This window comes from Pseudomonas sp. RC3H12 (assembly GCF_018596375.1).
Classification (GTDB): Bacteria; Pseudomonadota; Gammaproteobacteria; order Pseudomonadales; family Pseudomonadaceae; genus Aquipseudomonas.
Genome location: NZ_CP075595.1, coordinates 226141 through 281884, shown reverse-complemented (window position 1 = coordinate 281884; position 55744 = coordinate 226141). Strand labels below are relative to the sequence as shown.

The following is a 55744-nucleotide window of genomic DNA, read 5'->3' as shown; positions in this document are numbered from 1 at the left end:
CGGCAAGCAATCTGCCGGGAATACGACCATGCCTTGGAACGCGAGAGATGCCATGAGCTTGAGAGAAGAGTTCGTTAACCTGGCCAATCACCCGGACGCTAATATGAGGGAGCTATGCCGCCGGTTCGGCATTAGCCCTCAGACGGGTTACAAATGGCTCAATCGATTTCGACAGGACGGCCTGCCCGGCTTGCAGGAGCGCTCTCGAAAGCCGGCCGCCAGCCCTCGCAAGACTCAGCCTGGGCTAGAAGAGGAAGTGATTGCCATCCGTAAGGAGCACTCTACGTGGGGTGGCCGAAAGATCAGTCACCTGCTTGATCAGCGAATCTGTGCCAGCACCGTAACCAATGTCCTGCATCGGCATGGATTGATCACCGCAGAGGCATCCGAGGCCGCTAAACCATGGACACGCTTTGAGCGCGAAGCCCCGAATGATCTGTGGCAGATCGATTTTAAAGGCTTCTTCCAAACGGCTCAGGGACCTTGTTATCCGCTGACGCTGATTGATGACCACTCTCGCTTCAACCTTGTGATACAGGCCTGCGCACATCAGCGCACAGAGTTGGTCATGGAGCACCTGACCGATCTGTTCAGCCGGTATGGACTGCCTGTGCAGATCAACGCGGATAATGGCTCGCCCTGGGGAGCACCAAGAAATCCTGGAGAACTCACACCGCTAGGTATCTGGTTGGTTCGACTAGGAATTCGACTGACTTTCAGCAGACCAGGGCACCCACAAACCAATGGCAAGGATGAGCGATTCCATCGGACGCTCAAGGCCGAGGTACTGACAGGGCGCAGCTTCCGGGATCTGCGAGAAGCGCAGGAAGCTTTCGACCTCTGGCGGGGCATTTACAACTACAAGCGTCCTCATCAACAGCTGGGCTACAAAGTGCCGGCAGATCGCTACCAGATGAGCAGGCGGGCCTTCCCAAGCCGTCTACCGACCGTTGAATACGGTCCCGACGATATTCTGGTGAAACCCTACAGCAGTCAGTTTCGCTTCAAGAAGCGCTCATTTCGGATAGCGAAGGCGCTAGCAGGCTATGTATTGGCGCTCCGCCGCAGCGATCAAGGGCCCGACCATTTTGATGTTTACTTCTGCCAACACAAGCTGCGAACCATCGACTTCAACAACCCCGACGGTAAGCGATAATGTGTCCACCATGTCCCCGCACATGTGTCAGCGATGTCTCAAGTCCATACATCTTGGCAAAAGTCGGCAAAACCGTTCGGCTCCGTTCATACGGCCCCTACGCTTCGCTCCGGGGTTCCCTCGCTCCGTTCTTGCTCCCGTGGGTACCGCGCTGTACGCCCCATCCTGGGGCGCAGCGCTCGACGGCCATCCATGGCCGTCGCCCCACTACGCAAGAACTCCGCTCGGCCTCCTGAAGTCGCAATTGCCGGCGCCTGAACTGTCGCGCGCTTAGAAGCAAGAGCCGGAACAGGAAATGCGAAGCTTACTGTTTCAAAGTTAGTTATGTATTGGCTGTTCCGGCCTATCGCGGGGCAAGCCCGCTCCCACGTTAATCCCGCAACAAGCTGAATCCATCTGCGTGGGAGCGGGCTGGCCCCGCGAAACAATCGAGAGATTAATTACGCTCCAACTAGCGACAGCTGCGCCAGTCCAGGCGCCGCCCGTAACTTCGCGACTTCAGGAGGCCGAACGCAGGTCTTGCGGAGGGAGGTGACGGGCATGGATGCCCGTCAAGCGCTGGGGCCCAGGATGGGCCCTGCAGCGCGGTCCTCCCGGGAGCAAGGCCGGAGTGAGGGAACCCGGAGCGAAGCGCAGGGCCGGATGAATGGAGCGTGTACGGATCACCCACATGGGTTACACAAAAGTTCACTCACATAGGTGACAACACCTTGAGCGTTACATAACCATCAGTGGCATCCCGCACATCGATTCTGCCAAGGATGATGGGACCGAAAATAACATCCCAGACGCCATCCCCAACCTGCTCCAGTCCAATGGTCTGGTGCTTGAGCACATAACCTACGTAGATCCTCAAGCCCCGGCGATTGATGATGCCGGAGCTATCAGCCGGCAAGCTCTCGATATGACTGGGATAGGTCATTTCGGGGAGCTTTTCAGGGAATGGGCGTGGAGATGGCTGGTAGCAAGACGCCGGTGTTTTCTGCTTCAGCGCTTCATGCAAGCGCTCGTGATTGTAGTGCTGCCGAAAGCGATCAAAGTGCCGTTGTTGAGCCTCCCAGGCCACTGCCGGCGGCGATGGGAGCGTGCTTTTGAGCGTTCGATGCATGCGCTCGTGGCGGCCATTCTGTTCAGGCCGACCAGGCGCAATGCGCTCGGGAATGATGCCTAGACGCAGCCACCAGATCGACAGCTGAGAAAGTCCCGCACGCCCCTTACTGGCAAACGGCACACCGTTATCGGTACGAATCCGCTCAGGCAAGCCATTCTCTCGGAACACTTGGGTGAAAACGGCCTGGGTTTCCAGCAGGTTGGTATTGGGCATGCTGTGGCAGGCGAGGAGGAAACGACTGGCGTGATCCATGATCGTCAGCGGATAGCACCAGACGCCTGCACCTGTCAGAAATTGACCTTTGTAGTCCGCACTGAACAGCTGGTTAGGCGACTCGGCCTTCTCCAGTGGCTTGGGATAGACCGCTACACGCTGACGTAAGCGGCGTGGTTTGACCAATTCGGCTTTCTTGAGGATGTTGTAGATCGCTGTCTTCGAGGGCGGCGCCTGATCAGGGAAACGCTCCTGCAGCGCAGCCTGGATCTTTTTCGGCCCCGGTTCCGTTTCGCCTCGACTGCGCAATTCGATGATGGCTTCGCGAACTGCGGCGGGTACGACCCAATCCTGGTTCAACCGGCGGCGGCTGCGTTCTTCCAGCCCCGAAGGCCCCTCTTTCTCATATCGCTCGACCCATTTGTAGCCGGTCTTTCGGCTGATCTCGTAGGCCTGGCACAGGGCACTGAAGCTGGGCGGCCCCTGCAGGTAATCCGCGATGAAAAGCATTTTAAGGTCCATAGGTTTCAGCTCTCGCCAAGGCATGGTCAGATCCTCGAAAACCGACCCTGCCAGTTAAAGACTGTTACCTATGTGCGTGAACTGATTTGTAACCCATGTGGGTGAGTCATACCAGCGAGGATTTTTTGGTTCCTTTTTGATCCTTCAAAAAGGGACCCGCCGTAAGGGCCATCCCTTTCAAGGTCTTCGGTAGAATTCGCTGAAATCCAGTCAGGAAGACCCGAGCGATGTGGGCTGATGTACTAGCGCGATTCGAGAAAAAAGCACCCGCCAGCGTAATGGCCAAACTTGCCTTGGAGCAGGCCATTGCGCCGGAGTGGGTCGATCAGGTTTTCGAGGAGCACCGCCAACGGCAGTATTCTCGCGAGCTGCTGTTCTCGACCATCATCAAGTTGATGTCGCTTGTTTCATTGGGCTTGAAGCCATCGCTGCATGCTGCGGCAAGACAACTGGACGACCTTCCCGTCAGCCTGGCAGCTCTGTACGACAAGATCAGTCGAACCGAACCTGCCCTGTTGCGTGCTCTGGTGACAGGCTGCGCGCAGCGCTTGGCGCCGACAATCCATGAGTTGGGCTGCTCAGCCATGCTTCCTGATTGGCAAGTTCGGGTGGTCGATGGCAGCCACTTGGCCTCTACCGAAAAGCGTCTTGGCGCGCTGCGCCAAGAGCGCGGAGCGGCTCGCCCCGGGTTTTCGGTGGTGGTTTACGACCCCGACCTGGATCAGGTAATTGACCTCCAGCCGTGCGAGGACGCCTACGCAAGCGAACGAGTTTGTGTTTTGCCGTTGCTGGCTGAAGCAAAGACCAATCAGGTTTGGATCGCTGACCGTCTCTACTGCACGCTGCCTGTAATGGAGGCGTGCGAACAGGTGAATACATCATTTGTCATTCGCCAGCAGGCCAAGCATCCACGCTTGATCCAGGAAGGTGAGTGGCAAGCACCGATGCCCGTCGCCACAGGCACTGTGCGCGAGCAATCCATCGAAGTAAAAGGCGGGCACCGCTGGCGACGTGTCGAGTTAACGCTTCATTCACCAAACGACTCAGGTGATAACAGCTTGATGTTCTGGAGCAACCTGCCCGAGAGCATCAGTGCGCAACAGATCGCAGACTTCTATCGGCGCCGCTGGAGCATTGAAGGGATGTTCCAGCGGTTGGAAGCAATTCTGGAAAGTGAAATTGAAACCCTCGGCAGTCCGCGAGCCGCCTTGCTTGGATTCACCACTGCCGTGCTGGCATACAACGTTCTGGCCTTGCTCAAGCGAAGTGTTGAACAGGCTCACCGCGATGCCTTGCCCGAGAATTGGGAAGCCTCGATCTATCACTTGGCGGTGCAGATCAGAGGGGGTTACGAAGGCATGCAGATTGCCCTGCCATCCGAGTACATGCCCGTTGTTCCGATGGAAAACCTGGCTCAGCGCCTGCTGGAGCTGGCCAGAAACATCCAGCCCAGACAGGTTGCGAAAAGCCCACGAGGCCCCAAGGTGCCCAAAGCGAAGGCCTGGGTGCAAGGGACCGCTGTACATGCTCATGTTTCGACGGATCGGGTCATCAAGGCCGCCAAAACCAAAAGACCTTGAAAGGGATGGCCGTAAGGGCGGAAAGGTGAATAAGCGTCGGCATCACAAATGAATGCGCATACAACTTCCAAAACCACCAAACAACAACAACAACAACAACAACAACAACAACAACAACAAGGGGCGAATCAGAAGTCAGAACAACCAACCCCAATCCGCCCCCCATGTCAAAAACCTGATATCAATTCAAAGCATCAAGCAAAGCCTGATTCATCTCCGGCGTCCCAATGGTAATCCGCAGGAACTGCGCAATCCGCTCCTGCTTGAAATGCCGAACAATCACCCCCTGCTCACGAAGCCGCGCCGCGATCCCGGCAGCATCCTGGCCGGGATGCCGGGCAAAGATAAAGTTCGCCGCCGAAGGCAGCACTTCGAACCCACGCGCCACCAACTCAGAAACCAGCAAGTCCCGGCTGTCGATAACCTTGCCGCAGGTCTCATCGAAATACTCACGGTCGTCGAACGCCGCCGCCGCCCCGACAATCGCCATGCGATCCAACGGATAGGAGTTGAAGCTGTTCTTGATCCGCTCCAACGCCTCGATCAGGTCAGGATGCCCCACCGCCAGGCCAACCCTGAGCCCCGCCAGCGAACGCGACTTGGACAAGGTCTGGGTCACCAGCAGGTTGTCATAGCGATCAACCAGGCTGATGGCCGTTTCGCCACCGAAATCGATGTAGGCCTCATCGACCACCACCACCGAATCCCGGTTGGCCTGCAGCAGTTGCTCGACCGCCTCAAGCGGTAACAGGCAGCCGGTCGGCGCATTGGGGTTGGGGAAGATGACCCCGGCATTGGGCTTGCTGTAGTCCGAGACCCGGATCTGGAACTGCTCATCCAACGCCACCTGCTCGAACGCGATACCGTACAGGCCGCAATACACCGGATAAAAGCTGTAGCTGACGTCCGGGAACAGCAGCGGCCCACGATCGTGCTGGAACAGGCCATGGAAGATGTGCGCCAGCACCTCGTCCGAACCGTTGCCGACGAACACCTGGGCCGGTGTCACACCATAGTACTCGGCCACCGCCTGCTTGAGCCGGTCACCGTTCGGGTCCGGATACAGCCGCAGGTTGTCGTTGAGCTCGCCGCGCATGGCCTCCAACGCCTTGGGCGACGGGCCATAGGGGTTCTCGTTGGTGTTCAGTTTGACCAGACGCGCCAGCTTGGGCTGCTCGCCCGGCACGTAAGGCACCAGGTCCTTGACGAAGGGACTCCAGAAACGACTCATGCTCAGTTCCCCTTCTCGTTGAGGATGCGGTATTCGGCGCTACGGGCATGGGCGGTCAGCGACTCGCCACGGGCCAGCACCGAAGCGGTGTGACCCAGTTCGGATGCGCCCTGCTCGGAGCAGAAGATGATCGACGAACGCTTCTGGAAGTCGTACACACCCAGTGGCGAAGAGAAGCGCGCGGTGCCGGAGGTTGGCAACACATGGTTGGGGCCTGCGCAGTAGTCGCCCAGCGCCTCGCTGGTGTGGCGGCCCATGAAGATCGCGCCGGCATGGCGGATCTGCGGCAACCAGGCCTGCGGGTCGGCCACCGACAGCTCCAGGTGCTCAGGGGCGATGCGGTTGGCCACCTCGATGGCCTGCTGCATGTCACGCACCTGGATCAGCGCGCCACGGCCGTTGATCGACTTCTCGATGATCTCGGCACGCTCCATGGTCGGCAGCAGCTTGTCGATGCTGGCAGCGACGCGATCGAGGAAAGCGGCGTCCGGGCTGACCAGGATCGCCTGGGCATCCTCGTCGTGTTCGGCCTGGGAGAACAGGTCCATGGCGATCCAGTCCGGATCGGTCTGGCCGTCGCAGACCACCAGAATCTCCGAAGGGCCGGCGATCATGTCGATACCAACCTGGCCGAACACATGGCGCTTGGCAGTGGCCACGTAGATGTTGCCCGGGCCGACGATCTTGTCCACCTGCGGCACGCTCTCGGTACCGTAGGCCAGGGCTGCCACGGCCTGGGCACCACCGACGGTGAACACCCGGTCGACCCCGGCGATGCAGGCTGCGGCGAGGACCAGTTCGTTGACCTCGCCACGCGGGGTCGGCACTACCATCACCACCTCGCCGACGCCCGCGACCTTGGCCGGAATGGCATTCATCAACACCGACGACGGGTACGATGCCTTGCCACCAGGCACATACAGCCCGGCGCGGTCCAGCGGCGTGACCTTCTGACCGAGGACGGTGCCGTCAGCCTCGGTGTACTGCCACGAGTCCTGCTTCTGCCGCTCATGGTAGATACGCACGCGGTTGGCGGCCTTTTCCAGGGCCTCGCGCTGCACCGGGGTAATGCGCGTCAGCGCCAGCTCCAGGCGCTCGCGATCGAGGATCAGGTCATCGATTGTCTTGGCATCGACGCCATCGAAACGCTGGGTGAACTCCACCAGCGCCTGGTCACCGCGCTCACGCACGGCCTTGATGATGTCGAGCACGCGCTGGTTGACCGCGTCATCGGACACACTTTCCCAGCTCAGCAGATGATCCAGATGTCGGGCGAAATCCTGGTCAGCGGCGTTGAGACGGGCAATTGCAGTGGACACGGTCATGGCGAGGGCCTCGTTATTAGCGGATGTTCAGGCGCCCTAAAGCTACCACTCCATCCGCGCGGGCACCTGAGAAAAAAGGCTATGACGCGGATAGACGGGCGCGACAGCGGAGGTCGCGCGCAGAGGTCAGCCGCGGTGTCGCGATTCGACGGCGTTGCGCAGGGTGTCGATCAGGCTCTGGATACGGGCGTGCTGCATCTTCATGGAGGCCTTGTTGACCACCAGGCGAGAGCTGATCGTGGCGATCAGGTCCTGGGGCTCGAGGCCGTTGGCGCGCAGGGTATTGCCGGTGTCGACCACGTCGATGATCTTGTCGGCAAGGTTGATCAGCGGCGCCAGCTCCATGGAGCCGTACAGCTTGATGATGTCGACCTGGCGGCCCTGTTCGGCATAGTAGCGCTTGGCTACATTGACGAACTTGGTAGCCACGCGCAGGCGACCTTTGGGCTCGGGTGCGCCGGTTACGCCAGCGGTCATCAGCTTGCACTGGGCGATCTGCAGGTCCAGGGGTTCGTACAGGCCCTGGCCACCGTACTCCATCAGCACGTCCTTGCCGGCCACACCGAGGTCGGCGGCGCCATGCTCGACATAGGTCGGCACATCGGTGGCACGCACGATGAGCAGGCGCACATCATCCTGCGTGGTGGGGATGATCAGCTTGCGGCTCTTGTCGGGATTCTCGGTCGGCACGATACCGGCCTCGGCCAGCAGTGGCAGGGTATCGTCGAGAATACGGCCTTTGGATAGCGCGATGGTCAACATTGGAACGTCGGTCCTTAAGCGTCTACTGCCGGCCGGGCTCAGCAGCCCGACCACATACGATTCGGCTGGCGCGTCCCTGCGCCACGATGACTGCTAGCCCGGTACGCGACGGATCTTCGCGCCCAGCATCTGCAGTTTCTCCTCGATGCACTCGTAGCCACGGTCGATGTGGTAGATGCGATCGATCAGGGTGTCGCCTTCGGCGACCAGCGCCGACAGCACCAGGCTGGCGGAAGCGCGCAGGTCGGTGGCCATTACCGGCGCACCTTTGAGCGCCTTGACGCCAGTGACGATGGCGGTGTTGCCCTCGACCTGGATCTGCGCGCCCATGCGGTGCATCTCATACACGTGCATGAAGCGGTTCTCGAAGATGGTCTCGATCACCGCGCCAGTGCCTTCGGCGATGGCGTTGAGCGAAATGAACTGCGCCTGCATGTCGGTCGGGAACGCCGGGTACGGAGCCGTACGCAGGTTAACGGCCTTCGGCCGCTTGCCGTGCATGTCCAGCTCGATCCAGTCTTCGCCGGTGGTGATGTCGGCGCCGGCTTCCTTGAGCTTCTCGAGGACTGCTTCGAGGATGGTCGGGTCGGTATCCTTGACCTTGACGCGGCCACCGGTCACGGCAGCGGCGACCAGGTAAGTGCCGGTCTCGATACGGTCGGGCATGACGCGGTAGTTGGCCGAGTGCAGGCGCTCGACGCCATCGATGGTGATGGTGTCGGTACCGGCGCCCTGGATCTTCGCACCCATGGCGATCAGGAAGTTGGCCAGGTCGACCACCTCCGGCTCACGGGCGGCGTTCTGCAGCACGCTACGGCCCTTGGCCAGGGCAGCGGCCATCATGATGTTCTCGGTGCCGGTGACACTGACGGTGTCGAAGAAGAAGTGCGCGCCACGCAGGCCGCCTTCGGGGGCCTTGGCCTTGATGTAGCCACCCTCGACGTCGATCTTCGCACCCATGGCCTCGAGGCCGCGGATGTGCAGGTCGACCGGACGCGAACCGATGGCGCAGCCACCCGGCAGGGCTACTTCGGCCTCACCGAAGCGGGCCACCATGGGGCCGAGCACCAGGATCGAGGCGCGCATGGTCTTGACCAGCTCGTAGGGGGCGACCAGGGTCTTGATGGTACGCGGGTCAATCTCCACCGAGAGCTTTTCGTCGATCACAGGCTCAATGCCCATGCGACCGAACAGCTCGATCATGGTGGTGATGTCGTGCAGGTGCGGCAGGTTGCCGACCGTGACCGGACCATCGCACAGCAGGGTGGCCGAAAGGATCGGCAGGGCGGAGTTCTTTGCGCCGGAAATGCGAATCTCGCCATCAAGACGCGCGCCACCGGTGATAATCAGTTTGTCCATACGTATCTCGCCGCCAAGTAGGCTCAGGTTCGCTCAGCCCAGGCTGCGCTGCTGAAGAATTTCATGGTTACCGCGTGAATGCTGCCGTTGGCGATCCACGGATTGAGGTGAGCATAGATCGCCTGCTGACGCTTGACCGGGCTCTGGCCGGCCAGCTCGTCGCTGATCACGTTCAACTGGAAGTTGCAGCCTTCGCCTTCAACTTCGACCTGGGTTCCCGGCAATTTCTCTTCCAGAAAGCTTTTAACTTCTACGGCCTGCATGCTCAACCTCGATCGGCGCCCAACGCGCGCGGGTCGGCCATCATACAAAAAAGCCCCTCGCCTGCGAAGCCCATGACGGGGCGCACTGACCGAGGGGCCTTTCCCGAACGACAGGGCATCAGCCCGCCAATACCTCATCGAGGTCATAGACCCCGGCAATTTCCTGCATGTTCTCGGGGATACCGCGCAACTCCCAGGTTTTTCCAGCCGCCTGGGCATCGCGCATAAACCCCAGCAGCAACGACAGGCCAACGCTGCTCGATTTGACCACCGCAGTGCAATCGAACACTAGGCGCGCCTCGCCACTGGTGGCGATCAACGCCTTGCCCTGTTTGCGCAGGGCTGGGCCACTGCGGTAATCCAGCACGCCGGCCAGGGCAAGAACGCCCGGCGCGGCCATGCTCACGGCGGCGTCGCTCATTTGACTTCCTTATCCGGCGAGCTGTCGGCTGTTTCCTTGGCCTTGGCCACTTCACCGGCCCAACCGTCGATGGTCTTGTCCAGGTTGTTGCCGTTACGCTGCATGGCATCCTGGAACTGGTCGCGGAACAGCTTGCCGATGTTGATGCCGTTGACGATGACGTTACGCACCTTCCACTCGCCGTCCAGCTTGACCATGGTGTACTGCACCGGATAGACCGCGCCGTTGGTGCCGGTGATCTTCATGCCGACGCTGGTGCGATCGTCACCCTCGGCCTTGGCCGGGTCGACGGTGATGCCCTGGTTGTTGTACTCCAGCAAGGCGTTGCCATAGAACTGCATCAGGCTGCGCTTGAAGTTCTCCTGGAAGCGCTGCATCTGCGCAGTGGTGGCCTTGCGCGAATACTTGACGGTCATGATGCTCTTGGAGATGCCGTCGGCATCGACCACCGGACCAAGGTTGCTGTTGAGCGCTTTGTAGAAGTCCTCCGGATTGGCCTTGTACTGCTCCTTGTTGGCCTTGAGGTCGCTGAGCAACTGGGTGGTGGTGCCCTGGATGACATCACGGGCGGACTGCCCGGGAGCCGCCATGACCAGCAGGGGGAAGGCCGCCAGCAGGACCAGCAGGCCACGTCGCAGGATCGAAATCATGGAAACTCCTTAATTAGCCGGTTGAGCTTCTTTCGGTTCCTTGCCCACCGAGTTGAGCAGGAACTTGCCGATCAGATCTTCCAGCACCAGCGCCGACTGCGTGTCGTGGATGGTGCTGCCATCCTTGAGAACCACGTCCTCGCCGCCCACGCTGATGCCGATGTACTTCTCGCCCAGCAGGCCGGCGGTCAGGATCGAGGCAGTGGAGTCGGTCGGCAGGTTGTCGACATGCTTGTCCAGCTGCAGCGTCACCCGACCGGTATACGAGTCGCGGTCCAGATCGATGGCCGTGACCTTGCCGATGGTCACACCGGCCATGGTCACTTTAGCTCTGACCGTCAAACCGGCGATATTGTCGAAGTACGCATAAACTTTATATGTGTCGCTGCTCGGGCTGGCCGACAGCCCGCTGACACGCAGGGCCAGCAGCAGCAGCGCCAGGATCCCGGCCAGGAGGAACAGGCCGACACCGATTTCCAGGGTGCGGTTTTGCATCAGAAATCTCCAAACATCAAGGCGGTCAGAATAAAGTCCAGACCCAGGACTGCCAACGAGGCATAGACCACGGTCTTGGTGGTGGCACGGCTGATCCCTTCTGAAGTGGGCTCACAGTCGTACCCCTGGAATACGGCGATCCAGGTAACGACGAAGGCGAACACCAGGCTCTTGATCAGCCCGTTGAGCACGTCGTCGCTGAAAGAGACACTGTTCTGCATGTTGCCCCAGAACGAGCCGTCGTAGACGCCCAGCCAGTCCACGGCGACCCACGAGCCGCCCCAGATGCCCACCACGCTGAAGATCAGCGCCAGCAGCGGCAGCGAAATGAAGCCGGCCCACAGGCGTGGCGCCACGATGTACTTGAGCGGGTCGACGCCGATCATTTCCAGGCTCGACAGCTGCTCGGTGGATTTCATGTTGCCGATTTCGGCGGTCAGCGCAGAACCCGCGCGGCCAGCGAACAGCAAAGCGGTGACCACCGGCCCGAGCTCGCGCAGCAGGGTCAGGGCGACCATCTGCCCGACCGCCTGTTCCGAGCCATACTTGTTGAGAATGCTGTAGCCCTGCAGCGCCAGGACCATGCCGATGAACACGCCGGACACGACGATGATCGCCAGCGACAGCACACCCACCGAATACAGTTGCTTGACCAGCAGCTGGAAACCGCCGCCGATACCACTGCGCCCGCCCAGCGAATGGCCGAGGAACAGGCACGAGCGTCCCAGTACGGCCAGCACATCGATGGCCGAACGGCCGAACAGACGGATACGTTCGAGTAAGGATTTTCTGCGCATCAACGCGTCCCCAGCAAATCGGCGCGGTAGTCAGGCGCAGGGAAGTGGAAGGGTACCGGGCCATCAGGGTCGCCTTTCATGAACTGGCGGATGCGCGGGTTGTCCGAGCCCATCAGTTCGTCCGGCGTGCCCTGCCCCAGCACCTGGCCATCGCCGACCACATAGATGTAGTCGGCAATGCTCGCGGTTTCCGCAAGGTCATGGGACACCACGATACTGGTGATGCCCAGGGCATCGTTGAGCAGGCGGATCAGGCGCACCAGCACGCCCATGGCGATCGGGTCCTGGCCGACGAACGGCTCGTCGTACATGAGGATCTGCGGGTCGAGGGCGATCGCACGGGCCAGCGCCACACGGCGCTTCATGCCGCCGGACAACTCGTCGGGCATCAGGTCGATGGCGCCGCGCAGGCCCACGGCCTGCAGCTTCATCAGCACGATGTCGCGGATCATCTCGTCCGACAGCTGCGTATGCACCCGCAGCGGAAAGGCCACGTTCTCGAACACATCCAGGTCGGTGAACAGCGCACCGCTCTGGAACAGCACGCCCATCTGCTTGCGCGCATCGAACAGGTCGCCCCGCGACAGCGCGGGCAGGTTCTGCCCATTGACCCAGACTTCGCCGCCGGCCGGGCGCAACTGCGCGCCCATCAGGCGCAGCAAGGTGGTCTTGCCGCACCCCGAAGGCCCCATGATGCCGGTGACCTTGCCGCGGGGAATGCGTATGTCCACGTTGCTGAAAATGCTGCGCGAACCGCGCTTGAAGGTGACGCCCTTCAACTCGACCGCGTAGGCGCTATCCACACTCATCTAGACTCCTTGCTAGTGCAGCCTCGTCATAGTGGACGCCTGCCTTCATCTTGAAGGCACACAGGTCCCCGGCGGGCCGAATAGCGGCGAACTATAGCACCGCTGATAGGCCCGCCCCAAGGCCGTCACCCCACTCGTTCAGGGCCCAGACAGGCAGGCGCGGCATCCATATGACATTCGAAGGATGAGCCTTTCACACATTGCGGCTATAATCGCCGCCTTTTCATCAGGCATTGCGTTTCGACATGACCCAATCCAGCGAGCTGATCCAATCCGCCCAGCGCACCCTGCGCCTCGAACTCGAGGCCGTGGAGGCCTTGCTGGCCCGCATCGACGGGGACTTCGTCAAGGCCTGCGAACTGATCCTGGCCAGCAAGGGACGGGTCGTGGTGGTAGGCATGGGCAAGTCGGGGCACATCGGCAACAAGATCGCCGCCACCCTGGCCAGCACCGGCACCCCGGCGTTCTTCGTGCACCCGGCCGAGGCCAGCCATGGCGACATGGGCATGATCACCCGTGACGATGTCATTCTTGCCCTGTCCAACTCCGGCAGCACCGCCGAGATCATCACCCTGCTGCCTTTGATCAAGCGCCTGGGCATCCAGATGATCAGCCTCACCGGCAAACCGGACTCGCCCCTGGCCCAGGCCGCCGAGGTCAACCTCGACGCCAGCGTCGCCCAGGAAGCCTGCCCGCTCAACCTTGCGCCGACCTCCTCCACCACCGCGGCGCTGGCGCTGGGCGACGCCCTGGCCATCGCCCTGCTGGAGGCGCGCGGTTTCACCGCCGAAGACTTCGCCTTCTCCCACCCGGGCGGCGCGCTGGGCCGTCGCCTGCTGCTGAAGGTCGAGCACGTCATGCATGCCGGCGAAGAGCTGCCTGTGGTAAAGAGCGGCACCCTGCTCAAGGACGCGCTGCTTGAAATGTCTCGCAAAGGTTTGGGCATGACCGTGGTGCTGGGTAACGACGGCAAGCTGGCCGGCGTCTTCACCGACGGTGACCTGCGCCGCAGCCTGGACCGCAACATCGACGTGCACAAGACGCTCATCGACGAAGTCATGACCGTGCACGGCAAGACCGCCCGCGCCGAGATGCTCGCCGCCGAGGCACTGAAGATCATGGAAGACCACAAGATCAGCGCGCTGGTGGTTGTCGACCAGGACGACCGCCCGACCGGCGCCCTGAACATGCACGACCTGCTGCGCGCCGGAGTGATGTAAATGAACCAGGACCTGATGCAACGCGCCAAGACTATCAAGCTGGCGGTGTTCGACGTTGACGGCGTGCTCACCGATGGTCGCCTGTACTTCCTCGAGGACGGCAGCGAGTTCAAGACCTTCAACACCCTCGACGGCCACGGCATCAAGATGCTCATGGCCTCGGGCGTGACCACCGCGATCATCAGCGGGCGCAAGACCCCCGTGGTCGAGCGCCGGGCGAAGAACCTTGGTATCCCGCACCTGTTCCAGGGCCGCGAGGACAAACTGGTGGTGCTGGACGGCCTGCTCGCCGAACTCAATCTAAGCTATGAACAGGTCGCCTACCTCGGCGACGACCTGCCCGACCTGCCGGTGATCCGCCGCGTCGGCCTGGGCATGGCGGTGCAGAATGCCGCGGCCTTCGTTCGCCAGCACGCCCACGGCGTTACCCAGGCCCGCGGCGGCGAAGGCGCCGCCCGCGAGTTCTGTGAACTGATCATGCAGGCCCAGGGCACCCTGGACGCTGCCAACGCCCATTACCTGTAAGGCTGCCCATGCTCAGCAAGAAGATCAGAAATGTCGCGCTGCTAGGCGGGATCGCTGCCGTGCTGGTTGCTGTAGGCTACTGGAACATCAGCCCGGAAAGCTTCCTCGAACAGCCCCAGGCCCAGGTCGACCAGAGCGCCATCGACTACTACGCGATCAACGCCCACAGCTTGCAGTTCCTGCCCGACGGCAAGCTGCAGTACGAAATGACCGCCGCCAAGGTCGAGCACCTCAAGGCCAGCGAGGTCACCCTGGTGACCACGCCCGACCTGCACATGTACCGTGGTACCGAATACCCCTGGCATGTGCAGAGCAAACGCGCCGAGGTCAACCCGGACGGCACCGAGGTGGAGTTGATCGACGAGGTGCGCGTGGCGCGCACCGACGAGAAGCAACGCGAAACCATCATCACCAGCACACGCATGACCGTGTTCCCGCAGAAGCAATATGCGCAGACCGAGCAAGCCGTTAGAATCGACGGCGCCGGTGGCACGACTACGGGCAAAGGAATGAAAGCGTATTTGAAAGAAGGCAGGATGGACCTGCTCTCTAACGTAAGAGGACAGTATGAGGCTCGTTAAAACCATCCCCCTTCTGCTCAGCCTGGGCGTAGCACTGGGAAGCGCGAGCGCCTTCGCCCTGCCGAACGACCGTGACCAGCCGATTCGCATCCAGGCGGACAACGCCCACCTGGACGACAAGCAGGGCGTCGCCACCTACACGGGCGACGTGATCATCACCCAGGGTTCGATGATGATCAAAGGCAACACCGTGACCATGACCCGCGCCGCCAACGGCGATATCGACGTGGTCACCTCGGTGGGCAACCTGGCCTACTTCGAGCAGCAGCAGAGCGCCGCCAAGCCCGACAAGATGAAAGGCTGGGCCGTGACCATCCAGTACCAGGCGCAGAAAGACGTGGTGATCCTCACCGACCGCGCCAAGGTCGAGAACGAAGGCAACACCACCGAAGGCGAGAAGATCGTCTACAACACCAAGACCCAGGTGGCTACCGCCGGACGCGGTGGCAACGTGACTGCACCGCGTCAGCGTATCGACATGGTCATTCAACCGAAGAAAAAGGCCGAGTAAATGGCAACCCTCAAAGCCCAGCACCTGGCCAAGAGCTACAAGGGCAGGCAAGTCGTGCGCGACGTCAGCCTGTCCATCGACAGCGGCCAGATCGTCGGCCTGCTCGGCCCCAACGGCGCCGGCAAGACCACCTGTTTCTACATGATCGTCGGCCTGGTCCAGGCCGACCAGGGCCGTGTGCTGATCGACAGCCTCGACGTTAGCCACCAGCCGATGCACGGGCGCGCCCAGGCCGGTATCGGCTACCTGCCGCAGGAAGCGTCGATCTTCCGCAAGCTGTCGGTGGCCGACAACATCATGGCCATCCTCGAGACCCGCAAGGACCTCGATCGCGAAGGGCGCCGCAAGGAGCTGGAAAGCCTGCTGCAGGAGTTCCACATCAGCCATATCCGCGACAATCTGGGCATGAGCCTGTCCGGTGGCGAACGTCGCCGGGTCGAGATCGCCCGCGCCCTGGCCACCGCACCCAAGTTCATCCTGCTGGACGAACCGTTCGCCGGGGTCGACCCGATTTCCGTCGGCGACATCAAGCAGATCATCCACCACCTCAAGAACAAGGGCATCGGCGTACTGATCACCGACCACAACGTTCGCGAGACCCTGGATATCTGCGAGACGGCCTACATCGTCAACGATGGCCAACTGATCGCCGAAGGCGATGCCGAGACCATCCTGGCCAACCAGTTGGTCAAGGAAGTTTACCTGGGGCACGAGTTCCGACTCTGACCACAGGCCTGCCCGGAGCACTGGCGAATGCGCCTGATCGGGGCTTAAGTTGTTACAGTGCTCTAGGCAAACGCTGCAATTTCAGGCATATAACTTGCTTAAAGTCGGCGCCCAAGCGCCCTACGTGTAGTGGATGGCGCATGCGCGCCGGCAACAAGGTATTAAGCCCCAGCCATGAAACCATCGCTCGTCCTAAAAATGGGCCAGCAACTGACGATGACACCTCAGTTGCAACAGGCCATCCGCCTGCTTCAGCTCTCCACCCTGGACCTCCAGCAGGAAATCCAGGAAGCGCTGGAGTCCAACCCGATGCTCGAACGTCAGGAAGACGGCGAGGACTTCGACAACAGCGACCCCATGGCGGACAACGCCGAGAACAAGCCGACCGCCGAAGCCCAGGACAACAGTTTCCAGGAAACCTCCAGCAGTACCACGGAAAACCTGGAGGACGGCGAATGGGCCGAGCGGATCCCCAACGAATTGCCGGTCGACACCGCCTGGGAAGACATCTACCAGACCAGCGCCAGCAGCCTGCCGAGCAACGATGACGACGAATGGGACTTCACCACCCGTACGTCGGTGGGCGAGAGCCTGCAAAGCCACCTGCTGTGGCAGCTCAACCTGGCGCCGATGTCCGACACCGACCGGCTGATCGCCGTCACCCTGATCGACAGCATCAACGCCCAGGGCTACCTGGAAGACACCCTCGAAGAAATCTGCGCCGGTTTCGACCCGGAGCTGGACATCGAGCTGGACGAGGTCGAGGCGGTGCTGCACCGCATCCAGCAGTTCGAGCCGGCCGGCATTGGCGCCCGCACCCTCGGCGAATGCCTGCTGCTGCAACTGCGCCAGCTGCCGGCCTCGACACCCTGGATGAGCGAGGCACAGCGCCTGGTCACCGACTTCATCGACCTGCTCGGCAGCCGCGACTACAGCCAGCTGATGCGCCGGATGAAGCTCAAGGAAGACGAACTGCGCCAGATCATCGAACTGGTACAGAGCCTCAACCCGCGCCCGGGCTCGCAGATCGAGTCCAGTGAACCCGAATACGTCGTGCCCGACGTCATCGTGCGCAAGGACAGCGAGCGCTGGCTGGTCGAGCTCAACCAGGAGGCGGTGCCGAAGCTGCGCGTCAATCCGCAGTACGCCGGCTTCGTCCGGCGCGCCGACACCAGCGCCGACAATACCTTCATGCGCAACCAGTTGCAGGAGGCGCGCTGGTTCATCAAGAGCCTGCAGAGCCGCAACGAGACGCTGATGAAAGTGGCGACGCAGATCGTCGAGCACCAGCGTGGCTTCCTCGACCATGGCGACGAGGCCATGAAGCCGCTGGTCCTGCATGACATCGCCGAGGCGGTGGGCATGCACGAATCGACCATTTCCCGGGTGACCACGCAGAAATACATGCACACCCCGCGCGGCATCTACGAACTGAAATACTTTTTCTCGAGCCACGTGAGCACCGCCGAAGGCGGCGAATGCTCGTCCACGGCAATCCGCGCGATCATCAAGAAACTGGTGGCTGCGGAAAATCAGAAAAAGCCATTGAGTGACAGCAAGATCGCTGGTTTACTGGAGGCACAAGGCATCCAGGTAGCCCGTCGCACCGTCGCCAAGTATCGCGAGTCGTTGGGGATCGCCCCTTCGAGCGAGCGCAAGCGGCTGATGTAGCCCCCGGATGTGCCACAGCGTTTCAGTGGCAGGTGCAACACCTGCCTCTTTATGCACGGGCAACAAAGGAGAAGCTGTATGCAAGTCAACATCAGTGGACAGCATGTAGAAGTCACCCAACCACTGCGCGATTACGTGCTCGAGAAGCTCGCCCGGGTGGAGGGTCATTTCGACAAGATCACCAACGTGACGGTGATCATGAAAGTCGAGAAGCTTCAGCAGAAGATCGAAGCCACGCTCCAGATTCCCGGCGGTGAGGTGGTTGCAAACGCCGAACACCAAGACATGTATGCAGCGATCGATGCCCTGGCCGACAAGCTCGACCGCCAACTGAAAAAACACAAGGAAAAACAGCAAAGCCTGCTGCAAGGCGCAGCCGCCCGCTGATCCCCCTCATCCATGATCCGACTTGAAACCATCCTGACCCCCGGCCGTTCCCTCGTGAACGTGCCGGGCGGCAGTAAGAAGCGCGCCCTGGAAAAGGTCGCCAACCTGATCGCCGAGCAAGTACCCGAGCTGGAGATGCAAGACGTCTTCGACAGCCTGTGGGCTCGCGAAAAACTGGGCTCCACCGGTTTTGGCAATGGCATCGCCATACCCCATTGCCGCCTGGCAGGTTGCAGCGCGCCTGTCAGCGCCCTGCTGCATCTGGAAGCCCCCATTGATTACGATGCCATCGATGGCGCCCCGGTCGACCTGCTGTTTGTCCTGCTGGTCCCGGAAGCCGCCACCGACGCGCACCTAGAACTGCTGCGCCAGATCGCCAGCATGCTTGATCGCAAGCAGGTCCGCGATAAACTGCGTGCCGCCGATAGCAGCGAGACCCTCTACCAGGTCGTCCTGGACGTACAAAACGAGCACTGAACATGCGCCTGATCATCGTCAGCGGTCGCTCCGGCTCCGGTAAGAGCACCGCCCTCGACGTGCTGGAAGACAACGGCTATTACTGCATCGACAACCTGCCCGCCGGGCTGTTGCCGCAGCTGGCTGAAAACGCCTTGATCAACACAGAGCTGTTGCAACCCAAGGTTGCGGTCTCGATCGATGCACGCAACCTGCCCAGCCATCTGTCACGCTTCCCTCAGTTGCTGGAAGAGGCACGCTCCCGGCATATTCAGTGCGACGTGCTGTATCTGGATGCCGACGAAGACACACTGCTCAAGCGTTTTTCGGAGACCCGCCGCCGCCATCCACTGACCAACGACAGCCGTTCGCTGGCTGAGGCAATCCGGGTGGAGAGCGAGCTGCTTGGGCCGATCGCCGACCTTGCCGACCTGAAGATCGATACCACCAACCTGAACCTGTACCAGTTGCGTGACTCGATCAAGCTGCGCCTGCTCAACCAGCCCGAGCCCGGCACTGCGTTTCTCGTCGAGTCATTCGGTTTCAAGCGTGGCATGCCGGTGGATGCCGACCTGGTGTTCGACGTGCGCTGCCTGCCCAACCCGTACTGGAAGCCGGAACTTCGCGAACATTCCGGCCTCGAACAGCCGGTGATCGACTACCTGGCCGCGCAGCCGGACGTCGAGGAGATGTTCCAGGACATTTCCAGCTACCTGCTCAAATGGCTGCCGCGCTTCGCCGCCAGCAACCGCGCCTATGTCACTATCGCCATCGGCTGTACCGGCGGCCACCACCGCTCGGTGTACATTACCGAACGGCTTGGCCAACTGCTCCAGCAATCCCTGAAAAACGTCCAGGTCCGCCACCGCGACCTCTAGCCACAGGATCCGCCCCACGATGCCCGCCCGCGAAATCACCATCATCAACAAGCTGGGCCTGCATGCGCGGGCGGCCGCCAAGTTCGTCGGCGTGGCCGGGCGCTTCCCCTGCCAGGTACGGGTCGGGCGCGCGCCGGACAAGCTGGTGGACGGCAAGAGCATCATGGCGGTAATGATGCTCGCCGCCGGCAAGGGCACTCAGGTGCACCTGCTCACCGAGGGCGAGCAGGACACCGACGCCATGGAAGCGTTGGTCGCGTTGATCGAGAACTTCTTCGACGAAGGCGAATGAGCCAGGCGAGGACGGCAAACGGATAATTGGAGCGTGGGAGCGGGCTTGCCCCGCGATGCCAGTGTCGCCGGTGCGATGCATCGCGGGGCAAGCCCGCTCTCACGCCAATACTGCGATAACTGCTTCGCCAGCAAGGCTGGCTCCGGCAGTTTCTGAGCTGCGGCGTCAGGACATCGCCGTGTCCATTACCATCATCAGACAGAACCCAACACACAACCCCAGGCTCGCCAGGCGGTGATGCCCGTTGCTGCGTGAGTCCGGAATGATCTCCTGGGTCACCACCAGCAGCATCGCCCCCGCCGCGCAGGCCAGGCCCAACGGCAGCAACAGTTCGGCAATGTTCACCAGCCAGGCACAGATCACCGCTGCCAGCGGCTCGACCAGCCCCGATGCCGCACCGATCAGAAACGCCTTGAAGCGCGGCATGCCCGCTCCTGCCAGCACCAGCGCAATCACCAGGCCCTCAGGCACATCCTGCAACGCGATGCCCATGGCCAGGCTATCGGCATCAGGCATCCCGCCACCGGCGGAAACCCCGATCGCCATGCCTTCGGGGATGTTGTGGGCAATGATGGCGATGACGAACAGCCAGATCCGCGCGGCGATAACAGGTTGCCGCTCACTGCCGACCAGGGCCTCCGGTGAAGCGCCGGAGACCTTGAGGTCGACCAGAAACAGGCACAACGCGCCGAACAACAGGCCGCTGCTGATCACACCACCGGCGCCCCATGGGCTGAAGCCGATGGCCTGGGCCGCATCCAGCCCGGGAATGATCAGCGAGAATGCGGTGGCCGCCAACATCACCCCAGCACCAAAACCGAGCAAGGTGTCGGCCACGGCCACTGGCATGTTACGGATTACCAGCACCGGCACCGCGCCCAAGGCCGTCCCCAATGCGCACAGGGCTCCGCCCTCCAGGGCTCGCAACATGCGCGGTTCCAGGTCCAGCCAGGCGATGCCACGCGTCACCAGCAACGCGGTGCCGACCAGCAACAACACGGTCCCAAGCGCCAGACGGAACAGGCGCACACTGCTGACAGACATCACCTGCGAGCGCATACCGGCCACACTCACTTCAGGGCTTCAAGGTAGCGGCGTTCCACTTCGGCCCAGTCGACCACGTTGTAGAAGGCGCCGATGTACTCAGGACGGCGGTTCTGGTACTTCAGGTAATAGGCGTGCTCCCACACATCCAGGCCGAGGATCGGCGTATTGCCGTGCATCAGCGGGCTGTCCTGGTTACCGCTGCTCTCCACAACCAGCGTTTTCTGCGGGGTCACGCAGAGCCAGGCCCAGCCACTGCCGAACCGGCTCAGCGCGGCCTTGGTGAAGGCCTCCTTGAACGCCTCGAAACCACCAAGTTGCTCGTCAATGGCCTGGGCTACCTGACCCTCGGGTTGGCCACCGCCCTTGGGCGACATGACGGTCCAGAACAACGTGTGGTTGGCATGGCCACCGCCCTGGTTGACCACCGCCCCTTGCAGTTTCTCGGGCAGTTGCTTGACTGCGCCCACCAGTCGCTCCACCGGCCATTCGGCCCATTCGGTGCCCTCGATGGCGGCGTTGAGGTTGTTGATGTAGGTCTGATGGTGCTTGCTGTGGTGGATCTCCATGGTTTGGGTATCGATGTGCGGTTCCAGCGCATCGTAGGCGTAGGGCAACGCAGGCAAGGTATGTGGCATGTCAGTGGATTCCGTAGGCAGGTTTGCGTTCCGTGATGTCCGCGTGCGCGACCAGCTCGCTGGCTGCGGGCGCCTGGTGGTTCAGCAGGCGCTCGGTACGCGGGTATTGGCCGTACTCGGCGATGAAGCTCAGCAGTTCGGTGTAGGTGCGCCCGCTGTGGCGCAAGGCCGCGTCGCGCAGGGCCTGGGGCAGGCGTTGTTCCTGGCTGGCCTGGAGCAGCCGCTGGTGCGCCGCGCACAGGTAGTCGGCGCTTTCGTGCGGCTGGTTCAGGCGCAGGTGCAGGTCGGCCAGGTTATGGTGGGCGATAACCAGTGCGGCCACCGCCTCGTCGACGTCATGCCAGCGCTCGAACAGCACCTGCGCCAGGGCCAGTGCCTGCAGGTAGTGCTCCCGGGCGTCGACCAGCTCGCCCTGCTCGAACAGGCGGTTTGCATCTTGGGTGGTGCGTTTCCAATGCTGCATGACGTGCCTCCTGGGCGGCCCGGGTTCAGATACCGCCAGCGGTGAGTTTTTCCGGGTCCAGCAGCGCTTCGAGCTGGTCACGCGACAGGTCGGTGTGCTCCAACGCCACGTCGATGATCGGACGCCCCTGCTTGTAGGCGGTCTTGGCGATCTCGGCGGCCTTCAGGTAGCCGATGATCGGGTTGAGCGCGGTGACCAGGATCGGGTTGCGCGACAGCGCTTCCTTGAGCTTGGCCTCATTGACCTTGAAGCTGGCAATCGCCTTGTCGGCCAGCAATCGGCTGACGTTGGCCATCAGCTCGATGCTCTCCAGCAGGTTGCGGGCGATTACCGGCAACATCACGTTGAGCTCGAAGTTGCCCGACTGGCCGGCCACGGCGATGGTCGTGTCGTTACCGATTACCTGAGCGGCGACCATGGCGGTGGCCTCCGGGATCACCGGGTTGACCTTGCCCGGCATGATCGAAGAGCCTGGTTGCAGACCCTGCAGCTCGATTTCACCAAGGCCGGCGAGCGGGCCGGAGTTCATCCAGCGCAGGTCGTTGGCGATCTTCATCAGCGCCACGGCAGCCGTCTTGAGCTGGCCCGACAGCGCCACGGCGGTGTCCTGGGAGCCGATCAGGGCAAACAGGTTCTCGCCGGGGGTGAACTCGACCTGGGTCAGGCCGCTCAACTGGCGGGCAAAGCCTGCGGCGAACTGCGGGTGTGCATTGATCCCGGTGCCCACGGCCGTGCCGCCCTGGGCCAGTGCCTGCAGGCTCGGCAGCGTGGCTTCGATATGCGCCTGGGCCCCCTTGATCTGGGCGGCCCAACCACCGAGCACCTGGCTCATGCGTACCGGCATCGCGTCCATCAAATGGGTGCGGCCGGTCTTCACGTGCTTGTGCACCTCGACTGCCTTGGCCTCGATTACCTGGGTGAGGTGGCGCAAGGCCGGCAGCAACTGTTCGTGCAGGGCCAGGGCGGCGCTTACGTGAATGGTGGTGGGGATGATGTCGTTGCTGCTCTGGCCACAGTTGACGTGGTCGTTGGCATTGACCGGCTCGCCCAGCACATGGCTGGCCAGGGTCGCGATGACCTCGTTGGCGTTCATGTTCGAGCTGGTGCCGGAGCCGGTCTGGAACACGTCCACCGGGAAGTGCCGGATGAAATCCTCGGCCAGCAACTGTTCCACCGCCTTGACGATGGCCGCGCCCTGCCCTGCGCTCAGCTGTTCCAGCTCGACGTTGGCCTTGGCCGCAGCGGCTTTGGCCAGCAGCAAGGCGCGGATGAACTGGGCCGGCATCGGCTTGCCGCTGACCGGGAAGTTGTCGACCGCGCGCTGGGTCTGGGCACCATACAGGGCCTGGGCCGGCACCTGCAGCTCACCCATGCTGTCGCGCTCGATACGGGTATCACTCATCTTCAAGTCCTTGCATCAGTTCTTCGGGAGAAATCGACGGCAACAGCACGCAATTGGCGAGCTGTATCGCGTAGGGCTGCCAACGCTGGTTCTGTTCGAGGCGGTCGAGATTGCGCAGGTCAAGCAGCGGGCGCCAGGCCTGGTCCAGGCACAGGCAGCGCCAGTGCCAGGGCAACATGCGATCGTTGGCGGTATCGAGCAGCAGACGCAAGGCGGTCAAGGCCACGGTCCACGGCGAGGTCTCGGTGCAGCACACCAGATAGCGGCCTTCGGCGAGGTAGTGCTCGATCAGGCGTGGCTCATCGGGTTCCAGCGCGCAGCGGATGCGCCGGCTGAGCCAGCGCCAGTTTTCCAGGTAGGGCAGTTCGTGGAGGACGGTTTTCATGAACATCATCGCCGGGTTACTGGATAATGATATTCATTATTAAGTGATAAATAGAATCAGTTCAAGTCGACTGGCAGACAAAAAGAAACCCGGCACGATGGCCGGGTCCTTTGCAAGACAGGAACGAAAGCGGCAATCAGCTGCCCGCCACCGTCATCCGCTCGATCAGCACCGAGCCACTATGGATATTGCTGCGGGTCTCGATGTCACTGCCAATCGCCACGATCTGCTGGAACATATCCTTCATATTGCCGGCGATCGTCACTTCCTGGACCGGGAACTGGATCTCGCCGTTCTCTACCCAGAAGCCCGCCGCACCCCGCGAATAGTCGCCGGTCACCATGTTCAGCCCATGGCCCATCAGCTCGGTTACCAGCAGGCCACGGCCCATGCGCCGGATCAGTGCGGCCTGGTCCTCGACGCCGTGGGTGACGAACAGATTGTGCACGCCACCTGAGTTGGCGGTGCTTGGCAAACCCAGCTTGCGCCCCGAATAGGTGCCCAGGATGTACGACACCAGCTCGCCTTTGTCGACGAACGGCTTGGCGTAGGTGGCCAGGCCATCGCCATCGAACGCCGCGCTGCCCAACGCACGCGGAATGTGTGGGCGCTCGTCGAGGGTCAGCCAGGTGGGGAACAGGCGCTGGCCAAGGGTCCCCTCGAGGAACGACGATTTGCGGTACAGGTTGCCGCCGGAAATGGCCGACAGGAAGCTGCCGAACAGGCCGCCGGCAAGCTCTGCCGAGAACAGTACCGGCACCTCGCAGGTGGGTACCGGGCGGGCACCCAGGCGGCTTGCCGCGCGCTGTGCGGCACGCAGGCCAATGCTACGCGGGTCGGCTAGCAGTTGGCCCTGGCGATTGACGTCGTACCAGTAGTCACGCTGCATCTGCCCATCGGCTTCGGCGATCATCACGCAGCTCAGGCTGTGACGGGTTGAGGCGTAGCCACCGATAAACCCATGGCTGTTGCCGTACACCCGCACACCCTGATGGGTATTGAGCGTGGTGCCGTCGGCGTTGCTGATGCGCTTGTCGGCATCGAACGCAGCCGCCTCACAGGCCAACGCCATCTCGATGGCTTTCTCCGGCTCGATGTCCCAGTCATGGTAGAGGTCCAGGTCGGGGATCTCACGGGCCATCAACGCGGCATCGGCCAGCCCCGAGCAAGTGTCCTCGGAGGTATGTTTCGCGATTGCCAGCGCGGCTGCGACCGTCTCGCGGATCGCCTCAGGACCGCTGGCCGAGGTGCTGGCCGAACCCTTGCGCTGGCCTACGTAAAGGGTGATGCCGAACCCCTGGTCGCGATTGAACTCGACCGTCTCGACTTCGCGCTGGCGCACCGTGGTGGACAGGCCTTGCTCCAGCGACACCGCCACTTCGCAGGCGCTGGCGCCCTGGCGGCGCGCCTCGGCGACGATCGCCTCGACCTGCTCCTGCAACGCCGGCAGGTCCTTGGGGCCTACGCTCTGGACTGCACTCATGGTTTTCTCCACTGAAAATTCTGCGTACGGCTTGGGTCATTCTACGACCGGGCCGGACAAGCGGCCCCCGACTGGTTATCATGGCGGCGATTTCCTGCGGACGGCCCCCATGGTTGATTCTTACGACGACGCCTTCGATGGCGAAAAAAGCAAAACCCAGATCAAGCGCGAGCTGCATGCGCTGGTCGAACTCGGCGAACGCCTCACCACCCTCAAGGCCGACACCCTGGCCCGCCTGCCGCTGACCGACGAGCTGCGCAAGGCGCTGGACGAAGCCAGCAAGCACACCGCCCACGGCGCCCGCAAACGCCACATGTCGTTCGTCGGCAAGCTGATGCGCGTGCAGGACCTGGACGCCATCCATGCCGTGCTCGAGCAGATCGACAGCTCCAGCCGCCAGTACAACGAGCGCTTCCACGGCCTCGAGCGCTGGCGCGATCGCCTGATCGACGGTAACGACGAAGACCTCGAGCGTTTCGTCAACGAGTTCCCCGACACCGATCGCCAGCACCTGCGCTCGCTGATCCGTCATGCCCAGCATGAAAAGGCGCGGAACAAGCCGCCTGCCGCTGCGCGTAAAGTGTTCAAGTACATCCGCGACCTCGACGAGACCCAGCGCGGCCTGCGTTGAGACCATCGCGGGACAGGTCGCATCGGCGCACCGCCGCTCCCACGCAGCCTTCTCAGGCATCTGTGGGATGCGGCCCTGTCCCGCGATCATTGATCAAGCCCCTGTGCCACCGACAGTGATCGCATCCAGCTTCAGGGTCGGCTGGCCAACGCCCACCGGCACCGATTGCCCATCCTTCCCACACGTGCCCACGCCGCTGTCCAGCGCCAGGTCGTTGCCGACCATCGACACACCGCGCATCGCTTCCGGCCCATTGCCGATCAAGGTCGCGCCCTTTACCGGCGCGGTGATCTTGCCGTCCTCGATCAGGTAGGCCTCGCTGGTGGAGAACACGAATTTGCCGCTGGTGATGTCCACCTGGCCACCGCCAAGGTTGGCGCAGTAGATGCCCTTCTTCACCGACCGGATGATTTCCTCGGGATCGCTGTCGCCGGCACGCATGTAGGTGTTGGTCATGCGCGGCATCGGCAGGTGAGCGTAGGATTCGCGCCGGCCGTTGCCAGTCACCGCCATGCCCATCAGGCGCGCATTGAGCTTGTCCTGCATGTAGCCCTTGAGGATGCCGTTCTCGATCAGCGTGGTGCACTCGGTCGGCGTGCCTTCGTCATCGACGCTGAGCGAGCCGCGACGGCCTTCGAGGGTGCCGTCGTCGACGATGGTGCACAGGCTCGAAGCCACCTTTTCACCGATGCGCCCGCTGAACGCCGAGCTGCCCTTGCGGTTGAAGTCGCCTTCCAGGCCGTGGCCGACTGCCTCGTGCAGCAGCACCCCGGACCAACCCGGGCCGAGCACCACCGGCAGCGTGCCGGCCGGAGCGGGAATCGCCTCGAGGTTGACCAGCGCCTGGCGCAGTGCCTCACGGGCGTAACCCATCACCCGCTCTTCACTGAAATAGCGATAGTCGGTGCGCCCGCCGCCGCCCTGCCCACCACGCTCGCGACGTCCGTTGTGCTCGACGATCACACTGACGTTGAAGCGCACCAGCGGACGCACGTCGGCGGCCAGGCTGCCATCGGCAGCGGCCACCAGAATGCGTTCCCACACCCCTGCCATGCTCACGCTGACCTGCTGGATACGCGGGTCGAGTGCACGGGTAGCGGCATCGACGCGCTTGAGCAGCTCGACCTTCTCGGCGCGGGTGAGTACATCCAGGGGATTGTCAGGCGCGTACAAAGCAGTCACGTCCTGGTTGCGGAAGGCTTGCACAGTACCGTTCTGCCCGGCGCGGGAGATCGAGCGGGCGGCACGCGCCGCCGACGTCAGGGCTTCGAGGTTGATCGCATTGCTGTAGGCAAAGCCGGTCTTCTCGCCGGATTGGGCACGCACGCCCACGCCCTGGTCGAGGTTGAAGCTGCCCTCTTTGACGATGCCGTCCTCCAGTGCCCAGGTTTCCGAGATCTGGCCCTGGAAATACAGGTCGGCGGCATCGATGCCGGGACCGGCCAACTCGCCCAGCACCGTCTGCAAGCTGTCGAGAGTCAACCCGCCCGGGGCCAGGAGCTGCTCACTGACGGTGGATAACATCTGGCTCATAGTCACTCCGAGGTAGGCGCAGGCCGCAAGGCGTCCTGCGAGAAAAAGCGCCGGTGCGTAGTTACCGGCATGCGCGCCCGGATGGACGCCTGTTCTTCGATATCGCGTGTGGCGAGCAACACCGCCTCGCCCCGCGCCTGTTGCGCGACGATCCGCCCCCAGGGGTCGACGATCGCCGCCTGGCCGTGGGTTTCCCGCGGCCCCGGATGCAGGCCGCCCTGTGCGGCCGCCAGTACATAGCACTGGGTCTCGATGGCCCGTGCGCGAATCAGCACTTCCCAGTGCGCCGCCCCGGTCACCGCGGTGAACGCCGCCGGTGCGCTTATCAGTTCGGCCCCAGCGGCGCGCAACGCGCTGTACAGCTCGGGGAAGCGCAGGTCATAGCACACCGACAGGCCCAGGCGGCCCACCGGTGTGTCGGCCACCACCACCCGGCTGCCGTGGGCATAATCGTCCGACTCGCGGTAGCGGCCACGGTTGTCGGCCACGTCCACATCGAACAGGTGCAGCTTGTCGTAGCGAGCGGCGATCTCGCCGTGCTCGTCGACCAGTAACGAGCAGGCATGGGCCTTGGCCTCCGGCTGGCCGACCGGCGGCAGCGGCAGGGTACCTGCGACGATCCATAACCTGAGGTCGCGAGCGGTGCGTTTCAACCATGGCAGGATCGGCCCCTCGCCCAGCGCCTCGGCCCTGCCGATGGCGGCGGCGTCGCGCCGGCCCATGGCCGCGAAGTTTTCCGGCAACACCGCCAGGCGCGCGCCTCCGGCTGCGGCCTGCTCGAGCAGCGCCGTGGCACGTTGCAGGTTGGCCAGCACATCGTCCTGGCTGACCATCTGGATCACTGCTGACGTCATGACCACCCCTGGGGTTACTTGTCGAAAGGTTTCACAAAGGTGATTTTAGGCTCTTTGACCGGACCCTCGACGCGATAATGCACGCTGGCGAAGCGCGCCACCCGGTCACCGATCAGACGATCGACGAGGAACAGCGCGCCACCGACCGCCGGCGCGCCAACAATCAAGGCGGCCAATGGCAGGTTGTTGGTGACCGGCAACGTCACCAGCAGCTTGGCGTCGACCCGATCACGGACGAAGTCCATGGTGCCGTCGAGTTCGAAATTGCTCGACGGGCCGGTGACGGTGATCGGCTCCCGCGTCACGTAGACCCCTTCGCTGGCCACCAGCAGGCCTTTGACCCGATCGTAGGCCAGGCCCTTGCTGAACAGGTCGGAGAAGTCCAGGCGCAGGCGTCGGCCAATGGAGTTGAAGTTGAGCAGCCCGAATACCCGCAACGCCTGGGCGCTGCCCTCGACCTCGACGAACTGACCGCTGCGCAGCGCCGCGTCGAGGCTGCCGGAGTACCGGTTGAGGCTGACCCAAGCCGGCGAGCCCGGCCAGCGGCCATCCACGTCCATGCGGAAGTCGCGGCTGGTGACGGTGGGGGCAAATCCCCAGGCTTTGAGCACATTCCCCAGGTCCTTGCCGTCGACGCGGCCTTTGTACCAGCTGGACGTGCTGCCGGGCTCGCCTTCCCAGCCACCGCTGCCGTCGATGTGCAGCCCCTTGAGGTCCAGGTCGATGTCGCTCATGGCCATGCCCCGGGGGGTCTGGCGCAGCTTCAGGGTGGCGCTGCCAAACAGGTCGTCACCGCGGTACAGCTTGTCGATGGTCAGGTCCAGCGGCGGCGCCTTGCGCGGGTCGAACCCGGCCAATGGGTCCGGCGCATTCTCGGCCTGGGCCTCGTTCGGGTCGGCGGGCGGCAGGCGCAAGCTCTGCAGGCGGACAGTCATGGGCGCGGCCTTGGCATCGGGAATGCGCGCATTGCCGATGACTTCCTGGCTGTCCAGGCGCAGGTCCCAGGCCGGGCCACCACGCATCAGGCGGATCACCGCCTGGTTGAGGTCCATGCCGAACGCCTTGAGCTGGCCGATGCTGAGGTCAACGCTCTGCAGGTTCTGCCGGGCACTACCGCCCGGATCCTTGCCGGCAAAGCGCTCCATCTGTTGCTGCCAAGGGGCCAGGTCCAGCGTCTCCAGCCGGCCACGCACCCGCAGGCCCTGGCCAGACGGCAAGCTGGCCTCGCCCGTGCCCAGCAACAGCTCGCCACGCCCTTGGGCCAGCTTGTCGGCAGGTGCGGCATAAGCGAAGCGGGCCAGGTCCGCGTAGCTGCCATCGATGCGCCGTTCCGGGCCCTGCAGGGTCAGGCTGAAACGGCTGTCGCGGGTTTCTGCGGCGGCCTTGCCAAAAGGCGCCGGCAGATCGATGGCCAGGCCCTTGAGCGACGAATTGACGGTCAAGCGGTTGTCACGACTGCCCAGTGTTACTTGCACCTGATAGGGCAGCTCACCCGACGCTGGCAGCGGCTGCGCGAACTGCAACCAGTCGGTCAGGGCCTTGAGGCCGACCTGGCCATTGGCATTGATCCGGGTCTGGAGCTGCCCACCCTGTCCTTCTGCGGTGATTTGCGCGCTGACCGCCTTGCCAAAGGCGTGCAGGCTGATGTCCTTGCCGCTCAGGCCCTTGTCGAGGTCAAAGGTGAAGTCGCCCTTCAGCTGGCTCAATTCCAGGGCCGGGGGCGCCACTTTCAAAGTAGCGTCGGCTGTCGCGAAGTTCACCAGCACCTTGGGCCGCTGCCCATGGGCCAGGGGTACGTCGAGCTTGATCTTGCCATTGAGCGGCCCCTCGCCTTCCCAACCGGCGAACATCTCCCCAGTGCCGACTGGCGCTTCCTTGAGGATCTTCAAGCCATCGCCGAGGCTGCCGTCGAAATTACCGTCGAGGATCAGGTGGCTGTGCTGGTCGCCTTCGGCATGGGGAATATCGACGCTGACATCACTGACCTTGGTGTCCAGCAGCAGACCATGATGGGCCTGGATGCGCACACCGGTGTCTTCGATATACACATTGCCGTCGACCTGCTGCACCTGTGGCCAGCCTGGCTGGAAGTCCAGCGCGGCGTCATGCACCTTGAAGAACAGGCTGATATCGCGGGCATGGGGCGGCGCATTGTGATGCAGCGAACCCTGGTACTGGAAATAGCCCTCGTCGACATTGCCCTTGACGATGGCGCTGCGCAGCCATTCGTCCAGGGCGGGGCTGAGCACCTCGGGCAGGTACTTGGCGGTGTAGCGCCCGTCGCCTTCGGTAAGGCCGACGCGCAGGTCCATGTAGTCTTCGTGGCCCGGCTGCAGGTGGATGCGAATAAGGAAGTCCGCCGCGATCTTGCCCTCGTCGCCCACTACCTTGATGTAGGGGGCAACCAGGGTGAAAGCCTCCTTGTCCAGGGTCCAGGTCAAGCGCGCATTGGCTTTCGGGTAATGCCAGGGTTTGCCGAAGATCGGGTACAGGTGCAGCATGAACGCCTGGGTATCCAGGCGCAGCTCGCCATGCCCAAGGTCACCGCTGATCGCCCCGGAGACATTGCCCGCCGCCGGCGCGCCGTGATAGGCATCGAAACCGACCTTCTCCAGATTGGCGGCAAACTGCAGCCGTTGGTCGCCCTCGGCCTTGGGTCGGATGTCCAGGCGCACGTTGCGCAGGGCGCCGCTGACCTTGAGCGCATCGACCACGGTCATCAGCTTGTCCGGCAATGGCGCCAGGGCGTCGATCAAGGGCGTCAGCGGGGTCAGGTCGAGGCGGTCCGCCTGCACCTGCCAGCTTTCCTCGGCCGGGTTCTGGCCCGGACGCTGTGCCAGTTGCAGGTGCGACTCCCAACGGTTCTTGCCAAGGCTCATGGCCAGCGAGTCGACAACGACGTCGAAGCCCTGGTCCCGACGCTGGAACCAGGCCGACAGGGCCAGATTGTCCACGGTGATGGCCTTGCGCCCGGTGTAGGCGCCCTTGAGCTGCGGGGCATTGAGGCGAACCATCGCCTGCTGCAACTGCCCTTGCCGCCAGTCGATCCACAGCTCACCACCGGCGCGCAGCGCGCCGGCCTGCCATTGGCCCAGCAACTGCGGCGGCAGCCAGCGTGCCCAGTCGCTTTGCGGCAGGCTCAGGTAAGCCTGCACGCGCCCGTCGCGCCAGGCCTTGGCCGTGGCGCGGCTGTTCAGGCTCAAGGCCAGGGGCTGGCCGTCGGGCAGCGTGGCGCGCAGGTCGACGCTCTGGCGCGAAGCGCCTGCCTGCACGCCGAGGCTGACGTAGGTGAGGGTCAGGGGGTCTCGTTGCCAGGGCTGCAAGGTGACCTGGCTGTCGAAGACATCGATTCGGCCAAGCTGGCGTAGACGCTTGAGCGCATCGGCCGGATCGAGCGGCGCATCATCCTTGTGCGGCAGACCTTCCAGGGTCCAGTCGCTCTGCTCGTTCTCGCGCAGGATCAGTTGCAGCCCACTGAGCTGGATACGCGCCAGGCGCACTTCACGCGCCTTGAGACTGGCCCACAGGTCAGGCACCAGCTTGACGTCGTCCAGGCGCAGCGCCGCAGCGCCTTCGCCCAGTTGCAGGTCACGTACACGCAGTACAGGCGCCAAGCCACTCCAGCGCCCTTCGAGCGCACCGACGTGCACGGGCATGCCCAAGGCCTGTTCGGCCTTGAGTTCGGCGTCTGCACGGTATTCGGCGACCAGGGGAACCAGTTGCCGACCGAGGCTGACATACAGCGCCACCAGCACCGCCAGCAGGGCGCAGATAACCAGCCCCCAGCGGGTCAAGGCGCTCAGAACGCGGGTCAGACGTTCCATGGCCGAGGCCCTCCAAGTCGTCCCTTAACTATGGCCGGTGTAAAGCGCTTTGCCAGCCCGTCCATGGGGCAACCGCTGTTAGAAGGGGTCAGAGCAGCACCACATCGTATTGTTCCTGGGAATACATGGACTCCACCTGGAAACGGATGGTTCGCCCGATGAACGCTTCAAGTTCGGCAACGTTACCCGATTCTTCATCGAGCAACCGATCCACCACCTTCTGGTTGGCCAGCACACGATAGCCCTCGGCCTGATAGGCACGGGCTTCACGAAGGATCTCGCGGAAAATTTCGTAACAGATCGTCTCCGGGGTCTTCAGCTTGCCACGCCCCTGGCACGCCGCACAGGGCTCGCACAACACCTGCTCGAGGCTTTCGCGGGTGCGCTTGCGGGTCATCTGCACCAGGCCCAGCTCGGTGATGCCAATGATGTTGGTCTTGGCGTGATCACGCTCGAGCTGCTTCTCCAGGGTACGCAGGACCTGGCGCTGGTGCTCCTCGTCCTCCATGTCGATGAAGTCGATGATGATGATCCCGCCGATGTTGCGCAGGCGCAGTTGCCGGGCAATCGCGGTGGCCGCCTCGAGGTTGGTCTTGAAGATGGTCTCTTCAAGGTTGCGATGGCCGACGAACGCACCGGTGTTGACGTCGATGGTGGTCATCGCCTCAGCCGGGTCGACCACCAGGTAGCCGCCGGACTTGAGCGGCACCTTGCGTTCCAGGGCCCGCTGGATTTCGTCCTCCACCCCATACAGGTCGAAGATCGGCCGCTCGCCGGGATAGTGCTCCAGGCGATCGGCGATCTCCGGCATCAATTCGGCCACGAACTGAGTGGTCTTCTGGAAGGTCTCCCGCGAGTCGATGCGGATCTTTTCGATCTTGGGGTTGACCAGATCGCGCAGGGTCCGCAGCGCCAGGCCAAGGTCTTCGTAGATGACCACGGGCGCTCCGCAGGTCTTGATCTGCGAGCCGATCTGCTCCCACAGGCGGCGCAGGTAGCGGATGTCCTGGAGGATATCTTCCGCGCGGGCGCCCTCTGCGGCGGTGCGCAGGATGAAGCCCCCGGCATCCTTCATGTCTTCCTGGGCCATGCAGTCGGTGACCACCTGTTTGAGGCGATCGCGCTCGGCTTCTTCCTCGATCTTGAGCGAGATGCCGACATGACTGCTGCGCGGCATGTACACCAGGTAGCGCGACGGAATCGACAGCTGGGTGGTCAAGCGTGCGCCTTTGCTACCGATGGGATCCTTGGTGACTTGCACCACCAGCGCCTGGCCTTCGTGGACCAGTGCGGTGATGGTCTCCACGGCCGAGCCTTCGCGCTGGGAAATTTCCGAGGCATGGATGAACGCCGCCCGCTCCAGGCCGATATCGACGAAAGCCGCCTGCATGCCCGGCAATACCCGCACTACCTTGCCTTTGTAGATGTTGCCGACGATGCCACGGCGCTGGGTACGCTCTACATGCACCTCCTGCAGGACTCCGTTCTCCACCACCGCCACGCGTGATTCCATCGGGGTGATGTTGATCAGGATCTCTTCACTCATGGCGCGCTCTCGTCAGTGGTCTGGGGTAATGATGGATTGCTGCGGCGTGGCTGGCTAGCGCTGTGCGGAATCCTCTTGCAGTTGCCAACATGGCACGCCGAATTGCTCGAGCAGTTCGGCGGTTTCGCTCAGGGGCAGCCCGACCACGGCCGAGTAGCTGCCCTCGATGCCGCTGACAAACACAGCGCCCAGGCCCTGGATGGCATAGCCGCCGGCCTTGTCGACAGGTTCACCGCTGTCCCAGTAGCGCAGCGCCTCCTCGAAGGAGATGGTACGAAAACGCACGGTGGTGCTGACGCAGCGGCTGATACTGCGCTGGCCATCGGTCAGCGCCACGGCGGTGAGCACCTGGTGTTCGCGCTTGGACAGGTCGCCGAGCATGGCCAAGGCCTGCTCGCGATTCTCCGGCTTGCCAAGGATCTGGCCATCGAGCACCACGGTGGTGTCGGCGCCCAGCACCACCCCTGCCCCATCCGTGTAGGCGAAGCCCGCAACGGCCTTGGCCTGGGCCAGGCGCTCGACGTAGGCCGTCGGTGCTTCGCCCGGCAACGGGGTTTCATCGATGGGTGCGCTGACGACTGTGAACGGCACACCTATCTGGTTCAGCAGTTCACGGCGGCGTGGCGAGCCGGAGGCCAAGTACAGCTGGGTCATGTGGACATCTCCCTGTCAGTGGCGGCGCGTCAGTGAATATGCAGGCGACGGCGCAGGCCGCGCAGGGCAAAGCTGACCCACGGCCAGAGCAAGGCGCTGATCACCGCGGACCAGACCAGGGCCAGGGTTGGCAGGCGATTGCCGGTCAACGCGCTGAGCCACAGCTGGATCAGTTGGGCGATACCGAAGATCACCAGGATCACCAGGCTCTGCTGCCACATGGGGAACATGCGCAGGCGCTGCTGCAACGAAAGCACCAGGAAGGTGATCAGGGTAAGGATCAGGGCGTTCTGGCCAAGCAGGGTGCCGTACAGCACGTCCTCGGCCAGGCCAAGCAGGAACGCGGTGGTCATGCCGACCTTGCCCGGCACCGCAAGGGTCCAGAAGGCCAGCAGCAGGGCCAGCCACATGGGCCGGAACACTTCCATGAACTGCGGCATGGGCGAGACGCTGAGCAACAGGCCGATGGCGAAGCTCAGCCAGATGGCCCAGCCGTTTCTGCTACGGGTGCTGGCCATTATTGTCTCCGGGGTTGGGTGTTCGCAGGCGCCGGGGGCACCGCTGCCGGGCTTGCCGCAGGCGCCGCAGGCGCTGGGGCCGCGCCGGGCACAGGCTGAACCGCGCTACCCGCCGCAGATGCAGCCGGCGTGGCCGGTGCCTGGCCGTGGCCAGCGCCTTGACGGTCGGCCTCCTCTTGGGCGATCGCCGCCTCGGTGGCGCGTTCCTCGGGCGTGCGCCGGTCACTGAACACCAGCAGCATGTAGCGGCTGCGGTTGAGCGCGGCAGTTGGGATGGCACGGACGATGGCGAACGGCTGGCCGGAGTCATGGATCACTTCGTTGACCGTGGCTACCGGGTAGCCCGCCGGGAAACGCTGGCCCATGCCCGAACTGACCAGCAGGTCGCCTTCCTTGATGTCGGCGGTGTCGGCCACGTGGCGCAGCTCCAGGCGCTCCGGGTTGCCCGTGCCGCTGGCAATGGCGCGCAGACCGTTGCGGTTGACCTGCACCGGAATGCTGTGGGTGGTGTCGGTGAGCAGCAGTACCCGCGCGGTGTAAGGCATCAGCTCGACCACCTGGCCCATCAGGCCGCGGGCATCGAGCACGGGCTGGCCGAGAAACACGCCATCGCGCTCGCCCTTGTTGATCAGGATACGGTGCGTGAACGGATTGGGGTCGACCCCGATCAGCTCGGCGACCTCGACCTTCTCATTGACCAGCGCCGAGGAATTTAGCAACTCGCGCAGGCGCACGTTCTGCTCGGTCAGGGCGGCCAGCTTCTGCAAGCGCCCCTGCAGCAGCAGGGCCTCGGTCTTGAGTTTCTCGTTCTCGGCGATCAGCTCGGTGCGGCTGCCGAACTGGCCTGCCACGCCCTGCCACGTGCGCTGCGGCAGGTCGGTGATCCAGTAGGATTCCATCAGCACCAAGCCCATCTGGCTGCGCACCGGCTTGAGCAGGTCGAAACGCGAGTCGACCACCATCAGCGCGACCGACAGCACGACCAGCACGAGCAGGCGAACGCCCAGCGAGGGGCCCTTGGAGAAAAGCGGTTTAATGGGCCGTTCCTCGTGGACGACTCAGGAGGTCATTGGACATGGGGCAATGCACCGGCCTGCTTGCGGGTTGACGGAAAAGGCGCCCGGGCGGGCGCCAGCACAGCGCTTACAGGTAGCACTGTGCGTGTCACCTGTAAACCTGGGCATACACTACTGCACCAGCGATCACTCGCTGGAGAGCAGGTCCATGGCGTGCTTGTCCATCATCTCCAGGGCACGGCCACCGCCGCGGGCGACGCAGGTCAGCGGGTCTTCGGCGACGATCACCGGCAGGCCGGTTTCCTGGGCCAGCAGCTTGTCCAGGTCGCGCAGCAGCGCGCCACCACCGGTCAGCACCAGGCCGCGCTCGGCGATGTCCGAGGCCAGCTCCGGCGGCGACTGCTCCAGGGCGCTCTTGACCGCCTGGACGATGGTTGCCAGCGATTCCTGCAGCGCCTCGAGCACTTCGTTGGAATTCAGGGTGAAGGCACGCGGCACGCCCTCGGCCAGGTTGCGGCCACGGACGTCGACTTCGCGCACTTCACCGCCCGGGTAGGCGGTACCGATTTCCTGCTTGATGCGCTCGGCGGTGGATTCGCCGATCAGGCTGCCGTAGTTGCGGCGCACGTAGGTGACGATGGCTTCGTCGAAGCGGTCGCCGCCGACGCGCACGGATTCGGCGTAGACCACGCCGTTGAGCGAGATCAGGGCGATCTCGGTGGTACCGCCACCGATATCGACGACCATCGAGCCGCGGGCCTCTTCGACCGGCAGGCCGGCACCGATGGCGGCGGCCATGGGCTCTTCGATCAGGAATACTTCACGGGCACCGGCACCGAGGGCCGATTCACGGATGGCGCGGCGCTCGACCTGGGTCGACTTGCACGGCACGCAGATCAGCACGCGTGGGCTGGGCTGCAGGAAGCTGTTCTCATGCACCTTGTTGATGAAGTACTGCAGCATTTTTTCGCAAACGCTGAAGTCGGCGATCACGCCGTCCTTCATCGGACGAATGGCAGCAATGTTGCCGGGGGTGCGGCCCAGCATGCGCTTGGCTTCGGTACCGACTGCGACGACGCTTTTCTGGTTGCCGTGGGTACGGATGGCAACAACCGAGGGCTCATTCAGGACGATACCGCGCTCACGCACGTAGATAAGGGTGTTGGCAGTACCCAGGTCGATGGACAGATCGCTGGAAAACATGCCACGCAGTTTCTTGAACATGGGAAAGTGACCCTGGGGAAAGCGTGGGTAAAAAAGTGCGGCAAACTCTAACAATGGCAGGGATTTTGGGCAAGGAGCCAATATGTTAAATTGGTTGTTTTTCCGAGCATGCCTGCCGATGTTCGCGGCCCTTTGACCGCCAGAATGCCGGCATGTTCCTCATCTGCGGACCCATTCCGTTTTTCGTTTCCCTGGAGATCCCCATGGCGCTTCAACGCTCCGACGTGGAAAAGATCGCCCATCTGGCCCGCCTGGGCCTGAATGAAGGCGAATTGCCACGCATCACCGATGCCTTGAACAGTATTCTCGGGCTGGTCGACCAGATGCAAGCCGTCGACACCTCTGGCATCGAGCCCCTCGCCCACCCGCTGGAAGCCACCCAGCGCCTGCGCCCCGACCAGGTCACCGAAAGCAACCAGCGCGACCGCTACCAGGCCGTCGCCCCGTCGACCGAGAACGGTCTGTACCTGGTTCCGAAAGTCATCGATTAAGGGATAGCGCCTGCCATGCATCAACTCACTCTGGCCGAAATCGCCCGCGGCCTCGCCGACAAGTCGTTCTCCTCGGAAGAACTGACCGGCGCCCTGCTGTCGCGCATCAAGCAGCTCGACCCGCAGCTCAACAGCTTCATCACCGTCACCGAAGCACAGGCCCTGGAGCAGGCGCGCGCCGCCGACGCCCGCCGTGCCTCTGGTGAGACCGGCGCGCTGCTGGGTGCGCCGATCGCCCACAAGGACCTGTTCTGCACCAACGGCGTGCGCACCAGCTGCGGCTCGAAGATGCTCGACAACTTCACCGCGCCATACGACGCCACCGTGGTCGCCAAGCTGGCCGAAGCCGGCATGGTCACCCTGGGCAAGACCAACATGGACGAATTCGCCATGGGCTCGGCAAACGAGTCCAGCCACTACGGCGCGGTGAAGAACCCATGGAACCTCGAGCACGTGCCCGGTGGTTCGTCCGGCGGCTCGGCCGCCGCCGTGGCCGCGCGCCTGCTGCCGGCCACCACCGGCACCGACACCGGCGGCTCTATCCGCCAGCCGGCCGCGCTGACCAACCTCACCGGGCTCAAGCCGACCTATGGCCGCGTATCGCGCTGGGGCATGATCGCCTACGCCTCGAGTCTCGACCAGGGCGGCCCGCTGGCCCGCACCGCCGAAGACTGCGCCCTGCTGCTGCAAGGCATGGCCGGTTTCGACGCCAAGGACTCGACCTCGGTCGACGAGCCGGTGCCGGACTTCAGCGCCAACCTGAACGCCTCGCTGCAGGGCCTGCGCATCGGCCTGCCCAAGGAATACTTCGGCGCCGGCCTCGACCCGCGCATCGCCGACCTGGTCCAGGCCAGCGTCAAGGAGCTGGAGAAGCTCGGCGCGGTGGTCAAGGAAATCAGCCTGCCGAACATGCAGCACGCCATCCCGGCGTACTACGTGATCGCCCCGGCGGAGGCCTCCTCCAACCTGTCGCGCTTCGACGGCGTGCGCTTCGGTTATCGCTGTGAAGATCCGAAAGACCTGACCGACCTGTACAAGCGCTCCCGTGGCGAAGGCTTCGGCGCGGAAGTGCAGCGGCGCATCATGGTCGGTACCTACGCCCTGTCGGCAGGCTACTACGACGCCTACTACGTCAAGGCGCAACAGATCCGCCGCCTGATCAAGAACGACTTCATGGCCGCGTTCGCCGACGTCGACGTGATTCTTGGCCCGACCACGCCGAACCCGGCCTGGAAACTTGGCGCCAAGAGCAGCGATCCGGTCGCTGCCTACCTGGAAGACGTCTACACCATCACCGCCAACCTGGCGGGCCTGCCGGGCCTGTCGATGCCGGCCGGCTTCGTCGATGGCCTGCCGGTGGGCGTGCAACTGCTGGCCCCGTATTTCCAGGAAGGCCGCCTGCTCAACATCGCGCACCGTTACCAGCAAGTCACCGACTGGCACACCCGCGCCCCCAACGGCTTCTGAGGAGTTCACACATGCAATGGGAAGTTGTGATCGGGCTGGAGATTCATACCCAGCTCGCCACCCAGTCGAAGATCTTCTCCGGCAGCGCCACCACCTTCGGCTCCGAGCCGAACACCCAGGCCAGCCTGGTCGACCTGGGCATGCCCGGCGTGCTGCCGGTGCTCAACCAGGAGGCCGTGCGCATGGCGTGCATGTTCGGCCTGGCGATCGATGCCGAGATCGGGCCGCGCAACGTCTTCGCGCGCAAGAACTACTTCTACCCCGACCTGCCCAAGGGCTACCAGATCAGCCAGATGGACCTGCCGATCGTCGGCAAGGGCCACCTGGACATCGCCCTGGAAGACGGCACCATCAAGCGCATCGGCGTGACCCGCGCGCACCTTGAAGAAGATGCCGGCAAGAGCCTGCATGAAGACTTCAACGGCGCCACCGGCATCGACCTGAACCGCGCCGGCACCCCGCTGCTGGAGATCGTCTCCGAGCCGGACATGCGCAGCGCCAAGGAAGCCGTGGCCTACGTCAAGGCAATTCACGCCCTGGTACGCTACCTGGGTATCTGCGACGGCAACATGGCCGAAGGTTCGCTGCGCTGCGACTGCAACGTGTCGATCCGCCCGAAAGGCCAGACCGAGTTCGGCACCCGCTGCGAAATCAAGAACGTCAACTCGTTCCGCTTCATCGAACGTGCGATCAACAGCGAGATCCAGCGCCAGATCGACCTGATCGAGGACGGCGGCAAGGTGGTACAGGAAACCCGCCTGTACGACCCGAACAAGGACGAGACCCGCTCCATGCGCAGCAAGGAGGAAGCCAACGACTACCGTTACTTCCCCGACCCGGACCTGCTGCCGGTGGTCATCGAGCCCGGCTTCCTCGACACCGTGCGCGCCGCCCTGCCGGAGCTGCCACCACAGAAGGTCGAGCGCTTCCAGAACCAGTACGGCCTGTCGGCCTATGACGCCAACGTGCTGGCCTCCAGCCGCGAGCAGGCCGACTACTTCGAACAGGTGGTGAAGATCGGCGGCGACGCCAAGCTGGCCGCCAACTGGGTGATGGTGGAACTGGGCAGCCTGCTGAACAAGCTCGGCGTCGAGATCGACCAGTCGCCGGTCAGTGCCGAACACCTCGGCGGCATGCTGCTGCGCATCCGTGACAACACCATCAGCGGCAAGATCGCCAAGACCGTGTTCGAGGCCATGGCCGCTGGCGAAGGCGATGCCGATAGCATCATCTCCAGCCGCGGCCTCAAGCAGGTCACCGATACGGGCGCGATCGACAAGATGCTCGACGAGATGCTCGCCGCCAACGCCGAACAGGTCGAACAATACCGCGCCGCCGATGAAGCCAAGCGCGGCAAGATGTTCGGCTTCTTCGTCGGCCAGGCGATGAAGGCGTCGAAAGGCAAGGCCAACCCGGGGCAAGTGAACCAATTGCTCAAGGCCAAGCTCGAAGGGTGATCCTGATCGCGGGGCAAGCCCGCTCCCAGATCGTGGGAGCGGGCTTGCCCCGCGATGATTCGAAGTGACAGCGGAGCTTCCGAATTGCTCAAGCGTTCCCTCACCACCCTCGCCCTCTTTAGCCTCCTGGCCGGCTGCGCCAGCCATGACATCGACCCTCGCGGCTACGACCAGAGCGGCACCGCCTCCTATTACGGCTCACGCCACCATGGCAAACGCACTGCCAGCGGCGAGCCCTTCAACCAGCATGGCCTCACCGCCGCCCACCGCAGCCTGCCCTTTGGCAGCCGTGTGCTGGTCACCAACCTGGCCAACCAGCGCAGCGTGGTGGTACGCATCAACGACCGTGGCCCGCACACCCGCGGCCGACTGATCGACCTGTCACGCGCCGCCGCAGAAAAAATCGGCATGCTCCGTAGCGGAACCGCGCGAGTCCGGGTACAAGGTCTGAGCGATTGACCTGACTGGAGCCCTCGCCATTTTCGACCTGGCCACCCTCCCCGCCTTCAGCCTGCTGCAACTGGGCCTGGGCTTGCTGCTGATGATCTTCGGTGCCGAGCTGCTGGTACGCGCCGCCCTGCGCCTGGCCGGCCGCCTGCACGTGCGCCCGCTGATCATCGGCCTGAGCCTGGTCGCCTTCGGCAGCACCGCGCCACAGCTGACCGTGAGCCTGCAAGCCGCCTACCAGGGCGCGCCGGATGTCGCGGTGGGCAGCGTCGTGGGCAGCAACATCTTCAACGTGCTGGTGATCCTGGGCCTTGCCGCACTGATCATTCCGCTGCGTGTGTCACGCCAGCTGGTGCGCCTGGATATCCCGCTGATGATCCTCGCCAGCGCCCTGGTCTACCTGCTCGCGCTCAACGGCGAACTGGGGCGGCTGGAAGGCGGCCTGCTGCTGCTCGGCCTGGCCGGTTACCTGGCCATGCTCTGGCATCAGTCGCGGCACTATGCCCGCACGTACCCGGCGCCACGCACCGAGCACGCCAGCCCGCTGCGCTTCTGGAGCGGGGCGCTGCTGCAGATCCTCATGGGCCTGGGGCTGCTGAGCCTGGCGGGCCACCTGGTACTGGAGGCAGCCGTCGAGGTAGCGACCGACCTGGGCCTGTCCGAACGCATCATCGGCCTGACCGTGGTCGCGGTGTGCACCTCGCTGCCGGAACTGGCTGCCGCGCTGATCGCGGCCCTGCGCGGCGAACGGGAAATCGCCGTGGGTACGGTGATCGGCAGCAACCTGTTCAACCTGCTGGCGGTGCTGGGGCTGACGGCAGTGACCACCCCCACCCCCTTGTCGATTTCACCCAATGCACTGGACTTCGACCTGCCGGTGATGCTCGGCGTCGCCGCGCTGTGCCTGCCGGTGTTCTATTCCGGCTACCGGGTTACCCGCGCCGAAGGCTTGGTGTTCCTGTGTCTTTACCTGGCCTACGGCCTGCACGTGGTGACCTTCACCACCGGCCTGCCTTTGGCCGGACACCTCGAACAGCTGATGCTGTTCTATGTAATGCCACTGCTCGGGGTCGTACTGCTGTACACCACGGTCCGCGCCTGGTGTCGCCAACACTAAGGAAAACAACATGGCTGACAAGAAAAAGACCGGTGAAAGCATCCGTCGCCAGGTAATGGGCGATGCCTTCGTCGATCGCGCCCTGGGCAACGCAACGGCGTTCACCCAACCGCTGCAGGACTTCGTCAACGAACATGCATGGGGCAGCGTCTGGGCCCGCGACGGGTTGCCGCTGAAGACCCGCAGCCTGATCACATTGGCCACCCTGACCGCGCTCAAGTGCCCGCAGGAACTCAAGGGCCACGTGCGTGGGGCGTTGAACAATGGCTGCACGGTCGAGGAGATTCGCGAGGCACTGCTGCATTGCGCGGTGTATGCCGGGGTGCCGGCGGCGATCGATGCGTTTCGCGCGGCGCAGGAAGTGATCGACAGCTATCAGGCGAGCACCGCGAATTAAACGGCAAAACGCCAGAGGCTCATGGAGATCCCCTGGCGTACGTCAAGACCACCTGCCTCAACCCACCGGCCGCAGGCCCTGGCTCATCCCGAACAGAAACAGTAAAAGATCATGATCCGGCTGAGCCTGCGCCTGGTCAGCCTTCACCACACGAGGCAATGGGCACTGCCCACCCTCCCCGGCCTTGCTGAACACCGTGGGCCGCGGCTGCTCCCAGGCTGCCGCCGCAACGGTGGTCACCGCCAACGCCGCAACCAGGAACAAAGCTCGAGCTATTTCTAGTTTCATTGCTCTAAACCTTTGACAGCGCTGCCAAACGCCATTTGGTAAAAGTAGAGCAAGGTCTGCCACTCCGCCTCATTGAACGACGAGTGGCGGCGCAATTGACGCAGGTCGTTGTACGCCGCTCGCTGGCAGCTGATCCGTCGCCGACATTTCTCCAGATCCAGCAACGCGACCTCCACCCGCGCCTGCTCCCCCTCGCCAAGTACCTTGACGAACACATGCTTGCCGTACAGGCAGCCATGCTGCCAATGCCCCAGGTGCATGCGCGCCAGGTTGTCGGCCAGATCCTTGAGCATGCGCTCGTGCACCGCCTGCGGATAATGCTCGCGAGCTCCCGAGGCATGCCAGGCATCGAGATCGACAAAGCCATCGAGTGCCTCGCTGACCAGCAACGCACGCCACTGGTGATCGGCGTCACGCTCGGCACCGGCATAGACGATACGCGGCACCCGCACGCCCAACTGCTCGAAACTGTGCAATGCGTCGAGTTCGCGCAACACTGTGGGGCGCCCGAAAGGATGCAGGAGGCTGCGGTAGATATGCCCGACCTGGCGTTTGGCATACAGCATATGGCCATGGTCATCGCTCAGCCGCTGCACACCGCTTTCGCCACCACGCCGCTGGTTGGGTTCCTCGACCCATTCCCCTTGCTGCTGCCAGTAATAATCGAACTGCCTGGAATGATGCTGGGCTACCGCCATGACTCTTTACCCCTTGCGCAATACGTACACTCGCCACATGGCATAGAACGGCAGAAAGTCGAGACGTTCCTGAATTCTGAAGCCTGCTGAGGAAAACTCTTCTTCCACTGTAGCCGCAGGTAACACAAATCGGTTCTGGTAGCTGTCCTGCGTGGACTTGGCACTGCGTCGCGCTTCGAGCTTGCGTCGGCGCCAGGCCTTGAAATTGCCATCCACCCACAGCGACAGGATCACACTGTCGCGGCTAACCCTTTGAAATTCCGAGAGAATTGTCTTTCGATGCGCCGAGTCGCCAATGTGATGGAACAAGCGCATGCAGAAAATGCTGTCCACCGAGTTGTCCGGCAGGTCAATGGCAAAGGCGGAAGTCTGCAAGGGCCGTACCCGTGCGACGACTTCTGGCGGTTGTGCCGCACAGGCTGTCTCTATCATCGCGGCGGAGTTGTCTGCACCGATGATCACCCGGTTGGCCTTTTCCGCCAGCAGCGGCCAGAAACGCCCGGCGCCACAAGGCAGGTCGAGCACCAGCCCGGGCTCGCCGGCCAACGCCAGGGCGCGCCGGGCCAGCTGCTCGTCGCGCTGGTGGGAAAGGCGTCGAGCCAGGCCATCCTGGTGCTTGAGGAAGTACTGGCGGGCATGATCCCGATCGTACTTGTCCGAGAATTCGAGTTTGATGGGGCTACGCATTGAGCATCTCCTGACTCCAGTGCGCCCACCTTAGGCAGTTGGGCGTTGGCGTCAGGTCATGCCGATGTGAAAAATCTGTAGGAAAGCTCCGCAGGTGTTACCGGACGTTAATCCGGATCCAATATCCCGCCATGCCCTTCGCCATGCGCCATCGGGGTGCCGTGGCTCAGATCGACCTGGAAACGACAGCCGTGGGGCAGCGTCGCCGTCAGGGTCACGCGCCAGCCCTGGTCGTCGCAGATGCGCTGGACCAGCGACAGGCCCAACCCCAACCCCTCGCCCCGACGCTCGTCACCGCGCACGAACGGCCGGAACATCGCCTCGCGCTGTTCTTCCGGAATCCCCACGCCACTGTCTTCCACACTGAAGCCATTGGCTTCCAGGCTGAGGCGGATGTATCCACTGTCGGTGTAGTGAGCGGCATTGCGCAGCAGGTTGCCCATCACCGACTGCAGGAAGGTGGCGTTGTACAGCACCGGGCTGGCACTGACCTGGCCATCGTAGTAAAGCGCCAGGCCTTTCTGCTCGACGGTATCGCGCCATACCCCGATCAAGTCGTCACCCACCTCGCGCAGGGTCGCCCGCGAAGCGACTGCACCTTCATCGCGCTGGGCCCGGGCAAGCATCAGGAAGGTTTTCACCAACTCGCGCATCTCCTCGGTCGCCCGGGCGATACGTTCGACCTGGCTGCGCGCGCGGCTCTCGAGGTTGGGGTTTTCCATCAGCAGCTCGCACGAGGTGGCCAGGACCATCAGCGGCGTACGCAGCTCGTGGCTGACATCGCTGGTGAACAAGCGCTCACGGGTCAAGGCATCACGCAGGCGCCCCAAGGTATCGTCGAAGGCGACGGCCAACTGGCCGACCTCATCCGCGGCATAATCCGGTGCCAATGGCGGTGCCAATCCCAACAGCTGATCACGGTGACGGACCTGGCGCGCCAGGCGGATCACCGGCGCCATCACCCGCCGGGCCAGCAACCAGCCGAGAATCACCGCCAGGGCCAGGCTGAGCACGAAGCCGACCACGACAACGGCGAACAGCACCCGCTCGCGCTCCTCGAAATCGCTCTGGTCCTGCAACAGCACATAACGTCGGCCATCGACGATCTCGACCATGGCGTGGTACGAGAGCTGGTCGCGAAACACTTCGTGGAAGCCGGCGTCCAGGTGGCGCAGGTCCTTGGGCAGCTCGAAATCGTCTCGCCCGCCACTGAAGTAGAACAACTGGTCGGGGCGCGGCCGGTGGCTCCAGTCGCTGACACTGTCCATGCGCAACAGGCGCTGCAGGTCGCCACCGAGCACCGAAGAGATCAACCGCTCTTCGACCAAATGCACCGTGGCGACAATGCCAAAGGCAAATGCCCCAGCCACCAGCGCGCTCATCAGCGCAAAGGCGATGATGATGCGCTGGGCAAGGCTCTGCTTAAACTCCATCGCGGCCCTCGGCGAGGCGATAGCCGACGCCATGGACGGTATGCAATAGCGGTCTTTCGAAGGGTTTGTCGATGACCTGGCGCAACTGGTGGACATGGCTGCGCAGGCTGTCGCTGTCAGGGCAGTCGTCGCCCCACAGCGCCTCTTCCAGCACCTCGCGACGCAGGACGTGGGGGCTCTTCTGCATCAGCACGGCGAGCAGCTTCAGGCCGACGGGGTTGAGCTTGAGCAGGCGGCCCTGGCGGGTCACCTCCAAGGTGTCGAGGTCGTAGCTCAGGTCGGCGACCTGCAAGGTGCGCCGGCCGCCCCCCTGGGCACGCCGCAGCACCGCCTCGATGCGCGCGGCCAGCTCCGACAACGCGAACGGCTTGAGCAGGTAGTCGTCGGCCCCTGAGCGGAAGCCCTGCAGGCGGTCGTCCAGCTGGTCGCGGGCGGTAAGCATGATCACCGGGGTGTCGCGGCGGGCATCCTCGCGCAGGCGCTTGCACAGCGTATAGCCGTCGATGCCCGGCAACATGATGTCGAGCACGATCAGGTCGTAGTGTTCGGTCGCGGCCAGGTGCAGGCCGGACAGGCCATCCTGGGCACAATCGACGGTGTAGCCCTTCATGCCGAGGTAGTCGGCCAGGTTGGCCAGAATATCGCGGTTGTCTTCAACCAAAAGAATGCGCATCGAGATCTCCTGTGCGGCGCTTCGCCGGGCGCGGCAGGCGCAGCTTACGGCCATTTGCCCGCATGGTGCCATGCCCTGGATCGAAATCACCGGACTTGACGGTTTTTTCACCGATCATTCACGAACACAGGATAGCGGCCCAACGACAATGCCCCGTCTCTTACACCTTCTGGAGTCACCATGCAGGCTAGCGTCCCCCCTCGCCCGATCAATTTTTGGCTGTACCTGGGCATCCCATTCATCACTGTCGTGACCCTGGTCCTGCTGGAGTGGACCTCGCTGGACTTGGACCTGGCCAACCTGTTCTACGATCCGGCAGCCGGCGCATTTATCGGCCGCCACAGCTATGTGCTGGAGAATATCCTGCATGACCGCGTCAAGCAGGGTGTGATCCTGTTCGGTCTACTGGCAGTGGCCGGGTTCGCCCTGAGCTTCTTCTGGAGCCGGCTGCTGGGCTGGCGCCGCGAGCTGGGTTGCCTGGTACTGGCGTTGGCGCTGTCGACGGCATTCGTCACACCACTGAAGAAGGTGACCCAAGTGCAATGCCCGTGGAGCCTGACGCAGTTCGGTGGCAAGGAAACCTACAGCAAGTTGCTCGAAGCCCGCCCGGCTACCGACAAGCCTGGCCTGTGCTGGCCCGGTGGGCATGCGGCGACCGGGTTCTGCCTGTTTGGCCTGTTCTTCATGCTGCGTGACCGCAAGCCCCGCATGGCACGGGTCGCGCTGGCAGTGGCCTTCGTGGCCGGCTCTGTGCTGTCGATCGGGCGGATGATGCAGGGCGCGCACTTCCTGTCGCACAACGTATGGACGGCGGTGTTCTGCTGGCTGATCGGGCTGGGGTCGTACTACCTGGTGCTGTATCGCCGAAACCGCTGCGAAACACCAGCGGTCGAACACAGCGCTGCCTGATTAACCATCGCGGCGACCCGACTTGCCCCGCGATGGCGCCAAATCCGGCAAACGAAAAAGCCCCGCACGAGGCGGGGCTTCTTCTTGGTACCGGGGGTAAGGCTGGCTTACATCATGCCGCCCATGCCACCCATGCCGCCCATGTCAGGCATGCCAGCAGCTGGCTTGTCTTCCGGCAGGTCGGCAACCATGGCTTCGGTGGTGATCATCAGACCACCGATCGAAGCTGCGGCTTGCAGGGCCGAACGGGTGACCTTGGCTGGGTCCAGGATGCCCATCTCGATCATGTCGCCGTACTCGCCGGTAGCGGCGTTGTAACCGAAGTTACCCGAACCTTGCTTGACCTTGTCAGCGACAACGCTTGGCTCGTCGCCGGCGTTGGCAGTGATCTGGCGCAGCGGCGCTTCGACAGCGCGACGCAGCAGGGCGATACCGACGTTCTGGTCTTCGTTGTCGCCTTTGAGGTCAACGATGGCAGCCAGGGCGCGCACCAGGGCAACACCACCGCCAGGCACCACGCCTTCTTCAACGGCTGCGCGGGTGGCGTGCAGGGCGTCTTCGACGCGGGCTTTCTTCTCTTTCATCTCGACTTCGGTGCCTGCACCGACCTTGATCACGGCAACACCGCCAGCCAGTTTGGCCAGGCGCTCTTGCAGCTTCTCACGGTCGTAGTCCGAAGTGGTGTCGGCAACCTGGGCGCGGATCTGGGTGACGCGAGCCTGGATGTCGGACTCTTCGCCAGCACCGTCGATGATGGTGGTGTTTTCCTTGGACAGGATGACGCGCTTGGCGTTACCCAGGTGCTCCAGGGTGGCGGTTTCCAGGGACAGGCCGATCTCTTCGGAGATCACGGTACCGCCGGTCAGGACAGCGATGTCCTGCAGCATGGCCTTGCGGCGATCGCCGAAGCCTGGTGCCTTGACTGCGGCGACCTTGACGATGCCGCGCATGTTGTTGACCACCAGGGTAGCCAGGGCTTCGCCTTCGACGTCCTCGGCAACGATCAGCAGCGGACGGCCGGCCTTGGCAACGGCTTCCAGAACTGGCAGCAGCTCACGGATGTTGGAGATCTTCTTGTCGACCAACAGCAGCAGCGCGCCTTCCAGCTCGGCAACCATGGTGTCCGGCTTGTTGACGAAGTACGGCGACAGGTAGCCACGGTCGAACTGCATGCCTTCGACGACGGACAGTTCGTTTTCCAGGCCCGAGCCTTCTTCAACGGTGATCACGCCTTCCTTGCCGACTTTTTCCATGGCTTCGGCGATGATTTCACCGATGGAGTTGTCGGAGTTGGCGGAGATGGTGCCGACCTGGGCGATGGCCTTGGAATCGGCGCATGGCTTGGACAGGTTCTTCAGCTCGGCGACGACGGCGGCGGTGGCCTTGTCGATGCCGCGCTTGAGGTCCATCGGGTTCATGCCGGCAGCGACGGCTTTCAGGCCTTCGTTGACGATGGCCTGGGCCAGGACGGTAGCGGTGGTGGTGCCGTCACCGGCAGCGTCGTTGGCCTTGGAAGCAACTTCCTTGACCAACTGGGCGCCCATGTTCTCGAAAGCGTCTTTGAGCTCGATCTCTTTGGCGACGGAAACGCCGTCCTTGGTGATGGTCGGCGCGCCGAAGCTCTTGGCCAGGACCACGTTGCGGCCTTTCGGGCCCAGGGTCGCTTTTACCGCGTCAGCCAGAACGTTGACACCAACCAGCATTTTCTTACGGGCGGAATCGCCGAATTTTACGTCTTTAGCAGCCATGATCGTTTAATCCTTGGAATTCTTTGGAGTAACGGGAAGTCGGGAAATCAGCCTTCGATAACGGCGAGGATTTCGTTCTCGGCCATTACCAGCAGGTCTTCGCCATCGACTTTCACGGTGTTGCTGCCCGAGTAAGGGCCGAAAACCACTTTGTCACCCACTTTCACGGCCAGCGCGCGTACTTCGCCGTTGTCCAGGATGCGACCGGTGCCGACGGCAACGACTTCACCGCGGTTTGGTTTTTCAGCGGCCGAACCCGGCAGGACGATACCGCCAGCGGTTTTCGATTCTTCTTCGCTGCGACGGATGACGACGCGGTCATGCAGAGGACGAAGCTTCATTGTCGATCTCTCCCAATTTGTGGTTTTCATCGGCCGGTGTCAGCACCGGCAGGTTGATTCGATCCGGCGTTGCCGGGGGTGGCCCGCAAAGGGCGAACCACCTGTGTCATGTCTGGTGTCGCCACCAGAAACCTTGCGGTGACCACATACATGAGGCCGGCAAAATCGATTACAAGGCTTGAAAGGAAATTTTTTCACCACGCCATCGTGAGAGCAGGCTTGGCCCGCGACAGCGCCAGCCATCGCCGACCAAGCCCGCAGCCCTCCCTCGGCGTTACTTGTCGCGACGCTCGTACTCGCCCTCGATCACGTTCGGACGGTGGCCGTCATCGCGGGGCTGGGCCTGGAACGGATCATCCTGGAACGCCCGCTGACGCAGGGCCTGCTCTTCGGCGCGGCGGCGCATACGGCCGGCCACCAGGCGGCGGGTGAACGGCAGCAGGCACAGCAGGCCCAGCACGTCACTGATGAAACCCGGCAGCAGCAACAGGCCGCCACCGACGGTGAGCATCAAGCCCTGGAACATGTCCTCGGCCGGCAGTTCGCCGCGCTGCAGGCTCTCCCGGGCACGCAGGGCGGTAGCCAGGCCGGCCACGCGCATCACCAGCACACCCAGGGCGGAACCGGCGATGATCAGCAGCAACGCTGGGAAGAAGCCAATGGCGGCGCTGACCTTGACGAAGACGAACAGCTCCAGCACAGGAAAAATAAGAAACAGCAGTAGAAAAGCACGCATCAAGGGTTCCTCGGCGGAAGAGAATCTTCCTGTAAGACCATCAGATGGATGCCTCGACGCCTGTTTTCAACCCTCGACTTGCGTCGCATCCGGCCATTTTTCAGCGCGCGCCAGCAAAACCAGAGCCTCACGGACTTGTGTCGGCGTATTGCAAGTAGTTGGGAAAGGCAGCCAGTAAATGCCCTGACCAATACGCAGGTGCATGCCCTCACTATCGATACCGACCATGTGCGCCGAGCGCGGCAGCCCCGACAGTTTTACATAGTGGTCAATGGCATTGGCATGATCGTCATTCATATGCTCAATCATGCTTTTTTCGACCTGGCCCGCAAACGGATTGGCCAACGTCACCTGATCGAGCCAGTGGATCGCGCCGAAACCACCGATGTAACGGTGGCGTACCGGCTCAAGCACCCAGAAGTCGAAATCGTGGGCCTTGTGGTAGTTCGCAGATTCGGGGAAATACCGGTAGTACCGGCTTGCAGCAGCCTCGATGGCGGCATCGTCAGTGAGTTTACGCGCCTGGGCCATCACCGTCAGGCGCCCGACTGCCTGGACATCTTCGGCGTCGCGCTCACCTACCAGCAGTGAACACTTGGGGTCTTTCTGCAGGTTGTGGGTGTGCTGGGCGATGCGGCTGATGAGGATCAGCGGATGGCCGTCGGCGTCGAGGCAATACGGCACCACCGAGCCGAAGGGGAAACCGGGCATCGATTTGGAGTGCGTGGAGAGGACGCCGCGGTATTCCTTGAGCAGCAGTTCCCGGGCGGGACGAAGGGCGTTGGTACTCACTGTAGGGCTCCTGGCGGCGGACTGGATGGGTGACAAGATAAGCATTATCACCCACCACTGCCACTGGGTATGCTGCGCAGACCATCGCCGGCTCCCACAGGAGTCGAAGTGCCCCTGTGGGAGCCGGCTTGCCGGCGATGGGGCGCGCAGCGCCCCTGTGGGAGCCGGCTTGCCGGCGATGGGGCGCGCAGCGCCCCTGTGGGAGCCGGCTTGCCGGCGATGGGGCGCGCAGCGCCCCTGCGATCTACCAGGTAACGCCGAAACCGGCGGTATAGCGGGTCTTGTCCAGGTCGCTGTCGCGGGTGCCCTTGATCAGGTCCTTTTCCGCCTTGAGGTTGAGCGAAGCCCACTCGGTCACCTTGTAGCGCAGGCCCATCTCGGCATCCAGCGAGTAGTCGGCCACGCCGCCCAGCGGCTTGCCGAATTCGCCATTGGTGAAGAATTCGACCTTCTTGCCGATCAGGTAACGGTTGTAGTCCCATTTCACCGCGGCGGAATAGAAGTTGTCCTTGCCACCGTCGCGGTACTCGAAGTCGGTGCGGTTGATCAGCGAACCCAGCGAGAACGCGCCGAGCTCGTCATCCCAGAACTGGTAGCCCGGGCCGGTACCGACGGTACGCTGGCGGGCCAGATCCTCGATATGGTCGCGCTTGTATTCCAGGCGCCCCTGCCAGAACCACTTCTCGGTTATGAAGCGGTCCAGCGCGTACTCGGCGCTCCAGTTGTTGGTGGTGGTGACGTCGTCCTTGGTCTCGCGGTTGTATTCGCCCTCGGCGTTGTGCCGCCAGCGGCCATGGCGGGCGGTGGTCTTGAAGCTGACGTCATAGTCGTCGGTGTTGTTCTCGGCGCGCTTGTAGTCCATCGCCACATCGACGTTGCCCTTCCACAGGAAATCCTCGAGCACCGGACGCGGCTTCATGATCTGCTCGATGCTGGCCAGCTCGACGGTCTTCGGTGCCTCGCCGTTGGCCAGGGTCACCTTGCCGGGTTCGGCGGCCTTCAGCGCCTTGGCCTTTTCGCCGCTGTAGGCATCTTGCTTGACCAGCAGTTCCTGATCGCTTTCCAGCGTCTGCACCTGCTTCCAGTCCAGGGCGATCGAACCACCATAGGGGGTCTCCAGCAGCAGCTTGCCGCCGTCGAAGACCTTGATCTTGCCGCTCAGGCGGTCACCGTTCTTCATCCACACGGTGTCGGCGAGCACGGGCGTACAAAGGGACGCAGCGATGAGGCACAGCAGGGTTCTAGAAGACATAAGCGCAATATGGGTTCGATTCGACGAAAAAGCCGGGCATTATCCAGATACCGACAACCTGAGCAAGGACAGACCCAGACCATGCCGATGAGTTCCACTCGCATTTGCCGGAACCTTCTGTCCGGTTTCATCTGCAGCACAGGGATCTTCTGATGTCCGCCCTCGATCCGCCCGCTGCGCAGGATGCACAAGCCCGACGAATGGCACTGTATTCCGTCCTCGGCCAAGTACCGCCGGGGAAGGTCGTCAGCTACGGACAACTCGCCGAGCTTGCAGGCCTTGGCCGCGCGGCGCGGTGGGTAGGACGCACACTTTCGCAGCTACCCCAGGACACCCGCCTGCCCTGGCACCGGGTACTGGGCGCGGGTGGCAGGTTGAGCCTGGCCCTGGGCACGCCGTCTGGCGACGAACAACGCGCCCGGCTGCGCGCAGAAGGCGTGAATGTGGCCAATAATCGTGTGGATATGGCGCGCCATGGCTGGCGTCCGATGGAGCACAGCGGTTAGAGTGCGCGCTTTGTTTTCGCAAACCTTGAGGCAGATGTTGGCCCATGCCCCGTAAAACCTGGCGCGCTGCGCTCGCTGCCTATGCCAGCCCGTCAACTCTGGTGCTTTTGCTGCTCGGATTCGCCGCCGGCCTGCCGTACATGCTGGTGTTCTCGACGCTGTCGGTTTGGCTGCGCGAAGCCGGCGTGGCCCGCGAGACCATCGGCTATGCCAGCCTGATCGGCCTCGCCTACGCGTTCAAATGGGTCTGGTCGCCGCTGCTCGACCAGTGGCGCCTGCCGCTGCTCGGCGGCATGGGCCGGCGCCGTTCCTGGCTGCTGCTGTCGCAACTGCTGGTGGTGCTCGGGCTGGTCGGCATGGGCTTCTGCGACCCGCAGAAACACCTGTCGTGGCTGGTCGCCCTGGCGGTACTGGTGGCCTTCGCCTCGGCGACCCAGGACATCGCCGTCGACGCCTACCGCCTGGAAATCGCCGACGACCAGCGCCAGGCTGCCCTGGCTGCCAGCTACATGGCCGGCTACCGGGTCGCCGCCCTGCTTGCCACCGCCGGTGCGCTGTTCTTCGCCGAGTGGTTCGGCTCCACCGGTTTCAGCTACCTGCACGAAGCCTGGACCGGCACCTACGTATTGTTCGGCGTGCTGATGCTGCCGGCGGTGTTCACCACCCTGGTGATGCGTGAGCCACCGGTACCACTGCGCACCCAGCTGTCGGCCGCGCGCTATGGCTTGATGCACCAGCTGGCGTCGGTGTTCGTGCTGATCATCCTGCTGGTCTCGGTACCGGCCAGTTTCACCCAGATGTTCAACACCGACTGGGGCAGCGTGGCGTTCGGCGACGCCACCCTGCTCGACCTGCTGCTCGAAGACCGCGCCTTCCTGCGCCTGATCCTCTATGTGCTGCTGACCTGGGCGTGCCTGTCGTCTCTCGGTCGTCGCGGCCTGGCGCCGGTGCTCACGCCGGTCAACGACTTCATCGTGCGCTATCGCTGGCAGGCCCTGCTGCTGCTCGGGCTGATCGCCACCTATCGCATGTCGGATACGGTGATGGGCGTGATGGCCAACGTGTTCTACATCGACATGGGCTTCACCAAGGACCAGATCGCCAGCGTCAGCAAGATCTTCGGCCTGATCATGACCCTGGTCGGCGCTGGCGCCGGCGGCCTGCTGATCGTGCGCTTCGGCATCCTGCCGATCCTGTTCATCGGCGGCGCGGCCTCGGCGGCCACCAACATCCTGTTCCTGATGCTGGCCGACATGGGCCCGAACCTGGAAATGCTGGTGGTCACCATCTCGCTGGACAACTTCAGTTCGGGGCTTGCCACCTCGGCCTTCGTCGCCTACCTGTCGAGCCTGACCAACCTGAAGTTCTCGGCCACCCAGTACGCCCTGCTCAGCTCGATCATGCTGTTGCTGCCACGCCTGATCGGCGGCTATTCCGGGGTCATGGTGGAGAAGTTCGGCTATCACGACTTCTTCCTGGTCACCGCCCTGCTGGGCGTGCCGACGCTGGTGCTGATCGCGCTGCACTGGCGCCAGGAAGTCGGTCGGGGAAAGCCGGCGCCGGTGGAGAGCCCGGCAGCTGAACAACACTAAGCCATCATCGGCCTTATCGCGGGGCAAGCCCGCTCCCACGCATACTTTCTTTGGGCACTGCGTGGGAGCGGGCTTGCCCCGCGATGCGTCTAGCCTGCAACCACCGCACGGCGCCTGCCGATCACGAACCACAACGGCCACAGCGCCAACGCACCCGCCACGCCCGCGGCCAGGGCAAAATGCATCAGGCTCGCACCGGCACCCAGTATCGCCAACACCGCGCCGCCCAGGCCCAGCAGGGCGATAGTGATCATCCCCAGCATTGCCGACACCAGGCCCTTGCTCTGCTCGCTGGAAAACAGCGTCATGCGGTACAGCACCGCGTTGGCCACGCCCAGGCCCAGCGCGTACAGCGACATGCCGGCCACCACACTGGTCACCGTCGGCCAGAACCAGGTGGCCGCGACCATCAGCGCCAGGCCCGCCAGGTAAGGCCACAGGGCGCCACGCACCAACGCCGGCAGCGGGTAGCGATCGGCGATGCGGTTGATGATCAGGTTGCCCAGGATCAGCCCGCCGAACACCGGCAGTTGCCACAATGCGTATTCCATCGTGCTCAGACCTTCATCATGGATCAGCAGCACAGGTGACAGGCCGATCCAGCCGATAAGGGGCAACCCCACCAGCCCCAGCGCCGCGCTACCGGCCACGAAACGACGGTTGCCCAGCAACTCACCGTAACCCGCCAGCAATGGCAGCAGGTGGATGGGCGTGAACGGCAGGCGCGAACCGTCGCGGCGCTCCACTCCCAGGGTTTCTGGCATCAGCCGGTAGAGCAGCAGCCAGCACAGCACCGCGCCGGCGGCGAAGGCCACGAACAGCCAGCGCCAGTCCAGCCACTGCAGCATCAGTGTACCTACCAGTGGGCCAAGCAACGGCGACAGCAGCGCGATGTTGGCCAGCAGCGCCATCATGCGCACCGCGTCGGCCTCGCTGAACGCCTCGTTAAGCGCCGGATAGCTGACCGTGACCACGAAGCCCAGGCCGATGCCCTGCAACAGCCGCAGGAGGTTGAACACACCGATATCCTGGGCCCAGAAGGTCGCCAGGCACGCCACCCCGAAGAACACACAGCCCCCCAGCAACAGCGGGCGCCGGCCATAGCGGTCGGCCAACGGGCCAATCAGCCATTGCAGCAGCACACCACCCAGCAGGTAGAGGTTGAGGGCATGGGGAATGTATTCGGGGCTGGCCTGAAGATCGCCGACCACGACCGGCATGGCGGGCATGACCGCGTCGCTGGCCAGGTAGGTCAACAGTTCGAACAGCGCCAGGGTCAGGCCGAACAGCAAGGCGCGCAGGGGGGTGATGTACAGCAATGGTTTCATGATCGGTATCGGGTGGGAACAGATGGGGGTCAGGCTGTATGCCAGAAATCATCCACTGCGGCTGTGAACAAGTGTAAGGCGCTGGAAAGCATCGCGGGGCAAGCCCACCCCCACAAGGCCGCTAGAGCGCTTGTGGGGGTGGGCTTGCCCCGCGATGGGAGGTGTGACGCAGTGTTACTGTACCGCCGCCTCCTGCACCACGCGAATCACCCGCTGCGGAAACGGAATA

Annotated in this window: 60 protein-coding genes (1 of these 60 cut by a window edge); 22 read left to right on the top strand and 38 right to left on the bottom strand. The window is 63.3% G+C overall.

Annotation, left to right across the window (positions count from 1 at the left end; genetic code table 11):
* Positions 1–28: 28 nt before the first annotated feature.
* On the top strand, positions 29–1156 hold the full coding sequence (locus tag KHO27_RS01330; RefSeq protein ID WP_214500386.1) for an IS481 family transposase: 1128 nt from the start codon (positions 29–31) through the stop codon (positions 1154–1156).
* A gap of 691 nt (positions 1157–1847) precedes the next feature.
* Here KHO27_RS01330 and KHO27_RS01325 read toward each other — a convergent pair.
* Positions 1848–3026, bottom strand: a complete 1179-nt coding sequence (locus tag KHO27_RS01325) for an integrase core domain-containing protein (protein ID WP_165678491.1) — start codon at positions 3024–3026, stop codon at positions 1848–1850.
* 254 nt (positions 3027–3280) lie between these two features.
* Between KHO27_RS01325 and KHO27_RS01320 the strand changes: the two genes are divergently transcribed.
* Positions 3281–4582 (top strand): IS4-like element ISPpu8 family transposase, encoded by a 1302-nt coding sequence (locus tag KHO27_RS01320; RefSeq protein WP_214500505.1) that lies wholly within the window; start codon positions 3281–3283, stop codon positions 4580–4582.
* A gap of 181 nt (positions 4583–4763) precedes the next feature.
* Here the strand turns inward: KHO27_RS01320 and hisC are convergent, their stop codons facing one another.
* The 10 genes from hisC to KHO27_RS01270 form a co-directional block, all read right to left on the bottom strand.
* Positions 4764–5813 carry a histidinol-phosphate transaminase gene (gene hisC, locus KHO27_RS01315; RefSeq protein ID WP_214501045.1) on the bottom strand — a complete coding sequence of 350 codons (1050 nt, stop codon included), beginning with the start codon at positions 5811–5813 and terminating at the stop codon, positions 4764–4766.
* A gap of 2 nt (positions 5814–5815) precedes the next feature.
* Positions 5816–7138 carry a histidinol dehydrogenase gene (hisD, locus tag KHO27_RS01310; RefSeq protein WP_102682722.1) on the bottom strand — a complete coding sequence of 441 codons (1323 nt, stop codon included), beginning with the start codon at positions 7136–7138 and terminating at the stop codon, positions 5816–5818.
* Positions 7139–7264: 126 nt separating this feature from the next.
* Positions 7265–7900 (bottom strand): ATP phosphoribosyltransferase, encoded by a 636-nt coding sequence (hisG, locus tag KHO27_RS01305; RefSeq protein ID WP_023630427.1) that lies wholly within the window; start codon positions 7898–7900, stop codon positions 7265–7267.
* A 93-nt stretch (positions 7901–7993) separates the two neighbouring features.
* Positions 7994–9259, bottom strand: coding sequence for a UDP-N-acetylglucosamine 1-carboxyvinyltransferase (gene murA, locus KHO27_RS01300; protein ID WP_046856963.1), 1266 nt, complete (start codon positions 9257–9259; stop codon positions 7994–7996).
* 23 nt (positions 9260–9282) lie between these two features.
* Positions 9283–9522, bottom strand: a complete 240-nt coding sequence (locus KHO27_RS01295; protein ID WP_023630425.1) for a BolA family protein — start codon at positions 9520–9522, stop codon at positions 9283–9285.
* Between the two features lie 118 nt (positions 9523–9640).
* Complete coding sequence (locus KHO27_RS01290; protein WP_214501044.1) at positions 9641–9943, bottom strand: STAS domain-containing protein; 303 nt, start codon at positions 9941–9943, stop codon at positions 9641–9643.
* Complete coding sequence (locus KHO27_RS01285) at positions 9940–10593, bottom strand: MlaC/ttg2D family ABC transporter substrate-binding protein (RefSeq protein WP_214501043.1); 654 nt, start codon at positions 10591–10593, stop codon at positions 9940–9942. Before KHO27_RS01285 ends, KHO27_RS01290 begins: the two co-directional genes overlap by 4 nt.
* A 9-nt stretch (positions 10594–10602) precedes the next feature.
* Positions 10603–11088: an outer membrane lipid asymmetry maintenance protein MlaD gene (mlaD, locus tag KHO27_RS01280; RefSeq protein ID WP_023630422.1), complete on the bottom strand. Its 486-nt coding sequence runs from the start codon at positions 11086–11088 to the stop codon at positions 10603–10605.
* Entirely contained in the window at positions 11088–11885 is a 798-nt protein-coding gene (gene mlaE / locus KHO27_RS01275; protein WP_214501042.1) for a lipid asymmetry maintenance ABC transporter permease subunit MlaE, read from the bottom strand. The genes mlaD and mlaE overlap by 1 nt, the downstream gene beginning before the upstream one ends.
* Positions 11885–12694: an ATP-binding cassette domain-containing protein gene (locus tag KHO27_RS01270; protein ID WP_023630420.1), complete on the bottom strand. Its 810-nt coding sequence runs from the start codon at positions 12692–12694 to the stop codon at positions 11885–11887. Before KHO27_RS01270 ends, mlaE begins: the two co-directional genes overlap by 1 nt.
* A 245-nt stretch (positions 12695–12939) precedes the next feature.
* Between KHO27_RS01270 and KHO27_RS01265 the strand changes: the two genes are divergently transcribed.
* The 10 genes from KHO27_RS01265 (at position 12940) to KHO27_RS01220 (ending at position 19941) form a co-directional block, all read left to right on the top strand.
* Complete coding sequence (locus KHO27_RS01265) at positions 12940–13914, top strand: KpsF/GutQ family sugar-phosphate isomerase (RefSeq protein ID WP_110700391.1); 975 nt, start codon at positions 12940–12942, stop codon at positions 13912–13914.
* Complete coding sequence (locus KHO27_RS01260) at positions 13915–14439, top strand: KdsC family phosphatase (protein WP_110700393.1); 525 nt, start codon at positions 13915–13917, stop codon at positions 14437–14439.
* 8 nt (positions 14440–14447) lie between these two features.
* Entirely contained in the window at positions 14448–15020 is a 573-nt protein-coding gene (gene lptC / locus KHO27_RS01255; RefSeq protein WP_046856968.1) for an LPS export ABC transporter periplasmic protein LptC, read from the top strand.
* The gene (gene lptA / locus KHO27_RS01250) at positions 15007–15531 is read left to right on the top strand and encodes a lipopolysaccharide transport periplasmic protein LptA (protein WP_023629083.1); all 525 of its coding nucleotides are present in this window, start codon (positions 15007–15009) and stop codon (positions 15529–15531) included. Before lptC ends, lptA begins: the two co-directional genes overlap by 14 nt.
* The gene (gene lptB / locus KHO27_RS01245) at positions 15532–16257 is read left to right on the top strand and encodes an LPS export ABC transporter ATP-binding protein (protein ID WP_023629084.1); all 726 of its coding nucleotides are present in this window, start codon (positions 15532–15534) and stop codon (positions 16255–16257) included.
* 174 nt (positions 16258–16431) lie between these two features.
* Positions 16432–17928: an RNA polymerase factor sigma-54 gene (locus KHO27_RS01240; protein ID WP_102682718.1), complete on the top strand. Its 1497-nt coding sequence runs from the start codon at positions 16432–16434 to the stop codon at positions 17926–17928.
* A gap of 78 nt (positions 17929–18006) precedes the next feature.
* Complete coding sequence (hpf, locus tag KHO27_RS01235) at positions 18007–18315, top strand: ribosome hibernation-promoting factor, HPF/YfiA family (RefSeq protein WP_023629086.1); 309 nt, start codon at positions 18007–18009, stop codon at positions 18313–18315.
* A 12-nt stretch (positions 18316–18327) separates the two neighbouring features.
* Positions 18328–18792, top strand: coding sequence for a PTS IIA-like nitrogen regulatory protein PtsN (ptsN, locus tag KHO27_RS01230; protein WP_214501041.1), 465 nt, complete (start codon positions 18328–18330; stop codon positions 18790–18792).
* Positions 18793–18794: 2 nt separating this feature from the next.
* The gene (rapZ, locus tag KHO27_RS01225) at positions 18795–19649 is read left to right on the top strand and encodes an RNase adapter RapZ (RefSeq protein ID WP_023629088.1); all 855 of its coding nucleotides are present in this window, start codon (positions 18795–18797) and stop codon (positions 19647–19649) included.
* A gap of 19 nt (positions 19650–19668) precedes the next feature.
* The gene (locus tag KHO27_RS01220; protein ID WP_046856970.1) at positions 19669–19941 is read left to right on the top strand and encodes an HPr family phosphocarrier protein; all 273 of its coding nucleotides are present in this window, start codon (positions 19669–19671) and stop codon (positions 19939–19941) included.
* Between the two features lie 165 nt (positions 19942–20106).
* Here the strand turns inward: KHO27_RS01220 and KHO27_RS01215 are convergent, their stop codons facing one another.
* From KHO27_RS01215 to pmbA, 6 genes are all read right to left on the bottom strand, one after another.
* Entirely contained in the window at positions 20107–21000 is an 894-nt protein-coding gene (locus KHO27_RS01215) for a ZIP family metal transporter (RefSeq protein ID WP_214501952.1), read from the bottom strand.
* 11 nt (positions 21001–21011) lie between these two features.
* Positions 21012–21623: a superoxide dismutase gene (locus tag KHO27_RS01210; protein ID WP_110700396.1), complete on the bottom strand. Its 612-nt coding sequence runs from the start codon at positions 21621–21623 to the stop codon at positions 21012–21014.
* A 1-nt stretch (position 21624) separates the two neighbouring features.
* The gene (locus tag KHO27_RS01205) at positions 21625–22086 is read right to left on the bottom strand and encodes a DUF2753 family protein (RefSeq protein WP_111531718.1); all 462 of its coding nucleotides are present in this window, start codon (positions 22084–22086) and stop codon (positions 21625–21627) included.
* 25 nt (positions 22087–22111) lie between these two features.
* Positions 22112–23488: a class II fumarate hydratase gene (locus KHO27_RS01200; RefSeq protein WP_110700400.1), complete on the bottom strand. Its 1377-nt coding sequence runs from the start codon at positions 23486–23488 to the stop codon at positions 22112–22114.
* On the bottom strand, positions 23481–23882 hold the full coding sequence (locus KHO27_RS01195; RefSeq protein ID WP_110700402.1) for a FagA protein: 402 nt from the start codon (positions 23880–23882) through the stop codon (positions 23481–23483). Before KHO27_RS01195 ends, KHO27_RS01200 begins: the two co-directional genes overlap by 8 nt.
* A gap of 127 nt (positions 23883–24009) precedes the next feature.
* Entirely contained in the window at positions 24010–25356 is a 1347-nt protein-coding gene (pmbA, locus tag KHO27_RS01190; RefSeq protein WP_110700404.1) for a metalloprotease PmbA, read from the bottom strand.
* A gap of 109 nt (positions 25357–25465) precedes the next feature.
* On the opposite strand from pmbA, the gene yjgA reads away from it, so the two are divergent.
* On the top strand, positions 25466–25987 hold the full coding sequence (yjgA, locus tag KHO27_RS01185; protein ID WP_023632090.1) for a ribosome biogenesis factor YjgA: 522 nt from the start codon (positions 25466–25468) through the stop codon (positions 25985–25987).
* 93 nt (positions 25988–26080) lie between these two features.
* On the opposite strand, the gene tldD is transcribed toward yjgA, so the two are convergent.
* The 8 genes from tldD to mreB form a co-directional block, all read right to left on the bottom strand.
* Positions 26081–27520: a metalloprotease TldD gene (gene tldD, locus KHO27_RS01180; RefSeq protein ID WP_214501040.1), complete on the bottom strand. Its 1440-nt coding sequence runs from the start codon at positions 27518–27520 to the stop codon at positions 26081–26083.
* 2 nt (positions 27521–27522) lie between these two features.
* Entirely contained in the window at positions 27523–28374 is an 852-nt protein-coding gene (locus KHO27_RS01175; RefSeq protein WP_214501039.1) for a carbon-nitrogen hydrolase family protein, read from the bottom strand.
* Between the two features lie 14 nt (positions 28375–28388).
* Positions 28389–32198 (bottom strand): YhdP family protein, encoded by a 3810-nt coding sequence (locus tag KHO27_RS01170; protein WP_214501038.1) that lies wholly within the window; start codon positions 32196–32198, stop codon positions 28389–28391.
* 88 nt (positions 32199–32286) lie between these two features.
* Positions 32287–33744, bottom strand: a complete 1458-nt coding sequence (gene rng / locus KHO27_RS01165; protein WP_046856978.1) for a ribonuclease G — start codon at positions 33742–33744, stop codon at positions 32287–32289.
* A 54-nt stretch (positions 33745–33798) separates the two neighbouring features.
* Positions 33799–34398, bottom strand: a complete 600-nt coding sequence (locus KHO27_RS01160) for a Maf family protein (protein ID WP_214501037.1) — start codon at positions 34396–34398, stop codon at positions 33799–33801.
* 29 nt (positions 34399–34427) lie between these two features.
* Positions 34428–34916: a rod shape-determining protein MreD gene (mreD, locus tag KHO27_RS01155; RefSeq protein ID WP_102682705.1), complete on the bottom strand. Its 489-nt coding sequence runs from the start codon at positions 34914–34916 to the stop codon at positions 34428–34430.
* Positions 34916–35905, bottom strand: a complete 990-nt coding sequence (gene mreC, locus KHO27_RS01150; RefSeq protein ID WP_502937581.1) for a rod shape-determining protein MreC — start codon at positions 35903–35905, stop codon at positions 34916–34918. Before mreC ends, mreD begins: the two co-directional genes overlap by 1 nt.
* Positions 35906–36118: 213 nt before the next feature.
* Positions 36119–37156: a rod shape-determining protein MreB gene (gene mreB, locus KHO27_RS01145; protein ID WP_003255163.1), complete on the bottom strand. Its 1038-nt coding sequence runs from the start codon at positions 37154–37156 to the stop codon at positions 36119–36121.
* 203 nt (positions 37157–37359) lie between these two features.
* Here mreB and gatC point away from each other — a divergent pair, with 203 nt between their 5' ends.
* The 6 genes from gatC (at position 37360) to KHO27_RS01115 (ending at position 42532) form a co-directional block, all read left to right on the top strand.
* Complete coding sequence (gene gatC, locus KHO27_RS01140; RefSeq protein ID WP_023631156.1) at positions 37360–37647, top strand: Asp-tRNA(Asn)/Glu-tRNA(Gln) amidotransferase subunit GatC; 288 nt, start codon at positions 37360–37362, stop codon at positions 37645–37647.
* A gap of 15 nt (positions 37648–37662) precedes the next feature.
* Positions 37663–39114, top strand: a complete 1452-nt coding sequence (gene gatA / locus KHO27_RS01135; RefSeq protein ID WP_110700413.1) for an Asp-tRNA(Asn)/Glu-tRNA(Gln) amidotransferase subunit GatA — start codon at positions 37663–37665, stop codon at positions 39112–39114.
* An 11-nt stretch (positions 39115–39125) separates the two neighbouring features.
* Entirely contained in the window at positions 39126–40571 is a 1446-nt protein-coding gene (gatB, locus tag KHO27_RS01130) for an Asp-tRNA(Asn)/Glu-tRNA(Gln) amidotransferase subunit GatB (RefSeq protein WP_214501036.1), read from the top strand.
* Positions 40572–40655: 84 nt separating this feature from the next.
* A complete protein-coding gene (locus KHO27_RS01125) occupies positions 40656–41030 on the top strand; it encodes a septal ring lytic transglycosylase RlpA family protein (protein WP_214501035.1) in 375 nt (124 codons plus the stop codon).
* 61 nt (positions 41031–41091) lie between these two features.
* The gene (locus KHO27_RS01120; protein ID WP_214501950.1) at positions 41092–42135 is read left to right on the top strand and encodes a calcium/sodium antiporter; all 1044 of its coding nucleotides are present in this window, start codon (positions 41092–41094) and stop codon (positions 42133–42135) included.
* A gap of 10 nt (positions 42136–42145) precedes the next feature.
* Entirely contained in the window at positions 42146–42532 is a 387-nt protein-coding gene (locus tag KHO27_RS01115) for a carboxymuconolactone decarboxylase family protein (RefSeq protein ID WP_102682698.1), read from the top strand.
* 57 nt (positions 42533–42589) lie between these two features.
* On the opposite strand, the gene KHO27_RS01110 is transcribed toward KHO27_RS01115, so the two are convergent.
* The 6 genes from KHO27_RS01110 to KHO27_RS01085 form a co-directional block, all read right to left on the bottom strand.
* Positions 42590–42820 (bottom strand): hypothetical protein, encoded by a 231-nt coding sequence (locus KHO27_RS01110; protein WP_214501034.1) that lies wholly within the window; start codon positions 42818–42820, stop codon positions 42590–42592.
* Entirely contained in the window at positions 42817–43518 is a 702-nt protein-coding gene (locus KHO27_RS01105) for a lipopolysaccharide kinase InaA family protein (protein ID WP_046856984.1), read from the bottom strand. Before KHO27_RS01105 ends, KHO27_RS01110 begins: the two co-directional genes overlap by 4 nt.
* Positions 43519–43524: 6 nt before the next feature.
* Positions 43525–44205: a class I SAM-dependent methyltransferase gene (locus tag KHO27_RS01100; protein ID WP_110700419.1), complete on the bottom strand. Its 681-nt coding sequence runs from the start codon at positions 44203–44205 to the stop codon at positions 43525–43527.
* Between the two features lie 107 nt (positions 44206–44312).
* Positions 44313–45638, bottom strand: a complete 1326-nt coding sequence (locus KHO27_RS01095) for a sensor histidine kinase (RefSeq protein WP_214501033.1) — start codon at positions 45636–45638, stop codon at positions 44313–44315.
* Entirely contained in the window at positions 45628–46311 is a 684-nt protein-coding gene (gene colR / locus KHO27_RS01090; protein WP_102682693.1) for a two-component system response regulator ColR, read from the bottom strand. Before colR ends, KHO27_RS01095 begins: the two co-directional genes overlap by 11 nt.
* Complete coding sequence (locus KHO27_RS01085; protein ID WP_158247503.1) at positions 46292–46429, bottom strand: hypothetical protein; 138 nt, start codon at positions 46427–46429, stop codon at positions 46292–46294. The genes colR and KHO27_RS01085 overlap by 20 nt, the downstream gene beginning before the upstream one ends.
* Positions 46430–46491: 62 nt before the next feature.
* Here KHO27_RS01085 and KHO27_RS01080 point away from each other — a divergent pair, with 62 nt between their 5' ends.
* Entirely contained in the window at positions 46492–47220 is a 729-nt protein-coding gene (locus KHO27_RS01080) for a phosphatase PAP2 family protein (protein WP_214501032.1), read from the top strand.
* Positions 47221–47327: 107 nt separating this feature from the next.
* Here the strand turns inward: KHO27_RS01080 and groL are convergent, their stop codons facing one another.
* The 5 genes from groL to KHO27_RS01055 form a co-directional block, all read right to left on the bottom strand.
* A complete protein-coding gene (groL, locus tag KHO27_RS01075; protein ID WP_046856989.1) occupies positions 47328–48968 on the bottom strand; it encodes a chaperonin GroEL in 1641 nt (546 codons plus the stop codon).
* A 47-nt stretch (positions 48969–49015) separates the two neighbouring features.
* Positions 49016–49309 carry a co-chaperone GroES gene (locus KHO27_RS01070; protein ID WP_003260750.1) on the bottom strand — a complete coding sequence of 98 codons (294 nt, stop codon included), beginning with the start codon at positions 49307–49309 and terminating at the stop codon, positions 49016–49018.
* 274 nt (positions 49310–49583) lie between these two features.
* Positions 49584–50045, bottom strand: coding sequence for an FxsA family protein (locus KHO27_RS01065; protein WP_110700425.1), 462 nt, complete (start codon positions 50043–50045; stop codon positions 49584–49586).
* 66 nt (positions 50046–50111) lie between these two features.
* Complete coding sequence (locus KHO27_RS01060) at positions 50112–50837, bottom strand: HugZ family pyridoxamine 5'-phosphate oxidase (protein ID WP_110700427.1); 726 nt, start codon at positions 50835–50837, stop codon at positions 50112–50114.
* A gap of 244 nt (positions 50838–51081) precedes the next feature.
* The gene (locus KHO27_RS01055) at positions 51082–52089 is read right to left on the bottom strand and encodes a DUF481 domain-containing protein (RefSeq protein WP_102682688.1); all 1008 of its coding nucleotides are present in this window, start codon (positions 52087–52089) and stop codon (positions 51082–51084) included.
* A gap of 152 nt (positions 52090–52241) precedes the next feature.
* Between KHO27_RS01055 and KHO27_RS01050 the strand changes: the two genes are divergently transcribed.
* Together KHO27_RS01050 and KHO27_RS01045 are read left to right on the top strand one after the other, a co-directional pair.
* On the top strand, positions 52242–52595 hold the full coding sequence (locus KHO27_RS01050; RefSeq protein ID WP_102682687.1) for an MGMT family protein: 354 nt from the start codon (positions 52242–52244) through the stop codon (positions 52593–52595).
* A 44-nt stretch (positions 52596–52639) separates the two neighbouring features.
* Positions 52640–54187, top strand: a complete 1548-nt coding sequence (locus KHO27_RS01045) for an AmpG family muropeptide MFS transporter (RefSeq protein WP_102682686.1) — start codon at positions 52640–52642, stop codon at positions 54185–54187.
* Between the two features lie 89 nt (positions 54188–54276).
* Here KHO27_RS01045 and KHO27_RS01040 read toward each other — a convergent pair whose 3' ends face one another.
* The gene (locus tag KHO27_RS01040; protein ID WP_214501031.1) at positions 54277–55515 is read right to left on the bottom strand and encodes an MFS transporter; all 1239 of its coding nucleotides are present in this window, start codon (positions 55513–55515) and stop codon (positions 54277–54279) included.
* A 174-nt stretch (positions 55516–55689) separates the two neighbouring features.
* A protein-coding gene (locus KHO27_RS01035; protein WP_110700437.1) for a mechanosensitive ion channel family protein crosses the window boundary here: on the bottom strand, positions 55690–55744 show its final stretch. It continues 785 nt past the right edge of the window; only the last 55 of its 840 coding nucleotides appear in the window; its start codon lies beyond the right edge, outside the window — the gene reads right to left on this strand; the stop codon is at positions 55690–55692.

Bases quoted from the DNA above. Each gene is read 5' to 3' on its own strand.
- lptC (WP_046856968.1), top strand. From the start codon at position 14,448: ATGCTCAGCAAGAAGATCAGAAATGTCGCGCTGCTAGGCGGGATCGCT.
- KHO27_RS01265 (WP_110700391.1), top strand. From the start codon at position 12,940: ATGACCCAATCCAGCGAGCTGATCCAATCCGCCCAGCGCACCCTGCGC.
- KHO27_RS01175 (WP_214501039.1), bottom strand. From the start codon at position 28,374: ATGACGTCAGCAGTGATCCAGATGGTCAGCCAGGACGATGTGCTGGCC.
- gatB (WP_214501036.1), top strand. From the start codon at position 39,126: ATGCAATGGGAAGTTGTGATCGGGCTGGAGATTCATACCCAGCTCGCC.
- KHO27_RS01085 (WP_158247503.1), bottom strand. From the start codon at position 46,429: ATGATCGGTGAAAAAACCGTCAAGTCCGGTGATTTCGATCCAGGGCAT.
- KHO27_RS01110 (WP_214501034.1), bottom strand. From the start codon at position 42,820: ATGAAACTAGAAATAGCTCGAGCTTTGTTCCTGGTTGCGGCGTTGGCG.
- murA (WP_046856963.1), bottom strand. From the start codon at position 9,259: ATGGACAAACTGATTATCACCGGTGGCGCGCGTCTTGATGGCGAGATT.
- KHO27_RS01045 (WP_102682686.1), top strand. From the start codon at position 52,640: ATGCCCCGTAAAACCTGGCGCGCTGCGCTCGCTGCCTATGCCAGCCCG.
- rng (WP_046856978.1), bottom strand. From the start codon at position 33,744: ATGAGTGAAGAGATCCTGATCAACATCACCCCGATGGAATCACGCGTG.
- lptB (WP_023629084.1), top strand. From the start codon at position 15,532: ATGGCAACCCTCAAAGCCCAGCACCTGGCCAAGAGCTACAAGGGCAGG.
- hisD (WP_102682722.1), bottom strand. From the start codon at position 7,138: ATGACCGTGTCCACTGCAATTGCCCGTCTCAACGCCGCTGACCAGGAT.
- KHO27_RS01070 (WP_003260750.1), bottom strand. From the start codon at position 49,309: ATGAAGCTTCGTCCTCTGCATGACCGCGTCGTCATCCGTCGCAGCGAA.
- hisC (WP_214501045.1), bottom strand. From the start codon at position 5,813: ATGAGTCGTTTCTGGAGTCCCTTCGTCAAGGACCTGGTGCCTTACGTG.
- KHO27_RS01295 (WP_023630425.1), bottom strand. From the start codon at position 9,522: ATGCAGGCCGTAGAAGTTAAAAGCTTTCTGGAAGAGAAATTGCCGGGA.
- KHO27_RS01330 (WP_214500386.1), top strand. From the start codon at position 29: ATGCCTTGGAACGCGAGAGATGCCATGAGCTTGAGAGAAGAGTTCGTT.
- mreD (WP_102682705.1), bottom strand. From the start codon at position 34,916: ATGGCCAGCACCCGTAGCAGAAACGGCTGGGCCATCTGGCTGAGCTTC.
- KHO27_RS01055 (WP_102682688.1), bottom strand. From the start codon at position 52,089: ATGTCTTCTAGAACCCTGCTGTGCCTCATCGCTGCGTCCCTTTGTACG.
- hpf (WP_023629086.1), top strand. From the start codon at position 18,007: ATGCAAGTCAACATCAGTGGACAGCATGTAGAAGTCACCCAACCACTG.
- KHO27_RS01240 (WP_102682718.1), top strand. From the start codon at position 16,432: ATGAAACCATCGCTCGTCCTAAAAATGGGCCAGCAACTGACGATGACA.
- KHO27_RS01105 (WP_046856984.1), bottom strand. From the start codon at position 43,518: ATGGCGGTAGCCCAGCATCATTCCAGGCAGTTCGATTATTACTGGCAG.
- yjgA (WP_023632090.1), top strand. From the start codon at position 25,466: ATGGTTGATTCTTACGACGACGCCTTCGATGGCGAAAAAAGCAAAACC.
- KHO27_RS01050 (WP_102682687.1), top strand. From the start codon at position 52,242: ATGTCCGCCCTCGATCCGCCCGCTGCGCAGGATGCACAAGCCCGACGA.
- mreB (WP_003255163.1), bottom strand. From the start codon at position 37,156: ATGTTCAAGAAACTGCGTGGCATGTTTTCCAGCGATCTGTCCATCGAC.
- KHO27_RS01200 (WP_110700400.1), bottom strand. From the start codon at position 23,488: ATGAGTGATACCCGTATCGAGCGCGACAGCATGGGTGAGCTGCAGGTG.
- gatA (WP_110700413.1), top strand. From the start codon at position 37,663: ATGCATCAACTCACTCTGGCCGAAATCGCCCGCGGCCTCGCCGACAAG.
- groL (WP_046856989.1), bottom strand. From the start codon at position 48,968: ATGGCTGCTAAAGACGTAAAATTCGGCGATTCCGCCCGTAAGAAAATG.
- KHO27_RS01285 (WP_214501043.1), bottom strand. From the start codon at position 10,593: ATGATTTCGATCCTGCGACGTGGCCTGCTGGTCCTGCTGGCGGCCTTC.
- KHO27_RS01040 (WP_214501031.1), bottom strand. From the start codon at position 55,515: ATGAAACCATTGCTGTACATCACCCCCCTGCGCGCCTTGCTGTTCGGC.
- pmbA (WP_110700404.1), bottom strand. From the start codon at position 25,356: ATGAGTGCAGTCCAGAGCGTAGGCCCCAAGGACCTGCCGGCGTTGCAG.
- KHO27_RS01170 (WP_214501038.1), bottom strand. From the start codon at position 32,198: ATGGAACGTCTGACCCGCGTTCTGAGCGCCTTGACCCGCTGGGGGCTG.
- KHO27_RS01210 (WP_110700396.1), bottom strand. From the start codon at position 21,623: ATGCCACATACCTTGCCTGCGTTGCCCTACGCCTACGATGCGCTGGAA.
- KHO27_RS01320 (WP_214500505.1), top strand. From the start codon at position 3,281: ATGGCCAAACTTGCCTTGGAGCAGGCCATTGCGCCGGAGTGGGTCGAT.
- tldD (WP_214501040.1), bottom strand. From the start codon at position 27,520: ATGAGCCAGATGTTATCCACCGTCAGTGAGCAGCTCCTGGCCCCGGGC.
- mlaD (WP_023630422.1), bottom strand. From the start codon at position 11,088: ATGCAAAACCGCACCCTGGAAATCGGTGTCGGCCTGTTCCTCCTGGCC.
- KHO27_RS01220 (WP_046856970.1), top strand. From the start codon at position 19,669: ATGCCCGCCCGCGAAATCACCATCATCAACAAGCTGGGCCTGCATGCG.
- ptsN (WP_214501041.1), top strand. From the start codon at position 18,328: ATGATCCGACTTGAAACCATCCTGACCCCCGGCCGTTCCCTCGTGAAC.
- KHO27_RS01270 (WP_023630420.1), bottom strand. From the start codon at position 12,694: ATGAGTGTGGATAGCGCCTACGCGGTCGAGTTGAAGGGCGTCACCTTC.
- mlaE (WP_214501042.1), bottom strand. From the start codon at position 11,885: ATGCGCAGAAAATCCTTACTCGAACGTATCCGTCTGTTCGGCCGTTCG.
- lptA (WP_023629083.1), top strand. From the start codon at position 15,007: ATGAGGCTCGTTAAAACCATCCCCCTTCTGCTCAGCCTGGGCGTAGCA.
- rapZ (WP_023629088.1), top strand. From the start codon at position 18,795: ATGCGCCTGATCATCGTCAGCGGTCGCTCCGGCTCCGGTAAGAGCACC.
- colR (WP_102682693.1), bottom strand. From the start codon at position 46,311: ATGCGCATTCTTTTGGTTGAAGACAACCGCGATATTCTGGCCAACCTG.
- KHO27_RS01100 (WP_110700419.1), bottom strand. From the start codon at position 44,205: ATGCGTAGCCCCATCAAACTCGAATTCTCGGACAAGTACGATCGGGAT.
- KHO27_RS01080 (WP_214501032.1), top strand. From the start codon at position 46,492: ATGCAGGCTAGCGTCCCCCCTCGCCCGATCAATTTTTGGCTGTACCTG.
- KHO27_RS01195 (WP_110700402.1), bottom strand. From the start codon at position 23,882: ATGATGTTCATGAAAACCGTCCTCCACGAACTGCCCTACCTGGAAAAC.
- KHO27_RS01095 (WP_214501033.1), bottom strand. From the start codon at position 45,638: ATGGAGTTTAAGCAGAGCCTTGCCCAGCGCATCATCATCGCCTTTGCG.
- KHO27_RS01215 (WP_214501952.1), bottom strand. From the start codon at position 21,000: ATGCGCTCGCAGGTGATGTCTGTCAGCAGTGTGCGCCTGTTCCGTCTG.
- KHO27_RS01160 (WP_214501037.1), bottom strand. From the start codon at position 34,398: ATGACCCAGCTGTACTTGGCCTCCGGCTCGCCACGCCGCCGTGAACTG.
- KHO27_RS01290 (WP_214501044.1), bottom strand. From the start codon at position 9,943: ATGAGCGACGCCGCCGTGAGCATGGCCGCGCCGGGCGTTCTTGCCCTG.
- KHO27_RS01325 (WP_165678491.1), bottom strand. From the start codon at position 3,026: ATGCCTTGGCGAGAGCTGAAACCTATGGACCTTAAAATGCTTTTCATC.
- KHO27_RS01260 (WP_110700393.1), top strand. From the start codon at position 13,915: ATGAACCAGGACCTGATGCAACGCGCCAAGACTATCAAGCTGGCGGTG.
- hisG (WP_023630427.1), bottom strand. From the start codon at position 7,900: ATGTTGACCATCGCGCTATCCAAAGGCCGTATTCTCGACGATACCCTG.
- gatC (WP_023631156.1), top strand. From the start codon at position 37,360: ATGGCGCTTCAACGCTCCGACGTGGAAAAGATCGCCCATCTGGCCCGC.
- KHO27_RS01115 (WP_102682698.1), top strand. From the start codon at position 42,146: ATGGCTGACAAGAAAAAGACCGGTGAAAGCATCCGTCGCCAGGTAATG.
- KHO27_RS01065 (WP_110700425.1), bottom strand. From the start codon at position 50,045: ATGCGTGCTTTTCTACTGCTGTTTCTTATTTTTCCTGTGCTGGAGCTG.
- KHO27_RS01205 (WP_111531718.1), bottom strand. From the start codon at position 22,086: ATGCAGCATTGGAAACGCACCACCCAAGATGCAAACCGCCTGTTCGAG.